Origin of the sequence: Mesorhizobium sp. M6A.T.Ce.TU.002.03.1.1 (genome assembly GCF_003997275.1) — a bacterium.
Lineage (GTDB): Bacteria > Pseudomonadota > Alphaproteobacteria > Rhizobiales > Rhizobiaceae > Mesorhizobium > Mesorhizobium mediterraneum.
Genome location: NZ_RZTI01000033.1, coordinates 1 through 49,125 on the forward strand (window position 1 = coordinate 1; position 49,125 = coordinate 49,125).

Genomic DNA, 49,125 nt, shown 5'->3' on the forward strand with positions numbered 1-49,125 from the left:
GGATGACGTTGCGGCCGGCGATGTCGCCGGCCCGCGCCACTGCGTGCAGGCTGACGGCGAGCGGTTCGGCGAGTGCCGCCGCCTGGTAGGCGACATCAGGCGGGACCTTGATGCATTGCGCGGGTGTGGCGTCGAACACGCTGGCAAAACCGCCCTGCATGTGCGGCGTTTTCGACGCCGAGCCCATGAAATAGATGTTTTCGCAGAGATTGGCGCGGCCCTCCGCGCATCGCGCGCATTGTCCGCACCAGCGCGACGGGTTGACCGCCACGCGATCGCCGACGGCAAGTCCTGACGCGTCCGCGTTGATTTCCACGATCTCTCCGGCGACCTCGTGGCCGAGCACGAGCGGCGATGTGACGACAAAATCGCCGGTCCGCGCATGCCGGAAATAGTGCAGGTCGGAACCGCAGATGCCGCCTGCGCCGAAGCGCACGCGCACCATTCCCGGTGCGAGGGGGCAGAGCGGGTGCTCGACGACCCGCAGATCCTCAGGGCCGAACAGCGTCGCAGCGACTGCGCTATCGATCATCGGATCAGTCCCATTTGCGTCGGTAGCCACAGCGTGATGGCGGGGATGAAGGTGATCAGGATCAGCGCAACGATCAACGGAACGAGCCAGGGCAGAATTGCCATGGTCGTGCGCTCGACCGACAGCTTGGCGACCCGCGAGAGGACGAACAGCACCATGCCGAGCGGCGGATGGAGGAGACCAATCATCAGATTAAGCGTCATGATCAGGCCGAAATGCACCGGGTTGATGCCGTACACGGCGGCCACCGGCAACAGGATGGGCACGAGAATGGTGATCGCCGCGATCGTATCGAGGAAGCAGCCGACCACCAACATCAGGACGTTCACCAGGATGAGGAAGACCCACTTGTTGTCGGTCAGCGCGAAGATGAAGGTCGAGAATAGCTGTGCCGCTTGGCTGACGGTGAGCAGCCAGGCGAATATCGAGGCGGCCGTGACGATGAAGAGCACGGAGGCCGTCGTCTCGATCGTGTCGAAGCTGGCCTTTGCCAGCGTGCGCAGCGTCATCGTGCGGTAGCGCACCAACCCGAGGAAAAGCGACCAGATCACGGCGGCCATCGCCGCCTCGGTCGGCGTGAACCAGCCCATCGTCATGCCGCCGATCAGGATTACCGGCGTCATCAGCGCCATGACCGCGGAGAAATTGAAATACCAGTCGGCCGCAATCAGCACCAGCAGCGCGATGCCGACCGCGACATTGATGGACAGGCCAAGCTGCACCAGCAGATAGCAGGCGAGCGGGAAGGCAGCCACCACCAGCACCTCGCCGGCAGCTTCGGCGAGCCGTCCAAGCTCGAACGACGTGTCGGAGCCCCAGCCGCGCCTGTAAGCGAAGATGGCGACCGTCACCATCATCAGCACGGTCATCACCACACCGGGCAAGATGCCGGCCATGAACAGCGCGCCGATCGAGACATTCGCCATCATGCCGTAGATGACGAAGGGCAGCGACGGCGGGAAGATCGGCCCGAGCGTGGCCGATGCTGCGGTGACCCCGACGGCCGCCTCGATCGGATAGCCGTGATCCTTCATCGCCTTGATCTCGATCGTGCCGATGCCGGCGGCGTCGGCGAGCGCGGTGCCCGACATGCCAGAAAAGATCACCGATCCGATGATGTTGACCTGCGCCAGGCCGCCCTTCATCCAGCCGACCAGGGCAAGGGCGAAGGCGTAGATGCGCCCGGTGACGCCCGCAATATTCATGAGATTGCCGGCAAGGATGAAGAAGGGAACGGCGAGCAGCGGAAAGCTCTCCACCCCGGCAATCATGCGCTGGGCCGCAATGATGTCGGGCGCGACGCCATAGAGCACGAGGTAGAGCACCGAGGCAGTCGCCATCGACACGGCTACCGGCACGCCAATCAGCATTAGGACAAGAAAGCCTCCGACCAAAAGCAGCATCGCTCAGTCTCCCGCCGTTTCGAACGCACCCGGGCGCTCAAGAACCGAATAGCCGCGCCTGTAGTTGCCGACAAAGACCTGGATCGAGCGCACGAACATCAGCGCGAAGCCTGCCAGGACGGCGTAGAAGAACCAGCGGCGCGGCAGGTTGACGGTGACCATGCGTTCGTGCGCCACGATCGAGACGTAGCGCCACATCAGCCAGGTTCCGTAGGCGAAGAAGACGACACGAATGACGTCGACAGCGAGTGCCAGCCAGCGGCCGACACGCTCCGGCAGGTAATGGTAGAGTACATCGACATGGATGTGACGCGAGACGCGCACGCACATGGCGGCGCCGAGAAAAACGACGACGACCAGCGCGTTGATGGCGATCTCCTCGGTCCAGGCAAGGCTGTTGTTCAGCGCATAGCGGGTGAAGAACTGCAGGAAGACACAGACGACCATGCCCCAGAACACGGCGAGCGTGATCCAGTCCTCGATGCCGTGGTCCGACAGGTCAATGTGTACCGGCACCTCCTCGAAAGCGTGGGCGATCTCTTCGACAGTGATCTCGGCATGGTGTTCCTCGGCCATTGGCGCGGGCTCCCGAAGCTGGTGAGTCGTCAAGGGTTGGAAAGGCCGTCCGGCGCAACGTGGGGCCGGACGGGCGGGCAGGTTAAAGCGGCGAATCCGGTTGCCGCTCTATCCCCTTGTCTGAGCACCTGATTTTCCCGATACTCTACTTGATCGCGCGGATCGCTTCCCAATCGGCCTTGTTGTAGCCAAACTCCTCGAACGTGACCTTCTCAAGCACATTCTTCTCAAAATCGGCACGGTCGATGTCGGTCACGGTGATGCCGCGATCCTTGAACACCTGCACCAGTTCCTTTTCGCGCGCGACGATCTTTGCCGTGGCACGGGCGGCCGCCTCCTGCATCACCTCCGTGAAGATCTGCTTGTCCTCGTCGGAAAGCGAGGCCCAGCGCGACTGCGATACGATCGTGTTGAGGTGATCGACGATGTGTCCGGTGAGCACGATGTGCTTCTGCACCTCGTAGAATTTCTTCGCCTCGATGGTGGTCAGCGGGTTCTCCTGAGCCTCGACTGTGCCGTTCTGCAGGGCCAGATACACCTCGGCGAAAGCGATCGGCGCGGTGTTGGCGCCGCAGGCACGCGGCATGGCGAGATAGGCCGGCACGTCGGGGACGCGCATCTTCAGACCTTGCATGTCGGCGCATTTGGCGATCGGCCGGTTTGAGGTGGTCTGCCGGGTGCCATAATAGGTGGTGGCCGTTATGTGATGGCCGGACTTTTCCTCGTAGCCCTTGGTCAACGCCTTGTAGACGTCGCTTTTGGTGTATTTCAGCAGATGGTCGGCGTCGCGGAAGATGTAGGGGAAATAGGTGACGCCGATCGGCGGATATTCGCGCGCCGCGAAGCTCGACCCGGAGATGATGATATCGACCGTGCCGAGCGTCAGGCCCTGGTTTATGTCTGCTTCCTTGCCGAGCTGCGAGGCCGGATAGACGTCGACGGTGTAGCGGCCCTGAGTGCGCTTCTTAATCTCCTCCGCTGCCCACACGGACTCGGTATGGAAGGGCTCCGACGTCTCATACACGTGGGCCCATTTCAGAGCTGTCTGCGCCGAGGCCGAAGCCAAAGGCATAGCGATCGCTGCGATCGCACCGAGTAGAACTGCGTATTTTCTCAGCATTGTGTTCCTCCCTGAGGTTGGATTTGACTGCTCCGACCGGATCTCCCCCCGGCCGACTGCTAGATATTTTAGTTGAGCATCGGATTTCCCAAAACCGATTCCTGCTTTTGGGTCCGATGCTCTATTCCGCGACCTCCCTGGCCACGGATTTCTCACCGAAATTGCGTGAGAATCTCAGTTGCGACTGACGCAGATGTTCCTGCATGGCGGCCTTCGCCCGTTCGGGCTCGCGCGCCGCGATCGCGTCCCGCACCGCGCGATGCTCCTCCGCGGCGGCCCGCCAGGAATCCCTGTTCTCGAAATAACTCGACAGGCGTTCGAAATATGGGTTCATGCGCTGGTCGAAAAGCTCGCCGATGCAGCGCACCAGGACGGCGTTTCCGAGAATGCCCGCCACCATCGTATGGAACTCGCGGTCGAGCGCGATCGTCGTCTTGGTCGGGTGAGGTATGTCCTCCATCCGGCGCAGCACGTCGTCCATATGTTCGATGTCGATCGGCCGAACATGGAGGGCGGCTTCGGCGGCGATCGCCCCTTCGATGAACTCGCGTGCCCGCAACAGCTCGAACGGGCCTTCATCCATCTCTGCAGTCAAAACCTCGGCACGCGGCCGGTCGGTGACGTAGATGCCGGAGCCGACGCGAATGCGTATGCGCCCCTCGACCTCGAGCGCGATCAGCGCTTCACGGACGGTCGGGCGGGAGATGCCAAGCTGATCGGCCAGTTCGCGCTCAGTCGGCAGGCGATCGCCGACTACGAACTCGCCCGCGTCGATCAGCTGCCTGAGCTGATCGGCGATCTGTCGGTAAAGTCGACGCGGTTCAACGGCCTGGATCGGCATTCTCACCCAGTTCTACTTCAACAGAATCATCGGGCTGGTCCCGGATCGGTAAATTGGTCTGACCTATTAATCGAAGGTGCCGCGAAAAAAGCGGAGAGTCAAGCAGCAGAGAACGCCCATGGAACTCATTCTCCGTGTCTTTCTTGGAAACGACGGATCGGCCATGGCTGGACGGCAACTCTTGACCTTCCAGCAACTGGAAGGCTTATCGAATGGTTTCGCCGCCAGCACCATCTCCGGGAGTTTCTAGGGGAAGGGCCTATGGCGCGGCGCGTTCAAGGAGGCGGGCCGAAACAGTCCGTCGCTCTAGGTCAGTGGAGAGAAAACCGACAGGAGTTCCGCAGTGTTCGTACAGCCCGTCGACTACTTTCTTGCAGTCTGGTTCGTTCTAGCGGCCCTCAGCACGGCTTACGTGGCGTGGGATCAGTTCCGCAACAATCCCGAGCCCGTGGTAATGAAATGGGGCTTCATCCTGGTCACGCTCTATATGGGGCCGCTGGGGTTGCTGATTTACGTGCTGGCCGACAAGGAGCCTCGGCCGGGCGAACACGAGGCGTTCACCAAGCCGCTCTGGAAGCAAGGCGTCGGCTCGACGATCCACTGCGTCGCCGGAGACGCCACCGGCATCATCCTCGCGGCAGCAATCACCGCCGCTCTCGGGCTGCCGATGTGGATCGACCTCATCGTCGAGTACGTTGCCGGATTCGCTTTCGGCCTGTTCATCTTTCAGTCGCTGTTCATGAAATCGATGATGGGCGGCACCTATTGGGAGAATGTCCGCAAGAGCTTCATGCCAGAGTTCATCAGCATGAATTTCATGATGGCGGGCATGGCGCCGGTCATGAGCTTCCTGATGATGGGCAGCGACATGCGGGCCATGGAACCGACCGAGCTCCTGTTCTGGGGCGTGATGTCGTTTGGCGTGATTGTTGGATTCATCACTGCATATCCTGCCAACGTATGGATGGTGGCCCGTGGCCTGAAGCATGGGCTGATGACCGAACGCAAACCGGAATTCGACAAGGCGAGGGAAGGCAGGCGCGAGCACGCGCATAGCGGCGCGGAAGCCGGGGTAGCGGGGCACCGTCACCACGAGGAAAAGCGCAAGCCTGAACCGACGGGAGATCGACCAAGCCACAGCGCTCACGCGCGCGTTGACGAACACGCTAACCCTGGACATGGCGGCGCGGGCGGCAATCCAGGGGTTGGCCATCATGGATCCGGCCACAGATCGACGCATGGGGGAGCGGGCATCGCTGCCTTTGCGAGGATCGGCCGTCATCCGCTTCATCCTATGCTCGTGCCGCTTCCGATCGGATTTTTCATGGCGGCACTGCTTGCCGACATCGCCTATTGGCTTACGGCTTCGCCGGCAACGGCGAGCGCAGCCACATGGCTGATTGCCGGCGGCGTCGTGACCGGCGCCGTCGCTGCTACCGCGGGTCTGGCCGACTTTTTGGCAAACGCCGAGATTCGCGCGCTCTACCACGCACGCTATCATCTCGTCGGAAACGTCGCGGTTCTGGCGATAGGAGCAGCCAGCCTGTGGTTGCGAAATTCAGTGGGTGAGGCCGATACCGTGCTGCCTTGGGGTCTCTCAATGTCCGCAGCAGTCGTCGCCCTGTTGGCATTCACGGGGTGGCATGGAGGCGAGATGGTCTTTGGCCACGGCGTCGGCATGCAGGCGCATCAGCATGAAGCTGGGCACAGGGTCCGTCGGCAGGGATCTCGATCCGGCCACGGCTCAGCCCATGGCAATGGGGGAGGCGGGTCGCGTGGTCCGCATGGCGGTCACGGGATGGAACCGGATGCAACTGTCCCGCAACTCGCGGCCTTCGGCGGCGTGTCCGTGCTTGCGCTGGCGCTCGGCATGATCGCTCCGGCCAATTGGGTAAACCTCACCCTCAGCGCGCGAGACGTCGGCGGCGCTATCATGCCGCCGGGTATGGTTATGGACCGCGACACGCCGGCTGCAGCGATGCTCGACATGGCCGCCGTGCATCCTCGCCTGGTCACGGCCAGTCATGGCCTGGAGGTACGCGGCGACCGGGAACTGCAAGCCAGGATGGAGAACGGGGTGAAGGTGTTCGACCTTGAAACGTCGGTCATCCGCTGGGCGATCCTGCCTGACGTGAAAGTCGATGCCTATGCGATCAACGGTCAGGTTCCGGGCCCGCGGCTGCATATCCGGCAAGGCGACCGCGTGCGCATCAACGTCACGAACCGCCTGCCGGAGAGCACGACCCTGCACTGGCATGGATTGATCCTGCCGAACGAAATGGATGGCCCGGCCGAGATCACGCAGGAGCCCATCCCGCCCGGCGGCAGCTACCGATATGAATTCACGGCGGGCCAATCAGGGACCTACTTCTATCACTCGCATGACCATGTCGATCGCCAGCAGGCGCTCGGACTCTACGGCGCGCTCATCATCGATCCTGCCAATCCCCAGGACGAGATTGCGGCAGACCACGACTATGTTATTCAGCTTCAGGAATGGCTGATGCGGGAGGGCCTGACCTTTCCGTCGATGCCGATGGACGGTGGGCAGCCGAATTATTTCACGATCAACGGCCGCGCCTATCCTTCGACGGACACGATCAGGATGAAGGTCGGCGAAACTCTGAAGGTACGCTTCATCGGCACCAATAATGGGTTTATCCACCCGATGCACATCCACGGCGGTCCATTCGAAGTTGTCGCCCGCGACGGCGAGACGATCCCGGAGTCGGCGCGTTTCCTTGCCGACACAGTCAACGTCGGACCAGGGCAACGCTACGATGTCGTCTGGCAGGCACGTCGGCCCGGAAAATGGCTGATCCACTGCCATATCGGGCACCATACGACCAACAACAATGTCGAAGAGAAGGGCGGTGGCGGACTGATGGTCGTGATCGATGTGCAATCCTGAAGCCCTTCCGCAAAGCGAAAACATAGATGGATGTGTTTGCCGTATACGGCGGCCTATTTGCTGTTGCCTTCGCCGCGGCGACCATCCTTCCGGCGCAGTCGGAGGCCGCCCTTGCAGGGCTCCTCGCCACGGGTTCCTTCTCGCCCGCAGTGCTGGTTGGTGTCGCCAGCATAGGCAACGTCCTGGGCTCGGCGGTGAACTGGGGGCTTGGTCGAGGGATCGAACGCTTCCGGGACAGGCCATGGTTTCCGCTGCGTCCTGCGATGCTCAACCGCGCAACGAACTGGTATCGCCGTTACGGTAGATGGTCGCTCCTGTTAAGCTGGATGCCGATCATCGGCGACCCGCTGACCGTGGTCGCTGGGGTCTTGCGCGAGCCGCTATGGAGCTTTGTCGCAATAGTCGCCCTCGCGAAGGTTTCGCGTTATCTGGTCGTCGCCGGGGCGGTGCTGAACCTGATGTAAAACCGGAATCGCGGACATCGCAGCGCCGCTTTTTGCGCGGGCCATAAACAGGCCATACAAAAATGTATGAAAAATGTGGTGGCACATGGCGGCTTCGAGCAATACCGTCCTTACAACAACCTTCACTTTTGGTTGCACTGCAGCAAACTGGTCGAGGGCGGCCTTGACAAATCAGCCGAACAATTGTCGGAAGGGTTGATGAGGACTCTTGGTCGATTCACGATCCTAGGAAACGCACCGCTCCGAGCAATGCTGGCGGTTTTGTTCCTGGTCATGTCGGCTCTTCAGCCTGGTCTGTTCGCCACAGCCAATGCCACGGGTTTTCACGCCGGGGTGCATCTCCAGGCCGAGACAGCCGCACACGATATGGGCGATCACGGCGCCACGGCGGACGACGCGGACACATCGGAGCATCATCACGGCGCCAAGCAATCCGCCGACAAGAGCTGTGAAGCCCATTGCGCGCCGGCAAATGCCGTGCCGGTCGACTGCCCTGACTTGGAGCATGTTGTCTCCCGTTGCTTTGCGCCCGTCGTTGCCGTCACTTTGCCGCTTGGCGAATACACAGCGCTCATAAGGCCCCCCAAACATCTGAACTGACGCGCCCTTTCGGGGCGTTCGCGCGCAGCGTCGGGAATCCGTTCCCGCGCGGCCAAACGCATACGTCATGTTTCAGGTCTACAATGAAAATCGCAAGCTCCGCGATGCTCGCATCGCTGTTAGTTACCGGATGTGCGGCAACCACGCCGCCGGACATCCTTCCCGCCTTCAATCCGGCCGATCCCGCAATGGGCGTCCGTGATGTGCACTACCACCCGGTCGTCGTCGACTATCGCCACCGGGAGCCAGTCGATCCGCGGAATTGGCGGCGTCTCAATCAAGAACGTTCTCCCGTGAACCCGGGAGCCGGATCATGACGCGCCGGTTCCTGACCATAGCTGCAGTGGTGACCATTCCGCTGATCGCAGCCGGATGCACGACCAGCGGGGTCCTTGATGGCATCTCGGCCCCGATGGCCGGCTTCACGACAGTTGCGGCGCGTGCCGAGTCCGTGACCGGCAAGAAAACCGTATGGGTGCAATCCAGCGAGGAAGCGCGGACGGCTTCAGAGCGCGTGAAGCGCCTCGTCCAGAAGAAGACAATCGGCCCGGACACCGCGGTGCAGGTCGCCTTGCTCAACAACAAGGGCCTGCAGGCCGCCTACGCCGAGATCGGTTTGTCGGCGGCCGACATGTGGCAGGAGACGATGCTCGTCAATCCGACGATCTCCGTCGGCATGATCGGTGTCGATCCCGTGCGGACGATTGAAGGAGCGGTGGTCAGCAACATCCTTGCGCTGGCGACCCACAAGCGGCGCGTCGCAGTCGCGGATGCACGTTTCCGTCAGGCCCAGCTCCGCGCCGGCGAAGAAACGCTACGACTGGCTGCGGATACGCGGCGGGCCTGGATCAATGCTGTCTCGGCCTGGGAGAGCGTTTCCTATCTGAACAAGGCGCAAGCCGCCGCCGACTCTGCCTCCGAACTCGCTCAAAAACTTGGAGAGACGGGTGCCTTCACAAAGACCGGCCAAGCCCGCGAACACGTCTTTTATGCCGAGATCACCGGTCAGGCGGCGGAAGCGCGGCTCGCTGCCCGGACTGCCAAGGAAGAGCTCACCCGGCTGATGGGTCTATGGGGACCGGACGTCGATTACTCGGTCCCCAACATGCTTCCAGCCCTGCCCAAAGGGGCCAAGGCCAAACGCGCGATCGAGGCTGAGGCGCTAAAAAATCGCGTCGATCTCGAGATCGCGAAACTTGAGCTGGAGGCGCTGGCGAAATCCTACGGTCTGACCGAGGCGACGCGCTACGTCAGCGACCTGGAACTACTTTCCGGCGTCGAGGTGGAACGCGAGGAGTCGGAGGAGGGCGGAACGGAGACGAGTGTCTCACCCACTCTCGAGCTCGAGCTCGTCATTCCGATTTTCGATGCCGGCAAGGCACGCATGCGCAAGGCCGAGCTTGCCTACATGCAAGCCGCAAACCGGTTCGCGGAAAAGGCGGTCAACATCCGGTCGGAGGCGAGATCCGCCTATGACGCCTACCGTTCGACCTACGACATTGCCCGGCACTATCGGAACAATGTTGTGCCGCTGCGAACAAAGATCGAGGCGGAGTCGGTCCTCACCTACAACGGCATGATCACCAACACGTTCGAGCTGCTGGCGGACACACGCGCGAAAATCAGCTCGATCATGCTTTCCCTCAACGCCAAGCGCAATTTCTGGCTGGCCGATGTCAATCTCGGAACCGCCATCCACGGCGGCGGCGCGAGCGCGTCCGGGGGCGGCGACGCACCGGCCGCGGCCGAAGCAGGCGCCGAAGGCCACTGAATTCAAGGAGAAGAAAAATGCTTTCAAGACGTCAGTTGTTAGGCGCGGGAGCCCTGCTCGCCGGCGCCACTGCATGGACCAAAACGTCCGCGATGGGGCTGCCCGACGCACCAATCATGGAGTCCCCTGATATGCAGCCTCCGATCTTCCCGACGAGCGGACCGGACTACCAGCCGGTCGTGACGCTCAATGGCTGGACCCTTCCGCATCGCATGAACAGCGGCGTGAAGGAGTTCCACCTCGTGGCCGAGCCGGTCGAGCGCGAGATGTCGCCCGGCATGACTGCCTATCTCTGGGGCTACAACGGTCAATCTCCCGGCCCGACCATAGAGGCGGTTGAGGGCGACCGAGTCCGCATCTTCGTAACAAACAAGCTGCCGGAGCATACGACGATCCATTGGCACGGCATGATCCTGCCCAACGGCATGGACGGCGTGACCGGTCTTACCCAGCCCGGGATCCCGCCCGGCAAGACCTTCGTCTACGAGTTCGACCTCGTGAAGAGCGGCACATTCATGTACCACCCGCACGCCGACGAAATGGTCCAGATGGCGATGGGCATGATGGGCTTCTTCGTCATTCATCCCAAAGACCCGAAATTCATGCGCGTGGACCGCGATTTCGTGTTCCTGCTGAACGCCTTCGATATCGAACCGGGGTCGTACGTCCCGCGCATCATGGAGATGACGGATTTCAATCTCTGGGGTTGGAATAGCCGCGTCTTTCCGGGGATCAGTCATCTTCCTGTGGCGAAAAACGACCGGGTCAGGGTTCGCGTGGGCAACCTGACCATGACCAATCATCCGATCCACATGCATGGTTACGACTTCGAGGTGACCTGCACCGATGGCGGCTGGGTCCGGCCGGAGGCGCGGTGGCCGGAGGTGTCGATCGACATTCCCGTCGGCGCCATGCGGGCATATGAGTTCGAAGCCAAATACGAGGGCGACTGGGCAATCCATTGCCATAAGTCGCACCACACAATGAACGCCATGGGCCACGACGTGCCCACGTTCATCGGCGTCGACAACTCGAAAGTCACCGACAAGATCCGCCGGGTCCAGCCAGAATACATGGCCATGGGTGACCGCGGTATGGCCGACATGGGCGAGATGGAGATGCCACTTCCCGACAACACGATTCCGATGATGACCGGCTGGGGCCAATTCGGCGCCATCGAGATGGGCGGCATGTTCTCAGTTGTGAAGGTTCGCGAGGGTCTGGCCTCGAACGATTACGCCGATCCGGGATGGTACCAGCATCCGGAGGGAACCGTGGCTTACGAGTGGAAGGGGGATGTCCCCGCTCCGACGAAATCAGGCGACGCAAAAACGATGGCCCCGGCAGCGCACGGCGGTCACGGCAAACAGGGATGAGAAACCGAAACCCCTCAACCTCAACAATGAGAGAAAGTGCAGCATGAAACGTATAATCGCAGCGGCCGTTTTGATGGCGGTCAGTTCGGGAGCAGCTCTTGCCGGTGGAACCCATGCCGGAGGCCATGGCGACAAAGCCGCCACAATGCCGATCGGCAGCCCTGGCGAGGCTAGCAAGGCAAAACGGTCCATCAACATCTCGATGTCGGAGAAGGACGACGGAAAAATGTTGTTCCAACCGGCCGTCCTCAAGGTGAAGAAGGGCGAGACCGTTCGCCTGAAATTCATCAACAAGGGCCAAATCGATCACGAGTTCGTCATGGACGTCCACGACGGAATTATGGAGCACAAGGCGCTGATGGAGAAATTCCCCGAGATGGAGCACGCCGATCCCAACGCGATCCGGCTGGCGCCCGGCGCCAGAGGCGAGATCATCTGGACGTTCGCCAATGCCGGCGAATTCGGCTTCGCCTGCCTGGTCCCGGGCCACTACGATTCCGGCATGAAGGGCGACATCACCGTCGCCAACTGACTGCTAAACCGCAAAGGAAGCTAATCATGACACTATTGGTAAAGGCTCTCTCGGCACTCGCGCTCGTGCTCGCCATCGGCGGGAGCGCGCTTGCGCAGGAATACGTGAAGGGCGAAGTCATCAAGGTCGACGCCAAACAGAAGAAGCTGACGATCAAGCACGAGCCGCTGACCAATCTCGACATGCCTGCGATGACGATGGTGTTCGTCGTCGCCGAGCAGGGCCTGCTCAAGAAGGTCAAAACCGGTCAGGCGATCGAGTTCACAGCCGACCGCGTCAACGGACGCATCACGGTCACCGGCATCAAGTGATCCGGGACTGGTGCCGCGGGTTGAAAAATCCGCGGCGCCGGAGGTTTTCGCAAGCGATCCGGCGCGACAGTTTGCAAGGTGATGAGTTCCAAGGCGCTTTTCGCCTGGGACCGTGTTGTCGATCCAGTGCACGGATGTTGAGACGTCAGACCCCAGTACCTGGCCGGTGGAAAGGCCGCGTCGCCGACTAAGGGCACCAGGCCGAAAAACCCGCCGTCAAAACCTCACTGAGACATCGCTTCGGACGCCATCGCGGGCAGAAGCAAACTGGCCAAAAGGTCATCAACGCTTGGCGCACCAAGCCAGATGAGAGATTAGCATTATGAAAATTCTCTTAGTCGAAGACGACGAACAAATCAGCCGTTACATCGAAAATGGACTGAGCTCTTCCGGCCATGTGGTCGATGTCCTGACAGACGGGCGCGATGCTTTGCTTGTCGGACTGCGCGAACCCTATGACGTCGCCATTGTGGATCGGATGCTGCCTGGCCTCGATGGCTTGTCGCTCGTGCGGGGTCTTCGAGGCGCCGGCGGAAAGGTGCCAGTGATTTTCCTGACGGCAGTGGGCGGTGTCAACGATCGAGTTGAGGGATTGGAGGCAGGTGCGGACGATTACTTGATCAAGCCTTTTGCATTCTCCGAACTCCTGGCTCGGGTCAATGCTCTGCAAAGGCGCCCTCCGATCACCGCCGAAAAGGCAAAGCTGAAGGTGGCTGATCTGGAATTGGATCTCTTCAGCCGCCTCGCCACCCGCGGCGGAACGACGATCGAATTGCTCCCTCGGGAGTTCGCGCTGCTTGAACTCCTGATGCGTAACGAGGGCCGCATACTGACGAAGACCATGCTCCTTGAGCGGATCTGGAACTTCAACTTCGACCCACAAAGCACCGTGGTGGAAACCCATATTAGCCGACTGCGGGCGAAGATCGACAAACCATTTGATGTTCCGCTCCTGCGTAACACACGCAATACCGGCTACACCATTCATGGCCAACGCTAGTATCGCCAGAAGTACGTCGATCCGCCTTGCCGCCTTCTACATCTCCCTGTTTCTGCTTTCGTTCCTTGGAGCCAATTTCGTCGCTTACAACATGGTCGCCGCCTATCTTTACGAGCGGCTGGATTCCAATGTGACGGAGCGGTTCCGGGAGATTTCTTTCGCCTATGACGCGAACGGTGTCGATGGTGCTGCCGCCATGATCCGAAGCCATGGCCCGGCAATCAGGGGACAGGAGACGCTTTACACACTGAAGGATTCCGACGGCGACTTCCTGGCTGGCAACATTGATATTTCCGACGTCCCGCCGGGATTTTCTACGCGCGCACCGACAAGCCACGAGGCGGCGCTCAACAACTACCGGCTCTACCGGAAGAACCTGGACGGCTACGACCTAACCGTCGGCGTAAGCTATGACGACACCGATCGCTTGCGCGGCATCGCGCTTGTCAGCTTCGGATGGGGAACGGCGATCGTACTTGCGGGAGGGCTCGGCGCGGGCGCGGTGTTGGCCTTCCGCACACGGCGGCGTATTGCTGGACTGTCGCGCGCTATGAAAGCCGTCGGCGCTGGCGAACTCGCTACCCGCCTGCCACTCTCCTTGCGCGGCGATGACATCGACATACTGGCAGCTGAGATAAATGTCGCGCTTGCACAGCTACAGGCCAACGTCGCGGCGATGACGCAGGTAACGACGGACATCGCGCACGATCTCAAGACGCCGATCGGTCGGCTGTTTCTAACACTTGAGGCCGCTTCCGAAAGCAAAGACCAAACGGCCATCAGATCGCTCATCGAAAAAGCTATGGGCGAAGTTTCGCATATAGCCGGCACGTTCGAGGGCTTGCTGCGCATCTCGCAAATCGAGTCCGGCGCACGCCGTTCGCGATTTGCGCAGGTGAACGTTTCGGAGTTGGTCGCCGAAATCTACGATATCTATAGCCACATCGTCGAGGACGCCGAGCGTTCGCTGGTTCTGTCCAGTGACAGCCGAAACACGGCCTCATTCATATGGGGCGATGCCGATCTGCTGAAGCAGATGTGCGTAAATCTTATCGTCAATGCAATGCGCCATACGCAACGAGGAGCCCGGATTGCGATCGGTGTCACGACGCAGGCGAATCGCTGCGCAATCGTCGTCAGCGACAACGGACCGGGCATCCCGGCGGCGGAGCGGCTGAAAGTGTTCAAGCGCTTCTATCGCCTGGAAAAGAACAGGACCACCGAAGGGACAGGGCTCGGCCTAAGTCTGGTCAAGGCCATATCGGATATGCACGGCGCGACAATTTCCCTGGGCGACAACAGGCCCGGCTTAATCGTGGAAACAGAGTTCCCGCGTAACCTATGAAAGCGTTTGAGGTTAGTCACGTGGACGGATGGTTCATATCGCCTATGACGAAACTGCAAATATTCAATAGTGGTTCGATCAGACCAGAGTTCGCATACCCGCCACGAAGGGAAATCGCCCGTTCCGGGTAGCGTGGTATAGCCGGCGGTATTGGTCGCCAGGTCCGGCGTACGCCGGCGGATGCGCGCCTACGGCAATGACTTTCTATATTCTGGTGCGGACCTGCCTGCGCATCAGCGGCTATGTCTGATACGATATCGCCGGCGAAAACCTCAGCTCCGACGTCGTTGGGATAGTTATCATAAGCGGGCCGTTCGCAAGACAGATGCACGCTCACGGACCGAGCTCGCCACCGTGCGCGTCTATGCTCAAATCAGACACTACCCGTCGCTCGGTGACGCTGCGACCACATCACGACTGATGACAGCATTGCGGGTGAGAGCAGCATCATGAGGCGTTGCTTGTGTAGGCGACGACCATCCCGAGGGGGTGGTGGAGAGTCGGTTTCCTTGGTGCGGTGTGCTGTGCTGTACAGGCTTGGTTGAGGAAGCAGTCGAAAGGACAAACCAGCCGGCGCATTGCCGGCTGGTTTGTCCTGCACTGGCTCCGCTGGGAGGATGCGGAGCTGCGGTGTTGAGCCGGCTACCGGCCCGCCCAGCTGGCGCGCTGGCGGGGGCTCCCGACCTGCCACGATGAGGGGCTCACAGCTTCGACCCGATTGTAGGCGGAACTGGAATTCTCGATATTGCCATTGTCGAGCACTTGGGAAGGTACGTCGGGCTTGGATGCCGATTTCGTGGTTTCGCCCGTCGATCCATGGCCGTGCAAGACCCCGTCGATGCGGGGGCTTGTTGCGTTTGTGCCGCTGTTGGCGACACTGGCCGTGGTCATTGCCGCGAAGACTATCAATGCATATCCGATGGTGTGTTTCATGGTTCAGTCCTTTTGTCGAAAGCGAGCGTTCGAACGCTCAGCAACCACAGACTACCGGGTCGAATTCACGGGCACCTTCCCTCAGATTTACATTTTTGTGATTCTCATGCGTAGCCGCGGCTGAAACCGAAATCGGGAAGATCAGTTTTGAAGATGTTGAACGGCTGTCTCAGTTTCTCTTACGCCGATGCATCGGCTATCCAATGCGGCTTCAAAGGGAAAGAGCGCGTTCAACCAGGCGGGAGCGCGCTGGCGCAGGAATATGTGAAGGGCGAAGTCATCAAGGTCGACGCCGAACAGAAGAAGCTGACGATCAAGCACGAGCCGCTGACCAATCTCGACATGCCTGCGATGACGATGGTGTTCGTTGTCGCGGAGCAAGGCCTGCTCGGCAAAGTCAAAACCGGTCAGGCGATCGAGTTCACAGCCGACCGCGTCAACGGATGCATCACGGTCACCGGCATCAAGTAATCCGGGACAGGCACCGCGGGTTGAAAAATCAACCCGCGGCGCTGTGCTGTCGAAAATGCCATGAGTACGGAAGTCAGGAGGAAGGGGCCGCGCAGAAAATCCTCCAGAGATTTTCTTTCCAGTCATCATGTACGGAGCGGTTCAGAGACATCTCTATGGGATATTTTCGCACACCTACGCTCACATATGCCGGATAACTACAGCGAACGCGTGCATGATGCCTGCCGGTATCTTCGTACCTGATGACGCCGTTCGCGTCCGTCTCGACGAGGCCAATAGCGACGTCAAAGTCATAATCCCCATATGGCGAGACACTGTTGTCCATGACGCTGAGCTGGACCGAGGTGGCATCTGGAAAACTGGCGGTGTAAAAGACCAGTTGCTCCGCCGCCATCGAGGGCGTAGCCACCAACACGCCGGCAAACAATGCAATGGCGCGCATTTCCTCCTCCCGAGGATCCAGAGCGAGACTATCACCTCTCGCGTCAATATTCTAATTACTGTTCCGGGCAGTGGATCGAGGCATTCCGATGCGCGTTGCGTTGCATGTCTCCTCCCATCCGTTATCTCCAGTCAGGACCATCAATGGCAAATCCTCCGCGCCGACCGACAAATCCAATGGCTGCCGCCGAAGCCGCCTTCAAGCCAGTCAAGAAGCCGGCCCCACCGGTTCGCGAAGCCGCAGTTGCTCCAAGTGTCAGAGAGCTTGTTTCAATCAGGATTGATCGAGCTGTCCTGGATTATTTCCAGGGGGACGGACCCGGCTGGCAGGACCGCATTAACGATGCTTTGCGGGCCATGGTCGAGAAGCGGATCGCCGCCGAGGGCGATCGTTCAGACGACATCACCTGACGAAAATGTGAGCGCCTGGTGATCTTTTCTTGGAATGCAGTATGTGCCATGGAAGCCTGTGAAGATCTGGATCATATTCCCGCGTCTGCTTTCGATTCTGGCCGTCGTGAGCCTTCTCACCGCGCCGATGGTGACAGCGTCCGCTGCGCTGACGATGGTTGTCGATCCCGCGGCGACGATGGCGGATATGGCATCCATGCCGGACAGCATGCCCAACTGTCCCGACGAGAGTCAGCCGGCACCTGATTGCCAGAAATCCTGCCCCCTCACGGCCTTGTGCGTCGCCAAGTGCTTTCCGAGCGCTTCGACGGCCGCAGCAATCATGCTGGCCCGGTTATCTCAGGCTGACCTGCTCGCGCCTGGCGACAGAGACGGGCGCGATCTCCCGGCTTCTCCGCCGCCTCCCAGACCCCCACGAACCTAAGTTCTTCGACGGCTCCATCGGGGCCGTTTGTCGCCGCGTGGCTGACGGCCCCGTGGCGAGTGCCCGTGGCTTTGGCATGAGCCTGGCCACGAACTTGCCGTGCATTCCGTACGGCTGAAAGGATGAACTTGGGGAAACTGACAATGAACTTTTGCAATGCGAAGCACGTTGCAGCCGCGGCGCTGATCGGTCTTGCTCTCGGCAGTGCCAATTCGAAGGCATGGGCTGGGATCGACGATTACGAGTTTCAGCTCGTTCAAAGCGCGATCAAGACGGGCGATGCCGCGATTGTCGCCGTCCGTCTCGTCGACAAGCGGTCCGGCAAGGTGGTGCCCGACGCTGTGATCTTTACCCGGCGCATCGACATGGCACCGGACGGTATGGAGGCGATGACCGCGCCCGTCGAGGCGCTGCCGTCCGAAGAGCCCGGCATCTATCGGTTCAAGACCAACCTCATCATGGCAGGAGGCTGGCGCCTTTCGATCGCCGCGAAAATCCAGGGCGAGGCCGAAACAGTCGAGAGCCGTTTGGAATTCAAGGCTACCCAATGAGCAGGCTCGGCTCATTCGTGGCGATTGCCGTATTGGCGGCGGGCGCGGGCGCCGGCGGATACTGGGCGGGCCAGCGCGATCTGTCCGTCCCGGCGGTGGTGCAAATTATCAGCGCCAATATCGTAAGCGCGCTCGGAGCGGAACAGACCCCGACGGTTGTCGGCTCGTCTGCCTCCGATCCAGTCATCTACTATCGTCATCCTGACGGCGAACCAGTCTATTCGTCGACACCGAAGCAAACCCCGGATGGTCGGGATTTCGTGGCGGTGCTGGCGAGCGAAGACGTGAGCTTCGAGGCGCGTCCCAAGGACGAGGCGAAGGGGGCCGAAGCGACGGCGCCGGGCGAGCGGAAAATCCTCTACTACCGCAATCCGATGGGCCTGCCGGATACATCGCCGACGCCAAAGAAGGATTCCATGGGGATGGCCTACATCCCGGTCTTCGAAGGCGAAACGAAGGACGGCGCGACCGTCAAGCTATCGACCGGAAAACTGCAGCGAACGGGTGTGAAGACGGTACCCGCCACCAGAGGCGCAATCGTACGGCCGGTCCGCATTCCCGGCACCGTCACGTTCGATGAGCGCCGCGTAAGCGTCGTCTCGATTCGCACCGAGGCGTTCCTCGAAAAAGTGGCCGACATCACTACGGGAGAAACAATCAAAAAAGGGCGGCCCCTCGTCAGTTTCTATGCCAAGGAAATAGCTGCCGCGGGCGCGCTCTACGCCGCCGATCTAAGGAGCGGCTCGAGCAAGGCAACCGCCAGCGGCAGCTTGCAGCGGTTGACGAACCTTGGCGTTCCCGCCGAAGCAATCGTCGAAATCGAGAAAACCCGGAAGGTGCCGATCTCGGTGACGCTTGTAGCGCCACGCAATGGCGTTGTGTTGGAACGCAGGGCCGTCGACGGCATGATGGCCGAAGCCGGGGAAACGCTGTTTCGGATCGCCGACGCCTCGACCGTCTGGGTGATGGCTGACGTGCCAGAATACGAGCTGAGCTCTGTTCGCGTCGGAGACAAGGCGACTGTGCGCATCCGCAGCTTGTCGGGCAAGGTCTTCGAAGGCAAGGTCGGCCTGATCTATCCGGAAATCCAGGGCCAGACTCGGACCGCGAGGATTCGCATCGAACTCGCAAATCCCAACGGGCTGTTGCTTGCCAACATGTATGCCGATGTGGAGATCGCGACGGGCGGCAACGATCCTGCCGTAACCGTGCCCGACAGCGCCGTCATCGACACGGGCGATCGACAGGTCGTTATTGTCGACAAAGGCGAAGGCAGCTTCGAGCCGCGCGACGTGAAGGTCGGCATGCGGGGCGAGGGCATGGCCGAGATCACGCAGGGCATTACCGAAGGCGAAAAGGTCGTCGTATCTGCGAACTTCCTGATCGATGCCGAAAGCAACCTCAAGGCGGCGCTCAGCGCACTGACGCCCGCGGAGGCGCAGCCATGATCGCCAACCTCATTGCTTGGTCGACGCGCAACCTGGTTCTTGTCTTCTTCGCCAGCGCGCTCGCGGTCGGGGCAGGCGTCTACGCTGTCAAGACCTTGCCGCTCGATGCCATACCCGACCTGTCGGATGTGCAAGTTATCGTCTTCACAGACTATCCGGGCCAGGCTCCGCAAGTTGTCGAGGACCAGGTCACTTATCCGCTGACGACTTCGATGCTGACCGTGCCGCGATCGAAGGTGGTCCGCGGTTTCTCGTTCTTCGGAGTGTCCTTCGTCTATGTGATTTTCGAGGACGGCACCGATCTCTACTGGGCTCGAAGCCGCGTGCTCGAATACCTGAACGCGGCCGCCAGCCGGCTACCCGACGGCGTTGCCCCAACGCTCGGACCCGACGCGACAGGCGTCGGCTGGGTCTATCAGTATGCCGTCGTCGCCAAGGAACTGTCGCTCGCCGAACTCCGATCCCTTCAGGACTGGGTCGTTCGTTTTGCGGCCTCGAAAGCCGAAGGCGTTTCGGAGGTCGCGAGCTTCGGAGGCTTCGTCAAGCAGTATTCGATCGTCGTCGATCCGGTGCGGATGCGCGCTCAAGGCGTAACGCTCGCGGAAGTCGGCGAAGCGGTGCGCACCAGCAACATGGATACCGGCGGGCGAACGGTCGAGATCTCCGAGTTCGAGTTCATGGTGCGCGGGCGCGGCTATCTGAAGAACGTGGCCGACATAGAGAGCATCGTGCTCAAGACCGTGGGCGGCGTGCCGCTCCGGCTTGGCGACGTGGCCAAGGTCGAAATCGTGCCGGACGAACGGCGCGGTATTGCCGAACTCAACGGGGAGGGCGAGGTTGCAAGCGGCATCGTGCTTCAACGGGTCGGCGCGAATGCTCTGACCGTCATCGAGAATGCCAAGGAGAGCCTCCGCGAGATCGAAAAGAGCCTACCAGGCAACGCCAAGATCATCCCCGTCTACGACAGGTCGGAACTCATCAACTCCGCGATCAAGACGCTGAGGTCGACATTGGTGGAGGAGAGCATCGTGGTCGCTCTCGTCACCATCGTCTTCTTGCTTCACGTCAGAAGCGCGCTGGTGGCGATCATCATGCTGCCGGTCGGCATCCTAATGGCCTTCGCCGCGATGAAGCTGCTCGGCCTCGGTTCGAACATTATGAGCCTCGGTGGCATGGCCATCGCCATCGGCGCGATGATCGATGCGGCCATCGTAATGATCGAAAACGCCCACAAGCACCTCGAACGCGCGCCACCGGGCAAGCCCCGCATCGAAGTGCTGGTCAACGCCGCAGCAGAAGTCGGACCCGCGCTATTCTTCAGCCTGCTGATCATCACCGTCTCATTCCTTCCGATCTTCACGCTTGAAAGCCAGGAAGGCCGGCTGTTCGGGCCGCTGGCTTTCACGAAAACCTTCGCTATGGCAGCGGCAGCGCTGCTTTCGGTCACGCTCGTGCCCGCTCTGATGGTCATCTTTGTCCGCGGCCGGATCATCCCGGAACATCGCAACCCGCTCAACAGGCTGCTAATCGGTCTCTATCGGCCGATCATTGCCGGGGTGCTGAAGGCGAAGACCTTCACTATCCTGCTCGCCGTCGTGGCTCTTGCCGTGACGGTCTGGCCGGCGCGCCAGCTCGGCAGCGAGTTCATGCCGAACCTCGATGAGGGGACGCTGATGTACATGCCGACCACCTTGCCGGGAGTTTCGGTCACCAAGGCGGCCGAATTGATGCAGATGCAAAACCGGATCATAAAGTCCTTTCCGGAAGTCGATTCCGTCTTCGGCAAGGCTGGCCGGGCTCAGACCGCGACCGACCCCGCGCCGACCGAGATGTTCGAGACGATCATCAACCTCAAACCGAAATCGCAATGGCGGCCCGGGGTCACTTCGGAAAGCCTGAAGACCGAGATGGACGCAGCACTGCAGTTTCCGGGCGTGTCGAATGCCTGGACGATGCCGATCCGCGCCCGTATCGACATGCTGTCCACGGGCATACGCACGCCAGTCGGAGTCAAGGTCTACGGGACCGAACTCGGTGAAATGGAAAACGTTGCTCGGCAGATCGAGGCGGTGCTGCGGGCGGTGCCCGGCACGTCGAGCGCCTATGCCGAGCGGGTGATAGGCGGCTACTATCTCGACATCGTGCCGGACCGAGCCACCCTTGGGCGCTACGGCCTCTCGGTCGGCGATGTTCAGGAAGTGATCTCAGTGGCGCTTGGCGCGAAGGTCATTACGTCCACTGTCGAGGGCCGTGAACGTTATGGCGTTGCGATCCGCTATCCACGCGCTCTCAGAAGCGATCCCGGCGCGATCGCCCGGGACGTGCAGATTGCGCTGCCCGGCGGTGGCTCTGTGCCGCTCGGCGAGGTCGCCAAGGTCGAACTCACGCGCGGCGCGACCTCGATCCGCACCGAGAACGGCCAACTCGCCGTCTACATCTTCGTCGACATCGCTGGCCGCGACCTTGGCGGCTATGTCAACGAGGCTCAAGCCGCAGTCGCCGCCGAAGTGAAGCTACCACCCGGTTATTCCGTCGCCTGGAGCGGGCAGTTCGAATATCTCGAGCGGGCCCAGGCGCGGCTGAAGATTGTCGTGCCGCTGACGCTGGCGCTGATTTTCCTGCTGCTCTACCTCAATTTCCGCACGCTGACCGAGACGCTGATCGTCATGCTATCGCTGCCCTTTGCGATCGTCGGCGGCATCTGGATGATGTGGTGGCTGGGCTTCAACATGTCGGTTGCGGTCGCCGTCGGTTTCATTGCGCTCGCGGGCGTGGCGGCCGAAACGGGCGTCATCATGCTGATCTATCTCGACAAGGCGTGGACGGATACGAGGGTCAGATGTGCGGCCCAGAAGCGTGGTTTGACAAGCACGGATCTAAACGAGGCGATCATGTTCGGCGCCGTCGAGCGGGTGCGACCGAAGATGATGACAGTCGTCGCCATCATGGCGGGCTTGTTGCCGATCTTGTGGAGCACGGGAACCGGATCGGAAGTCATGCAGCGCATCGCCGTCCCTATGATCGGCGGCATGATTTCCTCAACGATCCTGACGCTCGTCGTGATTCCGGCCGTCTACGGCATCGTTAAGGGCTGGCGGTTGCCGAGGCGGAGTGTCGTTGAAGAACCGCTGGTAGCGGCTCCGACTAGATTGGCCGCGGAATAGGAGGAGCAAAAAAGTATCAGATGATGTCGGGCGGCATGTGGGGATGCATCATGCCGGCAGCACACCGTCGCCGGCGGGCAAGCTCCCGATAAAACGCCTCCGGCGTAACGGCGATCTCCGACGCAACATGATGCCAGCGTCCCTTGGGTGGCAAGACGCCGCCGTTGCATGCCATCCAGGCGCTGACTCTCGCCGCGACGGATTTCAGGGATAGTATCTCTGCCCGCGTCCGCGTCCGGTGGACCTCGCCTGCCAAGTGTCGCAGCAGTGCGGAGGTCAGCGCGCGATCGCTTTCGAGCACCGCCTTGGCCTTGGTGATTGGCACGGCGCGCACCGTCGATTCCTCGGTTGCCAAGGCGTCGCAATGATATCGATCCGCAAACAGCGAAGCCTCGGCCAGGATCGAAGCCGAGCCGGCACGCTGCAACGTCAGCTGGAACCCGTCGGGAAGTGCTCGGACAAGGCGCAGTTCTCCCGCGGTGACCAGGAAGAGCGACAGCACCGGGTCGTCCATACGAAACAGGACGCTGCCGGCAGGGAGAGAATGCTCGCGTTCCGCGAGTTCGAGGAATCGCGCGAAGAGGAGTTCCGACATGATTACAATCATGTTTCAGTTTTTGCGGCCGTGTCAAACGTCGCAAACACGAAACGCTGGAGATCGCTCGATGAACCGCATCCCCATTGCCGTGCTGTTTCTTCTGCTGACTTTTCTTGCTGCCCCTCACGGGCTGGCGCAGCAGCATGGCGACATCAACCATCACAAGGCCGTTGCAGGAAAAGACCCAACCACCTCGTCTTATTCCGGGATGGAGAAACGCCGCGTGAAGGCGCTCTCGGACGAGCAGATTTCCGACCTTATGGCGGGGCGAGGGATGGGTCTGGCATTGGCGGCCGAACTCAATTCCTATCCGGGTCCGTCACATGTCCTCGATCTCCGTGATGCTCTTGATCTCAGCGACGAACAGGCCTCGTGGACCAAGGCCCTGCTGGATCAGATGAAGGCAGAAACCATCCCGCTCGGAAGACGAATCATCGAGGAAGAAACCGAACTGGACCGCTTGTTTTCCGAACGAAAGATAACGTCGACGCACCTCGTTGAAATGACAAAAACCATCGCCGACGTGCAAGGCGCGCTACGAGCAGCGCACCTGCGCTATCATCTCGATATGGCCGAGTTGCTCACCTCTGAGCAGATCGGCCGGTACTCGCAGCTTCGCGGATACTCTGGCCGGGTCGATTGAACAGGGTTACGCACGCAACTTTGGCTTCATCAGCGGACGCTATTGCGCGACCGCACCTTCCAGGTAGCCGATTATCGCGGCGCGCTGGGCGGCGTTGGGAACGCCCACTGTCATCGACGTGCCTGGCACCCTCTGGCGCGGTGCTGCAAGGAAGCTATCGAGCGACTGGCTGTCCCAAACGATCCCTGATTCCCGCATAGCGGCCGAATAGCGGGCACCCTCGACGCTGCCAGACGTGCGGCCGATAACGCCCGACAGATGCGGGCCGACCCTGTTCTGGCCCGGCTCGAGGCTGTGGCAGGTGCCGCAGCGCTGCCGGAACAGCCGCTCGCCGTCTGCCTGCTGCGCGGAAGCGGCGCTCGGTAACAGCAGGCCGCCGGCGACCAAGAGCGCAGCCAGCGACCTACGCGCTCGCGTGACAGACGTCTGCAGGGATGCAGTCGCTGCTCCGGCGGAAATGTGGGTGCGTGTCGTGGCATGTGAATGGTTCATCGGATGACCTTTGCTGAACGTTCGGGGAGGGGCTTTGCTGGTAACCGGAGGCTTCCGGCAAGGCCAGCCGCTCACCAGCGAGAGCGGCGGCTGGGTCGAGGAGGCGCGGGGAGGATGCAGGTCGTGACTTGTCCTTCGCTGCGACAGCGATGATCTAATTATGGCGCGGCAGCGCGGGAGTTCCGATCGCGGGACGGTTTCGGGATCGCAGTCCGGTCGGGGGTTTCGTCTCAGGCACGGGCGCCGGGGCAAGCTGCTTGGCCATGTCGATCAGCGGCAGCCTGATAATCGCGCGAAGGCCCTCGCTCCGGTTCTCCAGCACGATGTCGCCGCCATGGTGACGGGCGATGGCGCGGGCGATTGACAGGCCGAGCCCGACGCCGCCGGTCTCCCGGTTGCGCGACTGCTCCAGGCGGAAGAAGGGGGCGAACACCTGTTCCATGTCGCCTTGCGGAATGCCGGGTCCGGCGTCCTCGACGACGATGTCCAGACTGTCGTCACTCCTGACCAGGCTCACCTTGGCCTGCTCGCCGTAGCGGACGGCATTTTCGACGAGGTTGCGGATCGCCCGGCGCAGGGAGTCCGGCCGGCAGCGATACAGCACCTTGGGCCCGTCATTGACGGTGACGTTTTGGCCCAGCTCCGCGAGATCGTCGCAGAGGCTGCCGACCAGTGCTGAAAGGTCGACGGTGCGCGTCGCCTCTACCGCGGCGTCCTCACGCGCGAAGGCGAGCGCCGCTTCCGTCATCGTCTGGATTTCCTCGATGGTCTTCAGCATCTTTTCCTGGAGTTCGTGATCCTGGACAAACTCCGCGCGCAGCCGCAGCGAGGTCAGCGGCGTGCGCAGGTCGTGGCTGATCGCCGCAAGCATCCGCGTGCGGTCCTCGACGAAGCGCTGCAGGCGCTCCTGCATGCGGTTGAACGCCTCGGCGGTCTGGCGGATGTCGTCGGGTCCTGATTCTGGCAGCCGCGGCACGGCCTCGCCACGACCGAACAGTTCGGCGGCATTGGCGAGCCGTCGCAGCGGACGCGCGATTGCCTGCGCCCCGAAAATCGCGATGGCGGACAGGATGAGCGCGGTGAGCGCCAGCGATATCGCCGATTGCGTCGTCCAGAAGGCGTTCGGCATTGCCTTGGCGTAGGCGGCATTCAGCCAGGTGCTGTCGTCGAGACGAACCGAAAGGCCCATGCCGTTTGGGGCGGCGTCCATATAAAGAAACTTGGCCGGCCGCGAGAAGGGCCTGCCATTGCCGGACAAATCCAACATGCGCGGCGGCACGGAACGATCGGCGGCATCGACTGCGTTCGAGGCCTGTCCGTTCATGTAGGCGGCATATTTGCCGGCAATCCCGGGCAGCGGCTTGGCGAGCTGGGTAAATGCCTCCTGTTGCCAAGCGAGGGGATTGCTCGGTCCGTCGTCCGAGGTCCAGAAACGCGTATAGGCCGTGCCGCTGACGTTGAGGATGTCGGGCCGAAGCGATGGCGGCGTGGTGTCAAGCAGAAGCGCCAGCGAGGAGGTGCGGCTGACGAACTCGCCCTTGGCCGCCGCGTGCAGGGCTTGGCCGCGCTCGTCCCACGAGATCAGGAACGTGATCGCCTGCGACAGGGCGAGCGCAAGCAGCACCAGCATGAGGAAGCGGGCCGCCAGGCTGCGTCTCCACAACAGCATCATGCCTGGGCCACCTCGGCGGTGAAGCAGTAGCCGCCGCCCCAGTGCGTCTTGATCAGCATCGGACTCTTCGGATCCGCCTCGATCTTCTTGCGCAGCCGGCTCACCTGGTTATCGACGGCCCTGTCAAACCCGTCGGCGGTGCGCCCGACCGTGAGGTCGAGCAACTGATCCCGGCTAAGCACGATTCCGACATGCTCGATGAAGGCGGTGAGAAGGCGGAATTCAGCCGTGCTGAGCGCGACTGCCACGCCGTCGAGACCGACCAGCTCGCGGCGGCCGACATTCAGCGTCCAGCGGTCGAACCGAAGCGCGTTCGACTTGAGGCGGCCGCGCTGCGGCGGCAGGCTGTGGACGCGCCTGAGCACAGCCTTGATCCGCGCCAGCAGTTCCCGCGGGTTGAACGGCTTGGTCAGGTAGTCGTCGGCCCCGATCTCGAGGCCCACGATCCGGTCGATCTCCTCGGCCATGGCGGTGAGGAAGATGATCGGAACGTCGACCGTCCCGCGCACGTGCCGGCAGGCGGCGATGCCGTCCTCGCCAGGCATCATGACGTCGAGCACGATGAGATCGGGCAGGCTGCGGTCGAGCAGCCGCTTGAGCGCGGCCGTGCTGTCGGCGACGCTGACGCGATAACCCTGCTGGGTGAGGTATTTTCCGACGAGGTCGCGGATGTCCCTGTGGTCGTCGACGACCGCGATGTGCTGCGCCACTTCCATGCAATGCTCCAAAGCCGCCGCCAAATAGTCGGCCAGTATCGACGATATCTAGTTTGCGTCTACACGGATGATCACCTTCCGCACCATGGCGGCAATCTCGCGCGGCATCAACAAACCGTGAGAAGTGTAACGAAGTGTATCAGAACGCTTCGCCTGCGACAGCTTGCGATGAACTGACGGTCATCGGGACAAGGTTCTGCGACAGGTCCTGGCTAACTTGGCCTCGTCGCTAGCCGGGACTTCCGGTCTCTGCCGCCAGGCCATGCCGCGCGGCATCCGGACGGCGGTCCTCGCCAGCCTTTGATCGAAAGGATTGCACAATGGCCAGATTGATCGTCAACGGCACGCCACGTGACATCGAGGTCGATCCGGACACGCCGCTGCTATGGGTGATCCGCGAGCAGATCGGACTTACCGGAACGAAGTACGGTTGCGGGGTTGCCGCCTGCGGCGCCTGCACCGTCCATATAGACGGCGCCGCCACGCGCTCGTGCGTGCTTCCGGTGAGCGCGGTCGAGCCGGACCAGCAAATCACCACCATCGAGGGGCTTTCGCTGGACAGTTCGCATCCGGTCCAGCAGGCGTGGCTGGCGCTCGATGTGCCGCAATGCGGCTACTGCCAAGCCGGCATGATCATGGCTGTGGCGGGTCTGCTCACGCAGAATCCGAACCCCACGGACGAGGACATCAACGCCGAGATCACCAATATCTGCCGCTGCGGCACCTACAACCGGGTCCGCGCCGCGATCAAGCTGGCCGCCAATGGCGGCGAAGCCACGCAACGCGGCTGAGGAGAACAGTCATGAACGCCATAATTTCCATCTCCCGCCGCAGCTTCATCGTTGGCGTGGCCTCCACGGCTGGCGGCCTGTCCCTCGGGTTCAACGTGCCGTTCATCAAGCCTGCACTTGCCGAGGACGCCGAGACGGCGCCGGAGATCAATGCCTGGGTGGTGATCAGGCCCGACGACACGGTGGTCATCCGCATCGCCCGCTCTGAGATGGGGCAGGGGACGCTGACAGGCCTGGCGCAACTCGTCGCCGAGGAGCTGAATTGCGACTGGTCCAAGGTCACGACCGAATATCCGTCGCCGGCCCAGAATCTCGCGCGCGACCGCGTATGGGGCAATTTCTCGACCGGTGGCAGCCGCGGCATCCGCGAATCGCACGAATATGTGCGTATGGGTGGCGCCATTGCGCGTGAGATGCTGATTGCCGCTGCGGCCGCCGAATGGGGGGTGCCGGCCAGCGAATGCACCGCAAGGATGGGCATTGTCACGCATGCGGCATCGGATCGCGCCACCTTTTATGGACAGTTGGCCGCCGCCGCTGCGCGGATGACGCCGCCCGCCAATGTCACGCTGAAGGACCCGAAGGATTGGACCATAGCCGGCAAGCCGCTGCCGCGGCTTGATACGGCCGATAAGCTCAACGGCAGCCAGGTCTACGGCATTGACCTCAAGCTGCCGAACATGCTCAACGCGGCAATCCGGGCCTGCCCGTATTTCGGCGGCAAGGTGGAGAGCTTCGACGCGGCGGCGGTGGCTGAAATGCCCGGCGTGCGCACCGTCGTTCAGGTCGACGAGACCGCCGTTGCGGTTGTCGCCGACACGTGGTGGCGGGCGAAGACCGCTCTCGATGCCTTGCCGGTCGTCTGGGACGAAGGTCCCAACCGGCAGGTCACCAGCGCCTCGATCGCGGCGATGCTCGAAGAAGGCCTCGGCGCAAATGACGCCTTCATTGGCGCCGAGCAAGGTGACGCTGGAGCCGCCCTGTCCGCTGGCGGCCGAACGGTCACGGCGACTTATGCCTACCCCTATCAGAACCACGCAACCATGGAGCCGATGAACGCGACGGCGCTCTACACGCCGGAGCGCTGCGAGGTTTGGGTGCCGACCCAGAATGGCGAGGCGAGCCTTGCCGCAGCGGCCGAGGCCGCCGGTCTGCCGGTGCAGCAATGCGAGGTGCACAAGATCCATCTCGGCGGCGGCTTCGGCCGGCGCGGCAACTTCCAGGACTATGTGCGTCAAGCGGTCAGCATTGCCAAACAGGTGCCGGGAGCACCCGTAAAGCTCATCTGGTCGCGTGAAGAGGACATGCTGCACGGCGCCTATCATCCGACGACGCGGTGCCGACTGACGGGCGCGCTCGACGCGGACGGCAACCTGACCGCTCTGCACATGCGTATATCCGGCCAGTCGATCCTTGCGGCGGTGCGGCCGGAAGGCATGCAGAACGGCATGGACCCGGTCGTCTTCCAGGGCCTCGTCCTCAGTGGCACGGAAGGCACACTGGGCTACACGGTGGACAATCTGCGGATCGACCATGCCATGCGCAACCCGCCGATCCCGCCGGGCTTCTGGCGTGGCGTGAACCTCAACCAGAATGCGCTCTACGTCGAGTGTTTCATGGACGAACTCGCCCATGCGGCCGGCGTCGACCCGCTCGCCTTCCGCCGCAAGCTGATGGCCAAGCATCCGAAGCACCTCGCCGTGCTGGAGGCGGTTGCCGAACGGATCGGCTGGGACACCCCGCCAGCCGCCGGCGTTCACCGCGGCCTGGCGCAGATCATGGGTTTCGGCAGTTATGTCGCGGCGGCAGCGGAGGTTTCGGTCACCGACGGGCAGCTCAGGATCCATCGCATCGTGGCGGCCACCGATCCGGGTCATGTCGTCAATCCCGCACAAGTGGAGCGGCAGGTCGAGGGCTCCTTCGTCTATGGCCTTTCCGCCTGCATCTACGGCGAATGCACCGTCAATGGCGGCCGCATGGAACAGGAGAATTTCGACAGCTACGAGGTTATGCGCATGGCCGAAATGCCGGCGGTGGAGACGATCATCCTGCCGTCCGGCGGCTTCTGGGGCGGCGTCGGCGAGCCGACCATCGCGGTCGCCGCGCCGGCCGTCCTCAATGCGATCTTCGCCGCCACCGGAAAGCGCATCCGCACGCTGCCGCTGAAGAACCATGACCTCGCATGACATGATGCGCCCAAAGAACAGGCGCGGACGATCGTTCGCGCCCGCACTGCTTGCGGCACTGGTGGCAAGCGCGCCAGCATGGGCCGACGCGGCGCCCGGAGCGACGGCGTGCACCGGCTGTCACGGGCCGGCGGCGCTCGGCTCAGCCATCCCGTCGCTCGACGGCCACGCGGCCGACGACATCGTCGCCCAGATGCAAGCCTTCCGTTCTGGCGAGCGCGAGGCGACGGTCATGGACCGCATCGCCAGGGGATATACCGAGGAAGAGACGCGTGCCATCGCCGAATGGCTCGCCAAACCGGAGGCGGCACACGATGCCCAGCCGTAGAGCCTTGATTGGCGGCGCCGCGGCCAGCGTCGCTGCGGCGGTCCTTGCCGCGCCGCCTGTGCGCGCACAGGTGCAGCCCCAAGTGGTCGTGGTCGGCGGCGGCTTTGCCGGGGCAAGCTGCGCCCGGGCATTGAAACAACTCGATCGCGAGCTTGACGTGACGCTGATCGAGCCAGAGGGAGCCTATCTGGCCTGCCCGTTCAGCAATGCCGTGCTTGCAGGGCTGCGCGGCATCGAGGCGCAGACCTTCGGCTATGACCGGTTCGGCGACATCGGCCTCATCCGCAAGCGCGCTGTCGCCGTCGATGCCGAGCGCCGGCGCGTTCGGCTGGATGACGGAACTGACATCGGCTACGTCAGGCTGGTGCTGGCGCCTGGCGTCGACCTGCGCTTCGATGCTTTGCCGGGCTACGACGAGACGGCAGCGGAGATCATGCCGCATGCCTGGAAGGCGGGGCCGCAGACGTTGCTGCTGCGCGACCAGCTCGCGGCGATGCCGGACGGTGGGGTGGTCATTCTCTCCGCGCCAGCCAATCCGTTCCGCTGCCCGCCCGGTCCCTACGAGCGAGCAAGCCTGATCGCGCATTACCTCAAGACCAGCAAGCCACGCTCGAAGCTGATCATCCTCGACGCCAAGGACGCCTTTTCGAAGCAGCGGCTGTTCGAAGCCGCCTGGCGAGAGCTCTATCCCGGCCTGATTGAATGGGTGCCGCTGTCCTCGGGCGGCAGGGTGACGGAAGTCGACCCGGCGACAAGGACGCTGGTGACCGAGTTCGGCAGCCACAAGGCCGATATCGCCAACGTGATCCCACCACAACGTGCGGGCAGGATCGCGCAGTCGGCCGGTGTCGCGGATCAGACGGGCTGGTGCCCGATCGACCCGGTCACCTTCGAGTCCCGCCTGCAGCCAGCGATCCACGTCATCGGCGACGCGGCGATCGGTGGGGCGATGCCGAAATCCGCCTTCAGCGCCAACGCCCAGGCAAAAGCCTGCGCTGCGGCGGTCGCCGCGCTGGTCAGGGAGCGGCAGCCGCCGCAGCCGAAGCTCATCAACACCTGCTACAGCCTGGTCGCGCCCGGCTACGGCATTTCAATCGCAGGCGTCTACAAGCCGCGCGACGGCCTGCTTGCCGAGGTGGAGGGTGCGGGCGGCACAAGCCCGCTCGAAGCGCCGTCCTCCGTCCGCGAACTGGAAGCGGCCTATGCGGAGGACTGGTTCCGGACGATCACCAGCGAAGTGTTCGGATGATGAGGATGGCTTGCCTCGCTGTTGCGGGATTGCTGCTTGCGGCCTCGCCCGGTGTCGGCGAGGAGGCGGGATCTTACGTCGTGACCGGCGACGCGATCATGGAGCCTCTGGTCGGCGGCAAGGGTGATCCGGCGCGCGGCGCCGCGCTGATCTCGGACCGGCAGCGCAGCCTCTGCACGCTCTGCCACAGCGGGCCGTTCCCCGATGCGCATCTGCATGGCACGCTGGCGCCCGACCTGACCGGCGTCGGGGCAAGACTTTCGGAAGGCCAGATCCGGCTGCGCGTGGTCGACATGAAGCGGCTCGCGCCGAATACGATCATGCCTTCCTACTACCGGATCGCGGAAGAGGAAGGCCGGCGCGTCGCCACTGCCTGGCGCAGCAAGCCGATCCTGACCGGCGCCGACATCGAGGATATCGTCGCCTATCTCACGACGCTGAAGGGGTGATTATGCGCGAAGACCCGCTTCGAGTTCACGGAGGCTTGGTCGGACGGCGGCAGTTTCTTCGGGCCGGCATGACCGGCCTTCTGGTGATCAGCCTGCCGCGCTGGGCCGTTGCCCGTCCGAGCCTCGATGAAGCGATCCGTACCTTCACCGGGGGAGCCGACGTTCTCGACGGCCGCGTCCGGCTCGACCTGCCGCCTTTGGTCGAAAACGGCAATGCGGTCGGGATCACGGTCGCCACCGAGAGCCCGATGACCGCGGACGATCATGTCCGGCGCATCGCGGTCTTCAACGAGAAGAACCCGGAGGCGAATGTCGCGGTTTTCCGTCTCGGGCCGCGCTCGGGCCGCGCCACCGTCTCGACGAGGATCCGGCTCGCGACCTCCCAGGTGGTAGTCGCGGTCGCTGAGATGAGCGACGGCAGCTTCTGGTCAAGCCGTGCAAGCGCGATCGTCACGCTGGCCGCCTGTATCGAGGATCTCTCATAATGGCGCGCGCACTCGTCAACGTGCCGAAAGCGGCCAGGCAGGGCGAGGTCGTCGAGATCCGAGCGATGATCGCGCATCCGATGGAGACCGGCTACCGTGTCGGCCCGAACGGCATCAACATCCCACGCGACATCATCCGCCGTTTTGCCTGTGCCTACAACGGCGAGGAGGTGTTTTCGGCCGATCTCTTTCCAGCGGTATCGGCCAATCCGTTCATCGCCTTCACGCTCGTCGCCACGACGAGCGGCACGATCGACTTCACCTGGACGGACGATGCCGGGAAGAGCCAAACGGCGTCGGCCGAAATCACGGTGAGCTGATGCGCGCCCTCTGGGGCCTGGTGGGGATCATCGCGGCGGTCGTCTGCAGCATGGCCATCGCTGCCGGCATCGAAGGCAGCGCGAGGCGGTCCGGCTTCGACTTCATGACGCCGGAGACGCAGGCGCTGCAGGCCGACGACATGAGCAACCCCGGCATGCTGTGGGTGCTGCAGGGCGAGCAGCTCTGGCAACAGGCCGAGGGCAGGGCGGATGTCGCATGCGCCGGCTGCCATGGCGATGCCAGTCAGACGATGCGCGGCGTTGCCACGCGCTACCCGGCCTTTGACGAGGCGACGGCACGGCCGATCGACCTTGCCGGGCGCATCAATTCCTGCCGCGCGGAGCGGCAGCAGGCCGAGCCGCTGGCGCCGGAATCTGACGCGTTGCTCGCCCTGACGACCTATGTGGCGCATCAGTCGCGCGGTATGCCAATCACGCCGGCGACCGACGCCCGGCTGGCGCCGTTTCGCGACAACGGCCGGCGTCTGTTCCAGAGCCGTATCGGCCAGCTCGATCTTTCCTGCGCCTCCTGCCACGACGACAATTGGGGCAAACGGCTCGGCGGCAGTGCCATGCCGCAGGCGCATCCGACCGGCTATCCGCTCTACCGGCTGGAGTGGCAGATGGTCGGTTCGCTGCAGCGGCGCCTGCGCAACTGCATGATCGGGGTCAGGGCGGAGCCCTTCGCCTTCGGCGCACCGGAACTCGTTGACCTTGAGCTCCATCTGATGGAGCGGGCCCGTGGCTTGCGGGTCGAGACGCCGGCGGTCCGGCCGTGATGCCGGCCTGCGGGCCGCTCTTCACCTGTCGCCGACGGACAGTTGATCGCAACGCGGCGCGCGGGTCTGGCAGGCCTTGCCAACCTCGCACATGTCATCGATATGGAGCTTGATGAGTTCACCGAAGGTTTGGCGAAAAGCGCAGTATCGTGGCGCACGCTCGTGTGTACTTGACACAAGCTAACGATTTAAAGTTAAACAAAAACGATGACGTATCAAGCACATAGACTGGCTATTGCGCCGATGATGGATTGGACGGACATCGCGAAAAGCAACGTCTATTCAGCAACTTAAGGGGCGTCACCTCCTCGAAGTTGTACTGCTGTCGTACTCGTCAGCAGCGCTTGGGCACAAAATGGGTCGCGTTTCAGAGTTGCGTGATTAGTGCAGGATTTGTGAACTTCAGGGTGTGAGTTTTCGAGCCGGAATGCTGGTGCAGGGGCGCCTAAGTATCTCCCGTTTCCGCTTACGCCCACAGGGTCTTCCTTGCCTACGTGCGCTCGCTGCCGCCTACCAGAATGACCGACACCCCAAGCGGTCCGTTTGGGAAGATAGGGTTGACAAGAAAGTGCGATGTCCGCTCAGGGGCCGGCAGCAGACTGGCTGCTTCTTGCTTCCAGAAGGCGAGTAGCGGACATTCAAGCCAATGGCCAATGTCGGGCCGGCCCTGCGGACCAGACGCTGGTCGGTTAGCGATCACAACCCGCCCTACGCACACCACCGTTCGCTGGGCGAGGCTTACACATGAGTATTTTCATCGCCCTCAAGTTTCTGCCGCAGCATCGTCATCACGCTGCGGGCCGCTTCGATGTCTTTTACGGCAAGCCCTTCCGCGAGCGCCTCGACCCGCGGCGTGTACAAGCGAATGGCCGCATCATAGGTCTGCCGTCCCTTGTCGGTCAGCGTCACGAGTTGCGCACGGCGATGATGCGGGTTTGGCTCGAATGCCACCAACCCTTCCTTGGTCAGATCGTTGACGATGCGCTGAACGTTCTGGCGATTGGCGCCGAGATCGCGCGCAAGCCAGGCGACCGGCTGTGGCCGTTCCGCCGCCACGACGGCCCCCAGGATCTGCCAACGGGCACTCGTCAGCCCTAGAGGCGCCACGAGCCGGTCGCCCCAGGCAAGGGTCAGGTTGTTCACCCGGAACATCGTCAGAATGAGATCGGTCAAGGCATCTCCGGCTGAGGTGCGCTGTGGTTTGTTCATTTGTCACCATATGATGCTATTGACATGATGATGTCAATTCATTATGTGTCGATGGTACCCAGTCGACATAATGATGTCAAATCGCCGCTTCGGTGGCAATTCACCTTCAGGAGACCTTCATGCCCACCATGCGCCCCCTCGATCCTGCCTTTCCCATCGACCGTCAGATCGGAATCGATGCCAAGGCCATCGTGCTCATCAATCTGTTCACGCTCGATCCGGCCGACGAAGCGGTGTTTCTTCAAGCGTGGGAGGACGATGCGTCCTTCATGAAGACCCAGCCGGGCCTCATTTCCATCCAGCTCCACCGCGCCATCGGCGAAAACCCGACCTACCTGAACTACGCAGTCTGGGAATCGACGGCCGCCTTCCGGGCCGCGTTCACGCATCCCGAATTCAGAGCGAAACTGGGAGCCTATCCGTCGTCGGAGGTTGCCTCTCCGCACTTGTTCCAGAAGGTGGCGGTGCCCGGCATCTGCGTCGCATAAACGCGACGCCTGCAGCCCGAAGTCATCACAATCGAAATCAAGCCAAGAGGAGAGAGTCCGATGCGACTCCTGTTCAACATACTCGCCGTCACGGGTTCGGCCATGTTCGCCGGAGTCATGCTGACTATTGGTGTGACGCTCGGCGGCTACTGGAAGAGCCTCCCCGCAGCCGAGTTCCTCGACTGGTTCAGCCAGAACAACGGGTTCATTTCCGGGGCGATTCCTATTGTCGTCGTTCCGACCCTCGTCGGCCTGATCGGCTCCCTCTGGCTCGGCTGGGGCGACGTTGGGCCGCGTATGCTCTGGATCGGATCGGCCGCCTGCATCGCGGGCGTCCTGGCGCTCACAATGATCTGGTTCGTGCCAACCAACGCTCAGTTCGCGGCCAAAGCCCTGCCCCTCGACCAGGTTCCTGACCGGCTCAACACCTGGATCATGATTCACTACGTCCGCATCGGGCTTGCCGCCGCCGCCTCGGTGCTGGGCGTGCTCGCCATCAGCCGGTGAAGACACAGAAACCATGACCAAGCTCATTCATCCCGTCGCAGGCACGATCGCGCTCCTAACGATCCTGACCTTCTGGTTCTCGACCGTGCTCGCTGAACTATTCGCCTCCGACGGCACCATCATCGCCGTCAAGACGGCCATACCATGGGGCTTCCTGCTGCTGGTCCCTGCCATCGCTGCAGCAGGCGGCTCGGGCCTTGCCCTTTCCGGCGGACGGCGGGCCGGTGTTGTCGGCGCGAAGCTCAGGCGCATGCCGGTGATTGCGGCAAACGGCATCCTGGTGCTTATCCCCTCCGCGTTGTTCCTCGCGGCCAAGGCGCACGCGGCAGAATTCGACACCATGTTCTACGCTGTGCAAACGCTCGAGATGATCGCGGGGGCGACGAACATCGCGCTGCTCAGTCTCAACATGCGCGACGGTCTCAAGCTATCAGGCAGGCTCAATCGCCAGAGCGTTACGCATGAAGTGCAATTGGTTGGTCGCGACATGGTTGCCGACGGCACCATGGCGTTTCGCTTCGCCAAGCCGGCCGGTTTCCGTCATCTGGCCGGCCAGTCGATATCGCTCACGCTGCTCAACCCGTCCGAGACGGACAGCAAGGGTAGCTCCCGCCACCTCACGCTGGCCAGCGGGCCAGAGGAGCCGGAGTTGATGGTCGCAACGCGCCTCCGCGATACGGCATTCAAGCGTTCCCTGGCGTCGCTCCCCATGGGCGGCGCGGTGCGCATGACTGATCCAAATGGCGACTTGACCCTGCACGACGATCCGATGCGACCGGCGGTGTTCCTTGCTGGCGGCATCGGCATCACGCCGTTTCTGGCCATGGCTCGCTATGCCGCCGCGGCAAGGCTGCCCCACCGCATCACGCTATTTTATTCGAACCGCCGGCCGGAGAACGCAGCCTTTCTCGGGGAACTGCAATGGCTGCAGAAGACCAACCCTAACTTCAACGTTGTCGCCACGATGACAGCGGCGAGTGAAGTGGCTCAACCCTGGGATGGGCAGACTGGAGCGATCAATGCCGCGTTGATGCGGCGGCATCTGCCCGACATGCTCGCGCCTATCTACTACCTTGCGGGATCGCCGGCGATGGTCGGAGCCATGCACGAGATGCTCAGCGGGTTGGGCGTCAACGATGAGGATGTACGCAGCGAGGAGCTCTCCGGCTACTAACGGCGCGGAAGGAGACTTACAGCTCGGTCTCCGGTGACCGCTTTCGGGATGTGGCAGACACTAGCCCAATGGCCGACATCGGGCGCGAAGCGGACGCTTCCTCAGCGCTACATCTGCATTTTCCAACCGCTCATCTGGGAAAACTCCCTCTGGGCCACCGGTCTGCGCTTATCAAGGTAGTCTGCCAAATCCTGCAAATGGATACCCATGGCACATTTCTGATTTGTTTCTATTCGCATGAGCGGCAAGGCGATGTCGCCTGAACTGAGTTTGCGGAGAAAGTTCGGGAGCGTCAGGTGCGAAAAGAAATCGCGCCGGACCTGATCCAGCGGAATGATGGCCTTACCATTGTATTGGGCCATGAGCAGAAAAGCGGTGTTGAATGACATTGATGGTTATGCTTTGAAAATTAGAATGAAATGAGTCACATCTCACAGAGGCCGGCGTCGCGAAAAGCAACGTATACAGCTTAGTGGAACCAGTTCCTCTAAGTTGTACTGTCGTTGTACTCGTCCGGCGCGTTTGGGCGAAAACCGGGCGCATTACGGGGAAGGGGGCACAATGGCGGATAATGCCTTCCACCAATCCCGGAGGCATTCCGATGAACAAGTTTGAACTGGAATTCTTTGGCGTCAGTCTCAAGGCGCACGGCTGCAGTTTGCGTGATGCTCTGTCGTAGAATCCGTCTGCCAACTAAACACTGATCGACGGCCATACGAGGCCGATGCGGCGCGTTCGCTAGCGACGAATGCATGGAAAGACGGATTATCCGAGGTTCGCTCCAGCCGGCGTGCCTGATCATCCAGCCGTCGAAAGGCGGCCAACTCCTCTTTGCGTCCGAGCACAACCGAGATAGTTGTCGTTATCCACTATCTCCGCTACGCTCGTGCTGACGTCGTTTGCTTGCAGCCGCCGACCTGGTGCGAAGGGAGTGCCGACATGGCGAACAGCACGAAGGGTGCCCAACGCGGCGGCGAGCCTCTGCTGGCTGTCGAACGATTGACGGTGAGCCTGCCGAGCAACATGGAGCGAGCGTTCGCGGTCGAAGACGTATCGTTTAAACTGCACGCTGGCGAGATTCTTTGCATTATCGGCGAATCCGGTTCCGGCAAGTCGGTGACGGCGAACGCGGTGATGGGACTATTGCCCTCGACCATCCGCGTCACGTCGGGCAAGATCCTGTTCAAGGGCCAGGAGATCACCGGCGCCAACGAAACGACGCTGCGCGGGCTTCGCGGCCGCGCGGTATCGATCATCTTCCAGGATCCGCTCTCCGCGCTCAATCCTTTGATGACGGTCGGCGCCCAGATTGTCGAGGTCATGCGCGCGCACAATGTCGGCGACCGCGACGGCCGCGCGCTCCGGGTGCTGGAATTGCTGGAAGAGGTTGGCCTGCCCGAACCGCCGCTGATGCAACACCAATATCCGTTCCGCCTTTCCGGCGGACAGCGACAGCGCGTGATGATCGCGATGGCGCTGGCGCTCGATCCCGATGTGCTGATTGCCGACGAGCCGACAACGGCATTGGATGTGACGACGCAGGCGCAGATCCTCGAATTGATCCGCAAGATCCAACGACGCAAGGGCATGAGCGTGATGTTCATCACCCATGATTTCGGCGTCGTCTCCGAGATCGCCGACCGCGTCGTCGTCATGGAGAAGGGCAAGCTGGTCGAACAGGGCCTGACCGCCGACGTGCTCAACCGTCCCAGTCATCCCTATACGCAACGGTTGATTGCGGCCGTGCCGCGCGTGCGCTCGCTAGAGCGCGAGAAACACGCGGCACAGCCGGTGGTGATCGAGGTAGACAAGCTCAACAAAATCTATGGCGGGCAGGGAAGTTTCTTCACCAAGGCGCGCATCGTGCATGCGGTCAACGATGTCAGCTTCTCGATCCGCAAAGGCCAGACGCTGGGCATCGTCGGCGAATCCGGCTCCGGAAAGTCGTCGCTAGGAAGGGTCCTGCTCAAGCTCGCGGAGCCCGACAGCGGACGCATTATGTTCGACGGACGTGACATCGCGGCAATGTCGGCCGCCGCGTTCCGCCCGATGCGTCCGTTGATCCAGATGATATTCCAGGATCCGTTCGCCTCGCTCAACCCGCGCCACACCGTGGGCCGGATCCTGACTGTCGGTCCCGTCGCGCATGGCATGGCGGCGGCGGAGGCGCGCAGCAAGGCGCTGCGCCTCCTCGGGACGGTGCGGCTCGACCGCGGCGCCTATGACCGCTTTCCGCACGAATTTTCCGGCGGGCAGCGGCAGCGCATCGGCATCGCGCGCGCCCTGATGTTCGACCCGTTGCTGCTGGTGGCCGACGAGGCGGTCTCGGCGCTCGACGTCTCCATCCAGGCGCAGATCGTGCAGCTGCTCACCGAGATCCAGCGCGACACCAATGTGGCGATGATGTTCATCACCCACGATCTGCGCATCGCGAGCCAGATCTGCGACGAAATCGCGGTCATGTATAAGGGCCGCGTGGTCGAGTCCGGAACCCCGGTACAGGTATTCCGCGATCCCCAGAACGACTACACCAAACGGCTCGTGGCGGCCATTCCTGGCGCGGACTGGGAGAGCGCAGCCTGAGGCCAGCGGCATCGCAAAAGGAGCCGACTACAGGATCTTTCCGCTTAGCCGCGAAATATAGTTGCAAATGTCCACTATCTGGCATTTGATTACGTTCTAACTTGGAAATGTCCTGACGACCGGTTCCTGCCGGGTTGGGGAGCGTCTGTTGCGCTCCGCGATCGGCGAAGCCGTGGAAGCGGAGCGGAAGTACGCGTGAACGCACGGTCGAAAACGCCGCCGACGTCGATCACCGAAGTCACGCTGGACGTGCTCGAGGACACGCTGAGCTTTTATATCCGCACCATGAACATCGCGGTGTCGCGCGACCTCGATGACAAGCTCGAAGGCCTCGACGTGGCCAAGGGCACCGGCAAGATCACCACATTGCTGCTGGTCGACAGCCATCCCGGCATCCGTCCCTCGATCATTGCCCAACTGATCCTGCGCGATCGCTCCGCCACCGGCCGGCTGATGGAGCAGATGGAAGATCATGGCCTGATCACGCGGCGGCAGTCCTCGACCGACAGCCGCGCGCAGGAACTCTACATCACCGAGAAGGGCGCCGCGCTCGCCGCACGAATCCGCCCGCTGGTGACGGAACAGTCCAGGGACTTCTTCAAATTCATCTCCGCGGAGGAACAGCAGCAGCTGATGGACATCCTCAAGCGCGCCTATCGGCGTATCGTGGGCCTGCCGTGACACGGAACCGGGTCGCGCTGGTCTCCGGAGCGAGCCGCGGCATCGGCGCGGCGACAGCGCGGGAGCTCGCACGGCAGGGCTGGCGGCTCTCGCTCGGCATGCGCGACCCCCGGCTGCCCGAATGGGCCGATCCCGCCTCGGTCCACATCCATGCCTACGACGCTGCCGGCGCCGACCTCGAGACCGGATGGGTGACGGCGGCGACGGCACGTTTCGGGCGGATCGACGCCATTGTCGCTAGTGCGGGCATTTGCAGCACCAGTACGGTCATCGAGGCCGATGACGACGAACTGAACCGGCTTCTCGAGATCCATTGCAAGGCGCCGCGCCGGCTGGCCAAGGCGGCGTGGAACGCGCTTACGGCGAGCGGGCGCGGCAGGGTGATCATCCTCGGCTCGCTTTCGGGCAAAAGGGTCAAGCACGCGGGCTCCGGCCTCTATTCGATGACGAAATTCGCGGCTGTTGCGCTTGCCCATGGCATTCGCCACGCCGGCTTCGATGTCGGCATCCGTGCCACCGCGGTCTGTCCTGGCCTGGTCGACACCGACATGGCCCGCGCGCTCGAGGCGCGCGCCCCGGCTGACATGACCGACCCGGCCGATCTTGCTCGCATCATCGCCATGCTCGTCGATCTGCCCAATGAAGCGAGCGTCGCCGAGTTCACCCTGAATTGCCAACTGGAAGAATTCTACTGACATGCCAGGTCCCTATGTCGTTCCCGTTCATGGCGATGCCGAATTGCCCGAAAAAGTCGACGTTGTCGTTATCGGTGGTGGCATCATCGGCAGTTCGACCGCGCTTGAACTCGCCGAGCGTGGCCTGAGCGTGGCGCTGTGCGAGAAGGGTGGCATTGGCCACGAGCAGTCGAGCCGCAATTGGGGATGGGTGCGCATTTCGCGGCGCGATCCGCGTGAGGTGCCGCTGATGGCGGAAGCGTTGCGTCTTTGGAGCAACCTCGACAAGCGCGTCGAAGCGCATACCGGGTACACGCGCGCCGGCATCATCTTCACCTGCGAAACGGATCGCGATTTTGCCGAACACGAGCGCTGGAACCGCAACCTCGAACCGTACCAACTGGAATCGCGCATGCTGAGCGGCGCCGAATTCAAGGCGATGTTTCCCGACTCGCGGTTAGACATCAAAGGCGCGCTCTATACACCGGTCGACGGCCGCGCCGAGCCGCAGAAGGCAGCTCCGGCGATAGCCGAGGCGGCACGGCGCAATGGCGCGACGGTGCTGACCGAATGCGCGGTGCGCGGCATCGAAACCAGTGCCGGCAAGGTTTCAGGCGTGGTCACGGAACGCGGGCCGATCGCCTGCGCCGCGGTGGTGCTGGCCGGCGGGGCCTGGTCGAGCCTGTTCTCCGGCAATCACGGTCTGCGCCTGCCGCAGCTCAAGGTGATGAATTCGGTGATCCGCACCAAGCCTCTCGAAGGCGGGCCGGATCAGGCGATCTGGGCGAAAAGCTTCGCGGTTCGCAAGCGCAGGGATGGCGGCTATACCATCGCTTCCGGGCACGAGAACGTCGTCGACATCGTGCCGAAGAGTTTCCGCTTCGCCGCCGACTTCATACCCGCCCTGCGCGCCGAATGGCACTCGCTGCGGTTTCGGCTCGGCGGCCGCTTCTTCGATGAAGCGCGGATCCCCAGCCGCTGGTCGCTCGATGAGGCAAGCCCCTTCGAATACAACCGCGTGCTCGACCCCCAGCCGTCCAAGAAACTTTCCGATGCTGCGCTGGTCGAACTCACCCAGGCTTTCCCGGCGTTCGCAAAGGCTGAGATCGCGCAGCGCTGGGCCGGCTACATCGACGTCACCCCGGACGCCGTCCCGGTGATCTCGGCCATCGACAGCACTCCAGGCTTCCACATCGCAACCGGCTTTTCCGGTCACGGTTTCGGCATCGGCCCGGCTGCCGGCAGGCTCATGGCCGACATCGTCACCAACCGCACGCCCATCGTCGACCCCGGCGCTTTCCGCTTTTCGCGCTTCAGCGACGGATCGAAGATCGAGCTGATCACCGGATTCTAGTTGAACCAGGCCGCTCCGGCAGAAGGGCGGATTGATAATGAGCAACGCAACCGCGTAACTACAGAGGAGAATGACATGGCCACCGACAAGACCACATTGTTTCCGGAAATTAGCCGGCGCAAAGCACTCGGCCTGATGGCCGCCACCGGCGCCAGCCTCGCTGTGCCGGCGCTCATCGGTCGCGGCTCCGCGCTGGCGGCCGCACCCGACAAGCCGACGGGCCAGCTCATCGTCGGGTTCTCGCAGGAGCCGACGGTGTTCAATCCGCACCTGCTGCATATCGAAGTCGACGAGGGCGTACATTTCGCCATTTTCGATCCGCTGTTCAACGTCGACCCGGATGGCAAGTTCACGCCTGCCCTGGCGGCCGAGGTGCCGACTGTCGAAAATGGCGGTATTTCCGCCGACGGCCTCAACTGGAAGATCAAGCTACGCGACGGCGTCAAATGGCACGACGGGCAACCGTTCACCGCCGAGGACGTCAAGTTCACGCTGGACCTGATGGTCGAGCCCGATTTCCGCAGCTGGCGCCGCGCCGGCCACGACCTCGTGCGTGACATCAAGGTCGTCTCGCCGACCGAGATCACCTGGCGGATGGAAAAGACCTACGCGCCCTATCCTTCGATCCTCGCATCGACCTTCATCGTTCCAAAGCATGCGCTTGGCGAGGCGGCTGACAAGAACACCGCGCCCTTCAACAATGCGCCGATCGGTACCGGCGCGTTCAAATGGGGCAAGCGGGTAGCGGGCGATCACATCGAGCTCCTCGCCAACGCAGACTACTTTGGTGAGGGTCCCTATCTGGAGCGCGTCATCATCAAGTACATCCCGGACCTCAATGTGCTCTACACGCAGTTCAAGTCCGGCGACATCGACATCACCGGCCTGCAGTGGATCACGCCGGACCACTATGAAGAAGCCAAGGGCCTCGCCGATCGCGAGGTCCAACTCGTCGCGGGCAGCACCGTTGAAAGCTTCACGCTCAACATGGGCAAGCCGCAATTCAAGGATCCCGCGGTGCGCTCGGCGCTCTACCACGCGATCGACAAGCAAGCGATCATCGACGCGCTCTATTACGGTCTGCCCACGCCAACCGAAACCTACATGCCGCAGCAGTCGTTCTACTACAATCCGGATCTGCCCAAGCACGAGTTCAGCCTGGAGAAGGCCAAGGCGGTGCTGGATGGAGCCGGCTGGCTCGCCGGCGGCGACGGCGTGCGGGCGAAGGACGGGGTCAAGCTCGCCTTCACCTGCTCGACCACGGCGGGCAACCACATCCGTGAGCAAGCGCAGCAGTTCATACAGCAGTCGTTCAAGGACATCGGAGTCGAGATGACCATCTCGAACCTGCCGCCGGCAGTCATGTGGGGCGACTATTGGATGACGTCGCAGTTCGACAGCGTCATCGTCGGCATCGACTTCCTGACCGGCCCCGATCCCGACACCTCGGATTACTTCGCATCGACGTCGAGTGTGGCGACGGGCGGCGCCGGGCAGAACACCTGGCAATACCACAGCCCCGAGGTCGACAAGCTGCTGCAGGAAGGCGGGAACTCTCTGGTGCCCGACGAGCGCAAGGCCTCCTACCTGAAGCTGCAGGAAGTGGTGCGCAATGATCTGCCGCTGCTGCCTCTGTTCCAGTACACCACGGTGCGTGGGCGCAAGAAGGGACTGACGGGCTTCACCCCCAACGTCAACAACCGCATCGACACCTGGAACATCGGCACCTGGTACTGGGAAGCCTGACGCCAACCAAGCCAGATCGGGCGGCTGCGCCCGACCTGGCCCCAATATCGGGCGATCACCATGCTACGCTATATCGTCGGGCGGATCGGGCAAAGCCTGCTGCTGCTGTTCCTCGTGTCGATCATCGGCTACTTCGTGCTGCTGCTTGCCCCGGGTGGGCCGATGTCGCAATTCGCCCTGACGCCCGGCATCAGCAAGCAGGATCTCGACCGCATCGCCGAGCAGATGGGGCTCAACCGTCCAATCATCGTGCAATATGCCGATTGGCTGTGGCATCTGCTGCAAGGTGACTGGGGCGCATCCTTCCGCGACAATCGACCCGTCCTGACGGTGATCCTCGATCATCTGCCGGCGACGCTGCTGCTCATGGGAAGCGCAACGGCGATCGCCATGACGCTCGGCGTATGGATCGGCATCATGGGCGCGATCCGGCGCTATTCCATCTTCGACTACGCCGCGACTGTCGGCGCCATGATTGCGCTGTCGGTGCCTACCTTCTGGTTCGGCCTCATTGCCATCTACGTCTTCTCGCTCAATCTCGGCTGGTTTCCGGCCGGCAACATGTACACGATCGGCAGCGGGTCCGTGGGGGACGTGCTCTGGCACCTCGTGTTGCCGGCATCGGTGCTCGCGCTGGTCGATGTCGCGATCTGGAGCCGCTACATGCGCACCGCGACGCTGGACGTGATCAATCAGGATTTCATCAAGACCGCGCGGGCCAAGGGCCTGTCGCCGCGGCGCGTGCTGTTCAAACACGTCGTAGGCAATGCCCTGCTTCCGATGATCACGCTAGCGGGGCTGCAGGTGCCGGCGCTGCTTGGTGGGGCTCTCGTCACCGAGACCGTGTTTACCTGGCCTGGCATGGGCCGGCTGTTTCTGGACAGCCTCGGCTACAACGACTATCCGGTCGTAATGGGGCTGCTGATGTTCTCGGCCGTGCTGGTGCTGATCGGCAATCTGCTGGCCGATCTAATCAGCGCCTTCGTCGACCCGCGCATCCGGCTGGCGTGAGGATACCGATGATGTCCACCGTCACCCCAGCCAACCTCGACCTGCCTCCCGAGAATTGGTGGCGCAGCCGCACCGCGCGCCGCTTCCGCCGCCATCGGCTGGCGATGTTCGGCGTCGTCATGATCGCGGTGCTGACCATCGCCTGCGTGCTCGGACCCTACCTGCTGCCCTATGACCAGCTCTTTATCGACCTGCGCGCCCGCTTCGCGCCGCCAATGACCGGCGGACATATTTTCGGGACTGACCCGCTTGGCCGCGATGTGGCCGCCCGCCTGTTCCATGCCGGGCGCATCTCCTTGCTGGTCGGGTTCTGCGCCATGCTCATCAGCATCGTCATCGGCACGGTCATCGGCGTCTTGTCCGGCTACTATGGCGGCCGCGTCGACGCCGCGCTGATGCGCTTCACCGACGCCTTCCTCTCATTTCCGAGCATCTTCCTGCTGCTGGCACTCGCGGCCTTCATCCGACCCGACCCGCTGATGATCACCGTCATCATCGCGGTGACGACCTGGATGGAGGTGGCGCGGATCGTTTCGACGGAAGTGCGCTCGTTGCGCGAACGCGACTTCATTCTTGCCGCCCACATGCTCGGCCTCTCCAACCGCTGGATCATGTTCCGCGAACTATTGCCCAACGCCATCGGCCCGATCATCGTCGCTGCGACGCTGACGGTGGCCCGGGCAATCCTGCTCGAAGCCTATGTCAGCTTCCTTGGCTACGGCATCCAGCCGCCGCTGCCGAGCTGGGGCAACATGCTGAATGGCGCCCAGCAATATCTGGGCAGTGCGCCGTGGCTGGCGATCGTTCCCGGCATCGCCATCACGCTCGCGGTCACCAGCTTCAATTTTATCGGGGACGGCCTGCGCGACGCGCTCGATGCCCGCAGCGATCTCAGTTGAGGGGGACGCAGGTGGCGAATTTCTCGCCGTTCGATGCGACGCTTTGGTACGCCACGGCAGGTGAAGCACCATCGACGCGTCCGCTGGACGAGACGGTTCAGGCCGATGTCTGCGTCGTTGGCGCGGGCTACACCGGCATGACCACGGCGCTCGAACTCGCCCGCGCCGGCATCAAGGTTGTGATCCTCGAAGCCGAGCAGGCCGGTTTCGGCGGCTCCGGACGCAATGCCGGCCACTGCACGCCGACCTTTATCCATTTCAGCCTGCCGCAATTGCGCAAGCTTATCGGCGAACCCTGGGCCGAACGGCTGATCCAGCGCCAGACCCGGGCCGCCGATCGTGTCGCCGACATGATCGAGCGCTACCAGATACAGTGCGAATGGGTGCGCAACGGGTTCGTCCAGGCTGCCGCCTATCCATCGGCCGTCGAGACACTCAGGCGCAAGGCGGACGACTACAACGCCGTCGGGGCCCGTACCCGCTTCGTCGATCGCGCCGAAATGGAGGCGATCACGGGCAGCGGGCGCTTTCACGGCGGCTGGGTGCATGAAGAGGCTGGCCATCTTAATCCCCTCGGTTATGCGCGTGGACTGGCCCGCGCGGTCATCCAGGAGGGCGGACGCCTGCATACCGGCTCAGCGGTCACCGAGGTCAAGCCGGAGGCCGGCAAATGGCGCGTCGTCACGGCCAAGGGCGGCGTGCTGGCCGATAAGGTGATCTTCGCGACCGGCGCATATACGGTGGGCGGCTGGCCCAAGCTCGACCAGAGTTTCCGCATCATGCGCGTGTTCGTGGCAGCGACGCAGCCGCTGTCGCAGGAGGAGCGCCGCACGGTGCTGCCGCGCAATACGTCGATCCATGACGGGCGCGGCGACATCTTCGTCTACAAGTACAATGCGGAAGGCCGCATCGTGGCATCCATGTTCCCGATGGGGCGGCGCGGCCGCGATCTCGACTATACGCGCCAGGTGATGACCGATCGCCTGAAATGGCTGCACCCGCAGATCCGTACCGAACTGCGCTGGAAGTACCTCTGGTTTGGCGAGCTCGACATGCAGCAACGCACAATTCCGCGACTTTACGGGCTGGCGCCGGGCGTGGTGGCGCTGACCGGCCTGTCGGGCCGCGGCGTGCCTACTGGGTCGATGCTCGGCGGCATCCTCTCCGAATGGGCGCTTGGCGTGCCGGAAAGGGATCTGTCCCTTAAGGTCGAGCCCCTGCATTACGCGCCGTTCTATATGAGCTTCGCCCCGCAGCTCAGCCTGCGTTATCACCGTGCGCTGGACTGGGTGCGGACCCGGCGTGACGGCGCGACACTGCCCCCGCACGCATGAATTCGCAGTCTCGATGGAGCGAGAAAACAGAACTCGTGCGAACGTGACTGCCGTGGCGCAGCCCCTAGATGAGATGCGTGATATTCGTTGCGTGAGGGTACTTTTCGAGGCCAATCGCTTTAGTCACCTCTGGGTGCTTGCAGCCTCATCAACGCCGCTGTTCAAGCGCCAGCCTTGACGCCGCGCCCTCCCGAGCGGGTTCGTTCAGTGGCGCAACTACGATGTCCAGGGTGGTCGCCGGCAACGTCTCCTATCGGGCAAAAGGAAAGACCCCCTCAAACGGCTGACATGCGGCGCAAACGTGCCGCTTCGCCTGCTCGTTTGCATCGTGCTGAGGCTACAGCCGCACTCGGTTCCAACCACTCATCTGGGAAAACTCCCTCTGGGCCACCTGTCTGCGCTTATCGAGTTAGTCTGCCAAATCCTGAATGGACACCCTTGGAACATTTCTGACTTGTTTCTATTCGCATGAGCGGCAGGGCAATGTCGCCTGAACTGAGCTTGCGAAGAAATTTCGGGAGCGTCAGGTGCGAAAAGAAATCGCGACGGACCTCATCGAGCGGAATGATTGCCTTACCATTGTATTGTGCCATGAGCAGAAAAGTGGTGTTGAGTGACATTGATGGTTAGGCTTTGAGAAATAGAATAAAATGAGTCACATACCATAGAGGCCGGCAATGTCAGTCTGTCCAATCTCAGTGTGGTTTAAAAACATCAGATAAATGATTGAAATATAAGAAATTTGCCGTTGCACCGATGATGGATGGGGCAGAGAGTTAAATAAAATCAGCTACTTACAAGATAGCGTGTGCAAAAATAGCGCACGAAAGTTCTGCTTCTCTTCTTTTTTCGTTCCCACGAGGGACCCGCCGACAGCCCTTTTCGGGCGCACTGCTGCCGAAGGCTTTGACCTTCGCCAACGCGAATGTCCGCCGTGATATCCGTCCCTGTTTATCGCCGCGGTATTGGGCTGCGGCGCATCTCCCGGCGAAGTTTCGAAGGAACAATGAAACTAAGTAACGGCGAATCCTAGGCCATATCGATCTGAGCGGATCGTACTTGCATCGAGCGGGACACCTTCCGCTGCCCCCTTGGCTCGATTGCTTCTGCTTTGGAAACTGCCGCCCTAGCTGGTCGCTTGGGGCGGCGCTTCATTTTTGCCAGCCGGCTAGCTCTGGCAGATCGTCAAGCCAGCTTTTCTCTGGCATCGACGCCTCGCCGGCCAGCGGCGCAGCCTCGGAGGCGTTGTGAATGAGCCAGTCCATCCACTTTCGATAAGCGGACGGTGCCAACTCGGGCGGCAGCACCTTGGCCTTGGCCAGCATGCGTTTGCGGAAACTGACTTGCCTGCGCAGTTTGATTGACGTGAACTTGATTGCTTTGCCTTGGTATTCGACCGTCCAGCGCCCATCCCCGTGGCCGGTGAGCCTGTCGATGGCGAAATCAATATCGACCGGACTATCCCGCCAGGGAAGCTCGATGGCGTTCTTTCTCAGATCGAGTGCCCATCGCCTGTAGCCGGCCCCGGAACGCTGGGGCGGCAGCACACCTGCCTGTTCGAGTATCTTCCTGCGGAAGGTAGGCTGCTTCTTGATCTGGCCAGTCGTAAGCTCCATGCGATGCCCACGAAATTCGACGTGCCAGCGGATCCTGCCATTGCCGACATACTTCACCAGCCTGTCGATGACGAACTCGTCCTCGAAAAGCATCACGCATCCCTGCCTGATGCTTTCGAGGATGAACTGGCTATCGGTGGGCATGACGCGGCCTCGTGCAGGACCTCTCAGAAGCTTAGAGATGCAAAAAATTAAGGGACGCTTTAGAAATCATCTGCTTCCTTTCGTAGATCCTCGGGCAATGGGGTTTTGGCGGACACTGACGTGCATGCGCCAAGCACCCGGGGCCGCGGCGGGAAGGCCCGGAGCATGAAAGCATCGGCCCTCTGCCATTGTCAGCTTGCTGCCGCCGATCGCGTGAAGACGATGGTGACCTTCGTCCCTTCGCCGGGGCTCGAGGCGACGTTGAACTGTGCCTTGGCGTTCTCGGTCAGCGAGCGCGCGATCAGCGCGCCGAGCTTGCCGGGCTTGGGCCATGTCTCCCCTTCCGGCAGGCCGATTCCGTCGTCCGCAACT

Annotated in this window: 50 protein-coding genes and 3 pseudogenes; 35 read left to right on the plus strand and 18 right to left on the minus strand. The window is 62.2% G+C overall.

The features are described 5' to 3' along the window. The 5 genes from EOC93_RS12900 to EOC93_RS12920 all read right to left on the minus strand — a co-directional run. The coding region (locus tag EOC93_RS12900; RefSeq protein ID WP_164759127.1) for an alcohol dehydrogenase catalytic domain-containing protein at positions 1 to 532 on the minus strand (532 nt) is incomplete at its 3' end. Beyond that, positions 529 to 1,935: a TRAP transporter large permease gene (locus EOC93_RS12905; RefSeq protein WP_095485189.1), complete on the minus strand. Its 1,407-nt coding sequence runs from the start codon at positions 1,933 to 1,935 to the stop codon at positions 529 to 531. The genes EOC93_RS12900 and EOC93_RS12905, both read right to left, overlap by 4 nt. Positions 1,936 to 1,938: 3 nt before the next feature. Beyond that, positions 1,939 to 2,511, minus strand: a complete 573-nt coding sequence (locus EOC93_RS12910) for a TRAP transporter small permease (RefSeq protein WP_095485188.1) — start codon at positions 2,509 to 2,511, stop codon at positions 1,939 to 1,941. Between the two features lie 145 nt (positions 2,512 to 2,656). Then, complete coding sequence (locus EOC93_RS12915) at positions 2,657 to 3,631, minus strand: sialic acid TRAP transporter substrate-binding protein SiaP (RefSeq protein WP_095485187.1); 975 nt, start codon at positions 3,629 to 3,631, stop codon at positions 2,657 to 2,659. Between the two features lie 121 nt (positions 3,632 to 3,752). Next, a complete protein-coding gene (locus EOC93_RS12920) occupies positions 3,753 to 4,472 on the minus strand; it encodes a FadR/GntR family transcriptional regulator (RefSeq protein ID WP_095485186.1) in 720 nt (239 codons plus the stop codon). A gap of 118 nt (positions 4,473 to 4,590) precedes the next feature. Between EOC93_RS12920 and EOC93_RS35360 the strand changes: the two genes are divergently transcribed. From EOC93_RS35360 to EOC93_RS12970, 10 genes are all read left to right on the plus strand, one after another. Beyond that, complete coding sequence (locus tag EOC93_RS35360) at positions 4,591 to 4,722, plus strand: hypothetical protein (RefSeq protein WP_281033141.1); 132 nt, start codon at positions 4,591 to 4,593, stop codon at positions 4,720 to 4,722. Between the two features lie 93 nt (positions 4,723 to 4,815). After that, positions 4,816 to 7,383, plus strand: a complete 2,568-nt coding sequence (locus EOC93_RS34785; RefSeq protein WP_127204793.1) for a DUF4396 domain-containing protein — start codon at positions 4,816 to 4,818, stop codon at positions 7,381 to 7,383. Between the two features lie 26 nt (positions 7,384 to 7,409). Further along, entirely contained in the window at positions 7,410 to 7,847 is a 438-nt protein-coding gene (locus tag EOC93_RS12930; protein ID WP_095485185.1) for a YqaA family protein, read from the plus strand. 66 nt (positions 7,848 to 7,913) lie between these two features. After that, entirely contained in the window at positions 7,914 to 8,447 is a 534-nt protein-coding gene (locus EOC93_RS12935) for a hypothetical protein (RefSeq protein WP_095485184.1), read from the plus strand. A 313-nt stretch (positions 8,448 to 8,760) separates the two neighbouring features. Further along, positions 8,761 to 10,218: a TolC family protein gene (locus EOC93_RS12945; protein WP_127204794.1), complete on the plus strand. Its 1,458-nt coding sequence runs from the start codon at positions 8,761 to 8,763 to the stop codon at positions 10,216 to 10,218. A 17-nt stretch (positions 10,219 to 10,235) separates the two neighbouring features. Next, on the plus strand, positions 10,236 to 11,594 hold the full coding sequence (locus EOC93_RS12950; RefSeq protein ID WP_095485181.1) for a copper oxidase: 1,359 nt from the start codon (positions 10,236 to 10,238) through the stop codon (positions 11,592 to 11,594). A 43-nt stretch (positions 11,595 to 11,637) separates the two neighbouring features. Next, complete coding sequence (locus tag EOC93_RS12955) at positions 11,638 to 12,126, plus strand: cupredoxin family protein (RefSeq protein WP_095485180.1); 489 nt, start codon at positions 11,638 to 11,640, stop codon at positions 12,124 to 12,126. A gap of 26 nt (positions 12,127 to 12,152) precedes the next feature. Continuing rightward, positions 12,153 to 12,437, plus strand: a complete 285-nt coding sequence (locus EOC93_RS12960; protein WP_095485179.1) for a copper-binding protein — start codon at positions 12,153 to 12,155, stop codon at positions 12,435 to 12,437. A gap of 322 nt (positions 12,438 to 12,759) precedes the next feature. Beyond that, positions 12,760 to 13,437, plus strand: a complete 678-nt coding sequence (locus tag EOC93_RS12965; protein WP_095485178.1) for a response regulator transcription factor — start codon at positions 12,760 to 12,762, stop codon at positions 13,435 to 13,437. Further along, positions 13,379 to 14,782 carry a HAMP domain-containing sensor histidine kinase gene (locus tag EOC93_RS12970; protein WP_245461454.1) on the plus strand — a complete coding sequence of 468 codons (1,404 nt, stop codon included), beginning with the start codon at positions 13,379 to 13,381 and terminating at the stop codon, positions 14,780 to 14,782. The genes EOC93_RS12965 and EOC93_RS12970 overlap by 59 nt, the downstream gene beginning before the upstream one ends. A gap of 642 nt (positions 14,783 to 15,424) precedes the next feature. On the opposite strand, the gene EOC93_RS12975 is transcribed toward EOC93_RS12970, so the two are convergent. After that, complete coding sequence (locus EOC93_RS12975) at positions 15,425 to 15,715, minus strand: hypothetical protein (RefSeq protein WP_127204795.1); 291 nt, start codon at positions 15,713 to 15,715, stop codon at positions 15,425 to 15,427. Between the two features lie 147 nt (positions 15,716 to 15,862). On the opposite strand from EOC93_RS12975, the gene EOC93_RS12980 reads away from it, so the two are divergent. Further along, the gene (locus tag EOC93_RS12980; protein WP_245461450.1) at positions 15,863 to 16,186 is read left to right on the plus strand and encodes a copper-binding protein; all 324 of its coding nucleotides are present in this window, start codon (positions 15,863 to 15,865) and stop codon (positions 16,184 to 16,186) included. 73 nt (positions 16,187 to 16,259) lie between these two features. On the opposite strand, the gene EOC93_RS12985 is transcribed toward EOC93_RS12980, so the two are convergent. Next, the gene (locus tag EOC93_RS12985; RefSeq protein WP_127204796.1) at positions 16,260 to 16,628 is read right to left on the minus strand and encodes a hypothetical protein; all 369 of its coding nucleotides are present in this window, start codon (positions 16,626 to 16,628) and stop codon (positions 16,260 to 16,262) included. Positions 16,629 to 16,771: 143 nt separating this feature from the next. Here EOC93_RS12985 and EOC93_RS12990 point away from each other — a divergent pair, with 143 nt between their 5' ends. Further along, complete coding sequence (locus EOC93_RS12990) at positions 16,772 to 17,038, plus strand: BrnA antitoxin family protein (protein WP_095485173.1); 267 nt, start codon at positions 16,772 to 16,774, stop codon at positions 17,036 to 17,038. On the opposite strand, the gene EOC93_RS34085 is transcribed toward EOC93_RS12990, so the two are convergent. After that, positions 17,021 to 17,248 carry a hypothetical protein gene (locus tag EOC93_RS34085; RefSeq protein WP_158302551.1) on the minus strand — a complete coding sequence of 76 codons (228 nt, stop codon included), beginning with the start codon at positions 17,246 to 17,248 and terminating at the stop codon, positions 17,021 to 17,023. The two genes, EOC93_RS12990 and EOC93_RS34085, sit on opposite strands and share 18 nt — an antisense overlap. A gap of 357 nt (positions 17,249 to 17,605) precedes the next feature. Here EOC93_RS34085 and EOC93_RS13000 point away from each other — a divergent pair, with 357 nt between their 5' ends. Genes EOC93_RS13000 through EOC93_RS13010 form a run of 3 tightly spaced genes read left to right on the plus strand, consistent with a single transcriptional unit; the run spans position 17,606 to position 22,625 of the window. After that, positions 17,606 to 18,013 carry a FixH family protein gene (locus EOC93_RS13000; RefSeq protein ID WP_095485172.1) on the plus strand — a complete coding sequence of 136 codons (408 nt, stop codon included), beginning with the start codon at positions 17,606 to 17,608 and terminating at the stop codon, positions 18,011 to 18,013. Then, the gene (locus EOC93_RS13005; protein WP_095485171.1) at positions 18,010 to 19,461 is read left to right on the plus strand and encodes an efflux RND transporter periplasmic adaptor subunit; all 1,452 of its coding nucleotides are present in this window, start codon (positions 18,010 to 18,012) and stop codon (positions 19,459 to 19,461) included. Before EOC93_RS13000 ends, EOC93_RS13005 begins: the two co-directional genes overlap by 4 nt. Then, complete coding sequence (locus EOC93_RS13010) at positions 19,458 to 22,625, plus strand: CusA/CzcA family heavy metal efflux RND transporter (protein ID WP_127204797.1); 3,168 nt, start codon at positions 19,458 to 19,460, stop codon at positions 22,623 to 22,625. The genes EOC93_RS13005 and EOC93_RS13010 overlap by 4 nt, the downstream gene beginning before the upstream one ends. Positions 22,626 to 22,641: 16 nt before the next feature. Here EOC93_RS13010 and EOC93_RS13015 read toward each other — a convergent pair whose 3' ends face one another. Then, entirely contained in the window at positions 22,642 to 23,220 is a 579-nt protein-coding gene (locus EOC93_RS13015) for a Crp/Fnr family transcriptional regulator (RefSeq protein WP_164759128.1), read from the minus strand. A gap of 70 nt (positions 23,221 to 23,290) precedes the next feature. Here EOC93_RS13015 and EOC93_RS13020 point away from each other — a divergent pair, with 70 nt between their 5' ends. Further along, the gene (locus EOC93_RS13020) at positions 23,291 to 23,866 is read left to right on the plus strand and encodes a periplasmic heavy metal sensor (RefSeq protein ID WP_127204799.1); all 576 of its coding nucleotides are present in this window, start codon (positions 23,291 to 23,293) and stop codon (positions 23,864 to 23,866) included. Positions 23,867 to 23,905: 39 nt separating this feature from the next. On the opposite strand, the gene EOC93_RS13025 is transcribed toward EOC93_RS13020, so the two are convergent. The 3 genes from EOC93_RS13025 to EOC93_RS13035 form a co-directional block, all read right to left on the minus strand. Beyond that, entirely contained in the window at positions 23,906 to 24,358 is a 453-nt protein-coding gene (locus EOC93_RS13025; protein WP_127204800.1) for a c-type cytochrome, read from the minus strand. Positions 24,359 to 24,512: 154 nt separating this feature from the next. Continuing rightward, entirely contained in the window at positions 24,513 to 26,030 is a 1,518-nt protein-coding gene (locus EOC93_RS13030; RefSeq protein ID WP_127204801.1) for an ATP-binding protein, read from the minus strand. Beyond that, positions 26,027 to 26,746, minus strand: coding sequence for a response regulator (locus tag EOC93_RS13035; protein ID WP_095485165.1), 720 nt, complete (start codon positions 26,744 to 26,746; stop codon positions 26,027 to 26,029). Before EOC93_RS13035 ends, EOC93_RS13030 begins: the two co-directional genes overlap by 4 nt. A gap of 320 nt (positions 26,747 to 27,066) precedes the next feature. Here EOC93_RS13035 and EOC93_RS13040 point away from each other — a divergent pair, with 320 nt between their 5' ends. Genes EOC93_RS13040 through soxA form a run of 8 tightly spaced genes read left to right on the plus strand, consistent with a single transcriptional unit; the run spans position 27,067 to position 33,333 of the window. Beyond that, entirely contained in the window at positions 27,067 to 27,537 is a 471-nt protein-coding gene (locus tag EOC93_RS13040) for a (2Fe-2S)-binding protein (RefSeq protein WP_127204802.1), read from the plus strand. Positions 27,538 to 27,548: 11 nt separating this feature from the next. After that, the gene (locus EOC93_RS13045; protein ID WP_127204803.1) at positions 27,549 to 29,723 is read left to right on the plus strand and encodes a molybdopterin cofactor-binding domain-containing protein; all 2,175 of its coding nucleotides are present in this window, start codon (positions 27,549 to 27,551) and stop codon (positions 29,721 to 29,723) included. After that, a complete protein-coding gene (locus tag EOC93_RS13050; protein ID WP_245461451.1) occupies positions 29,710 to 30,051 on the plus strand; it encodes a c-type cytochrome in 342 nt (113 codons plus the stop codon). The genes EOC93_RS13045 and EOC93_RS13050 overlap by 14 nt, the downstream gene beginning before the upstream one ends. After that, positions 30,038 to 31,300, plus strand: a complete 1,263-nt coding sequence (locus EOC93_RS13055; RefSeq protein WP_206532232.1) for an NAD(P)/FAD-dependent oxidoreductase — start codon at positions 30,038 to 30,040, stop codon at positions 31,298 to 31,300. Before EOC93_RS13050 ends, EOC93_RS13055 begins: the two co-directional genes overlap by 14 nt. A 5-nt stretch (positions 31,301 to 31,305) precedes the next feature. Continuing rightward, a complete protein-coding gene (soxX, locus tag EOC93_RS13060) occupies positions 31,306 to 31,749 on the plus strand; it encodes a sulfur oxidation c-type cytochrome SoxX (protein ID WP_127204804.1) in 444 nt (147 codons plus the stop codon). A 2-nt stretch (positions 31,750 to 31,751) separates the two neighbouring features. Further along, the gene (locus tag EOC93_RS13065; RefSeq protein WP_127204805.1) at positions 31,752 to 32,234 is read left to right on the plus strand and encodes a SoxY-related AACIE arm protein; all 483 of its coding nucleotides are present in this window, start codon (positions 31,752 to 31,754) and stop codon (positions 32,232 to 32,234) included. Next, entirely contained in the window at positions 32,234 to 32,554 is a 321-nt protein-coding gene (soxZ, locus tag EOC93_RS13070; protein ID WP_127204806.1) for a thiosulfate oxidation carrier complex protein SoxZ, read from the plus strand. The genes EOC93_RS13065 and soxZ overlap by 1 nt, the downstream gene beginning before the upstream one ends. Then, positions 32,554 to 33,333 (plus strand): sulfur oxidation c-type cytochrome SoxA, encoded by a 780-nt coding sequence (gene soxA, locus EOC93_RS13075; RefSeq protein WP_127204807.1) that lies wholly within the window; start codon positions 32,554 to 32,556, stop codon positions 33,331 to 33,333. The genes soxZ and soxA overlap by 1 nt, the downstream gene beginning before the upstream one ends. Positions 33,334 to 34,071: 738 nt before the next feature. Here soxA and EOC93_RS13080 read toward each other — a convergent pair. Continuing rightward, positions 34,072 to 34,542, minus strand: a complete 471-nt coding sequence (locus EOC93_RS13080; RefSeq protein ID WP_127204808.1) for a MarR family winged helix-turn-helix transcriptional regulator — start codon at positions 34,540 to 34,542, stop codon at positions 34,072 to 34,074. 119 nt (positions 34,543 to 34,661) lie between these two features. Here EOC93_RS13080 and EOC93_RS13085 point away from each other — a divergent pair, with 119 nt between their 5' ends. The 3 genes from EOC93_RS13085 to EOC93_RS35565 are packed head-to-tail and all read left to right on the plus strand — an operon-like array spanning position 34,662 to position 36,711. Continuing rightward, positions 34,662 to 35,030 (plus strand): antibiotic biosynthesis monooxygenase family protein, encoded by a 369-nt coding sequence (locus EOC93_RS13085; protein ID WP_095485157.1) that lies wholly within the window; start codon positions 34,662 to 34,664, stop codon positions 35,028 to 35,030. Between the two features lie 60 nt (positions 35,031 to 35,090). After that, a complete protein-coding gene (locus tag EOC93_RS13090; protein ID WP_095485156.1) occupies positions 35,091 to 35,537 on the plus strand; it encodes a DUF1772 domain-containing protein in 447 nt (148 codons plus the stop codon). Between the two features lie 13 nt (positions 35,538 to 35,550). Further along, the gene (locus EOC93_RS35565; RefSeq protein WP_127204809.1) at positions 35,551 to 36,711 is read left to right on the plus strand and encodes an FAD-dependent oxidoreductase; all 1,161 of its coding nucleotides are present in this window, start codon (positions 35,551 to 35,553) and stop codon (positions 36,709 to 36,711) included. A 107-nt stretch (positions 36,712 to 36,818) separates the two neighbouring features. Here EOC93_RS35565 and EOC93_RS13100 read toward each other — a convergent pair whose 3' ends face one another. Continuing rightward, a complete protein-coding gene (locus EOC93_RS13100; RefSeq protein ID WP_095485154.1) occupies positions 36,819 to 37,100 on the minus strand; it encodes a pyocin activator PrtN family protein in 282 nt (93 codons plus the stop codon). Positions 37,101 to 37,349: 249 nt separating this feature from the next. Then, positions 37,350 to 37,553: pseudogene (locus EOC93_RS34800) on the minus strand (hypothetical protein); the annotation flags it as partial. 97 nt (positions 37,554 to 37,650) lie between these two features. On the opposite strand from EOC93_RS34800, the gene EOC93_RS13105 reads away from it, so the two are divergent. The 8 genes from EOC93_RS13105 (at position 37,651) to EOC93_RS13140 (ending at position 46,993) form a co-directional block, all read left to right on the plus strand. Then, positions 37,651 to 39,294: an ABC transporter ATP-binding protein gene (locus tag EOC93_RS13105; RefSeq protein ID WP_127204810.1), complete on the plus strand. Its 1,644-nt coding sequence runs from the start codon at positions 37,651 to 37,653 to the stop codon at positions 39,292 to 39,294. 195 nt (positions 39,295 to 39,489) lie between these two features. Then, a complete protein-coding gene (locus EOC93_RS13110) occupies positions 39,490 to 39,975 on the plus strand; it encodes a MarR family transcriptional regulator (RefSeq protein ID WP_095485153.1) in 486 nt (161 codons plus the stop codon). Further along, the gene (locus tag EOC93_RS13115; RefSeq protein ID WP_127204811.1) at positions 39,972 to 40,670 is read left to right on the plus strand and encodes an SDR family NAD(P)-dependent oxidoreductase; all 699 of its coding nucleotides are present in this window, start codon (positions 39,972 to 39,974) and stop codon (positions 40,668 to 40,670) included. Before EOC93_RS13110 ends, EOC93_RS13115 begins: the two co-directional genes overlap by 4 nt. A gap of 1 nt (position 40,671) precedes the next feature. After that, a complete protein-coding gene (locus EOC93_RS13120; RefSeq protein ID WP_095485151.1) occupies positions 40,672 to 42,003 on the plus strand; it encodes an FAD-binding oxidoreductase in 1,332 nt (443 codons plus the stop codon). 75 nt (positions 42,004 to 42,078) lie between these two features. Beyond that, entirely contained in the window at positions 42,079 to 43,749 is a 1,671-nt protein-coding gene (locus tag EOC93_RS13125; RefSeq protein ID WP_127204812.1) for a peptide ABC transporter substrate-binding protein, read from the plus strand. A gap of 60 nt (positions 43,750 to 43,809) precedes the next feature. Continuing rightward, the gene (locus tag EOC93_RS13130; protein ID WP_095485149.1) at positions 43,810 to 44,760 is read left to right on the plus strand and encodes an ABC transporter permease; all 951 of its coding nucleotides are present in this window, start codon (positions 43,810 to 43,812) and stop codon (positions 44,758 to 44,760) included. A gap of 11 nt (positions 44,761 to 44,771) precedes the next feature. Beyond that, positions 44,772 to 45,659 carry an ABC transporter permease gene (locus EOC93_RS13135; RefSeq protein WP_095485545.1) on the plus strand — a complete coding sequence of 296 codons (888 nt, stop codon included), beginning with the start codon at positions 44,772 to 44,774 and terminating at the stop codon, positions 45,657 to 45,659. Positions 45,660 to 45,670: 11 nt separating this feature from the next. Then, the gene (locus EOC93_RS13140) at positions 45,671 to 46,993 is read left to right on the plus strand and encodes an FAD-binding oxidoreductase (protein ID WP_095485148.1); all 1,323 of its coding nucleotides are present in this window, start codon (positions 45,671 to 45,673) and stop codon (positions 46,991 to 46,993) included. A 409-nt stretch (positions 46,994 to 47,402) separates the two neighbouring features. On the opposite strand, the pseudogene EOC93_RS13145 reads toward EOC93_RS13140, so the two are convergent. The 3 genes and pseudogenes from EOC93_RS13145 to EOC93_RS13155 all read right to left on the minus strand — a co-directional run. Then, positions 47,403 to 47,613: pseudogene (locus EOC93_RS13145) on the minus strand (pyocin activator PrtN family protein). Between the two features lie 531 nt (positions 47,614 to 48,144). Beyond that, the gene (locus tag EOC93_RS13150) at positions 48,145 to 48,702 is read right to left on the minus strand and encodes a hypothetical protein (RefSeq protein WP_245461453.1); all 558 of its coding nucleotides are present in this window, start codon (positions 48,700 to 48,702) and stop codon (positions 48,145 to 48,147) included. A 242-nt stretch (positions 48,703 to 48,944) separates the two neighbouring features. Further along, positions 48,945 to 49,125 (minus strand): annotated as a pseudogene (locus EOC93_RS13155) (histidine kinase); the annotation flags it as partial.

Coding starts and splice junctions, on each gene's coding strand:
- EOC93_RS12905 (WP_095485189.1), bottom strand. CDS start 1,935: ATGCTGCTTTTGGTCGGAGGCTTTCTTGTCCTAATGCTGATTGGCGTG.
- EOC93_RS12910 (WP_095485188.1), bottom strand. CDS start 2,511: ATGGCCGAGGAACACCATGCCGAGATCACTGTCGAAGAGATCGCCCAC.
- EOC93_RS12915 (WP_095485187.1), bottom strand. CDS start 3,631: ATGCTGAGAAAATACGCAGTTCTACTCGGTGCGATCGCAGCGATCGCT.
- EOC93_RS12920 (WP_095485186.1), bottom strand. CDS start 4,472: ATGCCGATCCAGGCCGTTGAACCGCGTCGACTTTACCGACAGATCGCC.
- EOC93_RS35360 (WP_281033141.1), top strand. CDS start 4,591: ATGGAACTCATTCTCCGTGTCTTTCTTGGAAACGACGGATCGGCCATG.
- EOC93_RS12930 (WP_095485185.1), top strand. CDS start 7,410: ATGGATGTGTTTGCCGTATACGGCGGCCTATTTGCTGTTGCCTTCGCC.
- EOC93_RS12935 (WP_095485184.1), top strand. CDS start 7,914: ATGAAAAATGTGGTGGCACATGGCGGCTTCGAGCAATACCGTCCTTAC.
- EOC93_RS12945 (WP_127204794.1), top strand. CDS start 8,761: ATGACGCGCCGGTTCCTGACCATAGCTGCAGTGGTGACCATTCCGCTG.
- EOC93_RS12950 (WP_095485181.1), top strand. CDS start 10,236: ATGCTTTCAAGACGTCAGTTGTTAGGCGCGGGAGCCCTGCTCGCCGGC.
- EOC93_RS12955 (WP_095485180.1), top strand. CDS start 11,638: ATGAAACGTATAATCGCAGCGGCCGTTTTGATGGCGGTCAGTTCGGGA.
- EOC93_RS12960 (WP_095485179.1), top strand. CDS start 12,153: ATGACACTATTGGTAAAGGCTCTCTCGGCACTCGCGCTCGTGCTCGCC.
- EOC93_RS12965 (WP_095485178.1), top strand. CDS start 12,760: ATGAAAATTCTCTTAGTCGAAGACGACGAACAAATCAGCCGTTACATC.
- EOC93_RS12970 (WP_245461454.1), top strand. CDS start 13,379: ATGTTCCGCTCCTGCGTAACACACGCAATACCGGCTACACCATTCATG.
- EOC93_RS12975 (WP_127204795.1), bottom strand. CDS start 15,715: ATGAAACACACCATCGGATATGCATTGATAGTCTTCGCGGCAATGACC.
- EOC93_RS12985 (WP_127204796.1), bottom strand. CDS start 16,628: ATGCGCGCCATTGCATTGTTTGCCGGCGTGTTGGTGGCTACGCCCTCG.
- EOC93_RS12990 (WP_095485173.1), top strand. CDS start 16,772: ATGGCAAATCCTCCGCGCCGACCGACAAATCCAATGGCTGCCGCCGAA.
- EOC93_RS34085 (WP_158302551.1), bottom strand. CDS start 17,248: ATGCTGTCCGGCATGGATGCCATATCCGCCATCGTCGCCGCGGGATCG.
- EOC93_RS13000 (WP_095485172.1), top strand. CDS start 17,606: ATGAACTTTTGCAATGCGAAGCACGTTGCAGCCGCGGCGCTGATCGGT.
- EOC93_RS13005 (WP_095485171.1), top strand. CDS start 18,010: ATGAGCAGGCTCGGCTCATTCGTGGCGATTGCCGTATTGGCGGCGGGC.
- EOC93_RS13010 (WP_127204797.1), top strand. CDS start 19,458: ATGATCGCCAACCTCATTGCTTGGTCGACGCGCAACCTGGTTCTTGTC.
- EOC93_RS13015 (WP_164759128.1), bottom strand. CDS start 23,220: ATGTCGGAACTCCTCTTCGCGCGATTCCTCGAACTCGCGGAACGCGAG.
- EOC93_RS13020 (WP_127204799.1), top strand. CDS start 23,291: ATGAACCGCATCCCCATTGCCGTGCTGTTTCTTCTGCTGACTTTTCTT.
- EOC93_RS13025 (WP_127204800.1), bottom strand. CDS start 24,358: ATGAACCATTCACATGCCACGACACGCACCCACATTTCCGCCGGAGCA.
- EOC93_RS13030 (WP_127204801.1), bottom strand. CDS start 26,030: ATGATGCTGTTGTGGAGACGCAGCCTGGCGGCCCGCTTCCTCATGCTG.
- EOC93_RS13035 (WP_095485165.1), bottom strand. CDS start 26,746: ATGGAAGTGGCGCAGCACATCGCGGTCGTCGACGACCACAGGGACATC.
- EOC93_RS13040 (WP_127204802.1), top strand. CDS start 27,067: ATGGCCAGATTGATCGTCAACGGCACGCCACGTGACATCGAGGTCGAT.
- EOC93_RS13045 (WP_127204803.1), top strand. CDS start 27,549: ATGAACGCCATAATTTCCATCTCCCGCCGCAGCTTCATCGTTGGCGTG.
- EOC93_RS13050 (WP_245461451.1), top strand. CDS start 29,710: ATGACCTCGCATGACATGATGCGCCCAAAGAACAGGCGCGGACGATCG.
- EOC93_RS13055 (WP_206532232.1), top strand. CDS start 30,038: ATGCCCAGCCGTAGAGCCTTGATTGGCGGCGCCGCGGCCAGCGTCGCT.
- soxX (WP_127204804.1), top strand. CDS start 31,306: ATGGCTTGCCTCGCTGTTGCGGGATTGCTGCTTGCGGCCTCGCCCGGT.
- EOC93_RS13065 (WP_127204805.1), top strand. CDS start 31,752: ATGCGCGAAGACCCGCTTCGAGTTCACGGAGGCTTGGTCGGACGGCGG.
- soxZ (WP_127204806.1), top strand. CDS start 32,234: ATGGCGCGCGCACTCGTCAACGTGCCGAAAGCGGCCAGGCAGGGCGAG.
- soxA (WP_127204807.1), top strand. CDS start 32,554: ATGCGCGCCCTCTGGGGCCTGGTGGGGATCATCGCGGCGGTCGTCTGC.
- EOC93_RS13080 (WP_127204808.1), bottom strand. CDS start 34,542: ATGAACAAACCACAGCGCACCTCAGCCGGAGATGCCTTGACCGATCTC.
- EOC93_RS13085 (WP_095485157.1), top strand. CDS start 34,662: ATGCCCACCATGCGCCCCCTCGATCCTGCCTTTCCCATCGACCGTCAG.
- EOC93_RS13090 (WP_095485156.1), top strand. CDS start 35,091: ATGCGACTCCTGTTCAACATACTCGCCGTCACGGGTTCGGCCATGTTC.
- EOC93_RS35565 (WP_127204809.1), top strand. CDS start 35,551: ATGACCAAGCTCATTCATCCCGTCGCAGGCACGATCGCGCTCCTAACG.
- EOC93_RS13100 (WP_095485154.1), bottom strand. CDS start 37,100: ATGTCATTCAACACCGCTTTTCTGCTCATGGCCCAATACAATGGTAAG.
- EOC93_RS13105 (WP_127204810.1), top strand. CDS start 37,651: ATGGCGAACAGCACGAAGGGTGCCCAACGCGGCGGCGAGCCTCTGCTG.
- EOC93_RS13120 (WP_095485151.1), top strand. CDS start 40,672: ATGCCAGGTCCCTATGTCGTTCCCGTTCATGGCGATGCCGAATTGCCC.
- EOC93_RS13125 (WP_127204812.1), top strand. CDS start 42,079: ATGGCCACCGACAAGACCACATTGTTTCCGGAAATTAGCCGGCGCAAA.
- EOC93_RS13130 (WP_095485149.1), top strand. CDS start 43,810: ATGCTACGCTATATCGTCGGGCGGATCGGGCAAAGCCTGCTGCTGCTG.
- EOC93_RS13135 (WP_095485545.1), top strand. CDS start 44,772: ATGTCCACCGTCACCCCAGCCAACCTCGACCTGCCTCCCGAGAATTGG.
- EOC93_RS13150 (WP_245461453.1), bottom strand. CDS start 48,702: ATGCTTTTCGAGGACGAGTTCGTCATCGACAGGCTGGTGAAGTATGTC.